Below are 41,855 nucleotides of genomic sequence, written 5' to 3'. Positions count from 1 at the left end.
GGAAACCATCGTGGCATGTTCGATGAGCACCAGCGCATCACCATGGACTGGTGGCTCTACACCCACACCGAAGACCCCGTAGCGCCGCTGGAGTTAGCCAAGCAACAAGACTTCGGACGCCAAGGAGAAAAAGCCGCACGCGCAGCCTGGGCAAAAGAACAACTTAAACGACGCGGCCACCCAGACGGGCGACCTGCCACATTCGATACCCACATCGACAACGAATGGAACCCCAGCTTAGGCATAAGAAAAGGATGGGCCGGACGCTCCTAAATCCACACGAAATGTCCCTTAGTGCGACACGCCGCAAATCCACACGAAATGTCCCTTAAGCCTCAAAGAGCCGCCCGAAGGCGGCTCTTTTTGTGGGCCCTGCGGGGCTCGAACCCGCGACCTGCGGATTAAAAGTCCGTAGCTCTACCAACTGAGCTAAAGGCCCAACGCCCAACCATCTTAGTAGGTCGCACTAAAGAAAACGAAATGGCCCTCACCTCCAGCGGAAAGGGCCACTACCTAGCAGAGATGCGCAATTAGCCGCGCATGTCACCCTTCTCCATGAAGTTCACCTGGAAGTCAAAAGCGGTCTTCAGATCGTGCGGGGTGTGCTGGAACTTATTCGCCTTGGCACGCTCGAAGTACTCCTCCAGCAGCGGACGGTAGTCCGGGTGCGCCACGGTGATAACCTTCTCCACGCGCTCCTTCGGAGCCAGGCCACGCAGGTCCGCAACACCATACTCGGTGATGATGACCATGGTGTCGTGCTCAGTGTGGTCGGTGTGAGACACGAAAGGCACGATGGCGGAAATAGCGCCGCCCTTTGCCACCGACGGGGACACGAAGGTGGAGATGTAGGCGTTACGGGTGAAGTCACCCGAGCCGCCGGTACCGTTCATGATGCGGGAGCCGGAGACGTTGGTGGAGTTGATATTGCCGTAGATGTCGCCCTCAATCATGCCGTTGGAGGAGATCAGGCCAACGCGGCGGATAACCTCCGGGTGGTTGGACACCTGCTGCGGGCGCAGGATGATGTGCTTGGCGTAGCGCTCAGCCTCAGCGTTCATCTTGTCCGCATACTCCGGGGACAGGGCGAAGGAGGTAGCAGAGGCGACGGTCATCTTGCCGGCGTCGATAAGATCCAGCATGCCGTCCTGGATAACCTCGGTGTAGGCCTGAATGTTTTCGAACTTGGAATCCAGCAGGCCGGCCATCACTGCGTTCGGGACGTTGCCCACACCGGACTGCATGATGAACTTGTCATACTCCAGGCGTCCGGCAGCAACCTCGCCCTCGAGGAACTCGATGAAGTTCGCAGCGATCTTCTCAGAGACCTCATCCGGGGCCTTGAACGGAGCATTGCGGTCCGGGGCGTTGGTCTTGACTACAGCCACGACCTTCTCTTCCGGGATCTCAATGTAGGTGGTACCAACGCGGTCAGCCGGCTTGGTAATCGGGATCGGCTGACGGTTCGGCAGCTTCTCAATGCGGTAGATATCGTGCATGCCCTCGAGGTTGAGGGACTGCCACTCATTGATCTCAATGATGATCTTGTCGGCGGCCTCGATGTACTCGAGGTTGTTACCTACTGCGGAGGAGGGAACGATATTTCCCTTCTCATCGATACGCACGGCCTCAATAATGGCTACCTGGAAGTCACCGTAGAAACCTTCCTCCACCTGCTGGCCAGAGTGTGAGAGGTGAACATCCTGGTAGAGGGCGGAGCCATCGTTGAAGCGGCCGCGCAATGCCGGATCAGAGTTGTATGGGGAGCGGAAGCGAATGGCGTTTGCCTCAGCCAGGACGCCATCGCAGTCCGGGGCGGTAGAGGCACCGGAGAAGATGTCGATCTTGAATTCCTCCCCCGCCTCGTGGGCCGCCTTTGCCTTTTCCGCGATAGCGGTCGGCAGGGCCTTGGGGTAGCCAGCACCGGTAAAGCCGGAGATTCCCACACGATCACCATGGTTGACGAACTGTGCGGCCTCGTCAGCGCTCATCACGAGCTTCTCAAACGGCGCGTATGCAATTCTCTCAGACATTAGTCCTCCTTTTATGTGCAGAAACGACCTACGTTACGGTCCTTTCCTATTAGTTACATGCACCACACTAGCGAATCAGTGGCGAATTTACCGCACTCTGCCCCAAACCGTGTGCACACCTCACTTTCCTCATCAGAATTTGCCACCCCAGGCTCTTTCCGCGCACAATTGGCGGCGTGACTCTTGCAATCGGAAAAATCCAGCTCAACTCCCCCGTTGTCCTCGCCCCCATGGCTGGCGTGACCAACGTGGCTTTTCGCGTGCTGTGCCGTGAGCAAGAGATCGAAAAGACCGGGACTGTCTCCGGGCTCTACGTGTGCGAAATGGTCACCGCTCGCGCCTTGGTCGAGCGCAACCCCAAGACCCTGCACATGACCACCTTCGATCCCCAAGAACAGCCCCGCTCGCTGCAGCTGTACACCGTCGATCCGGAGTACACCTACAAGGCTGCCAAGATGATCGTGGATGAGAACTTGGCGGACCACATCGATATGAACTTTGGCTGCCCGGTCCCCAAGGTCACGCGCCGCGGCGGGGGTTCTGCCCTTCCTTATAAGCGCCGCCTGTTTGGCAACATCGTCTCGGCCGCAGTCAAGGCGACTGAGGGCACGGATATTCCAGTCACGGTGAAGATGCGCGTCGGCATTGATGAAGAGCACAAGACACACCTCGATGCCGGGCGTATCGCTGTGGCGGAAGGAGCCGCAGCAGTTGCTTTGCACGGGCGCACCGCCGCCCAGCGCTACTCCGGTCACGCCGACTGGGGCGAAATCGCCCGCTTGAAGGAGCACTTGGCAGACACAGGCATCCCAGTCTTGGGCAACGGCGATATCTTCAAGGCAACCGATGCGCACGACATGATGGAGCAAACTGGATGTGACGGCGTCGTGGTGGGCCGCGGCTGTTTGGGCCGCCCGTGGCTTTTTGCGGAACTCTCCGCCCACCTGCGGGGTGAACCAGTACCGGAAGAGCCCACGCTAGGCGAAGTCACGCGCATCATGCTCCGCCACGCAGAGCTTCTAGCCCAGCATGAGGGCGAGGCTCAAGCCAGCCGCGATATTCGCAAGCACATTGGCTGGTACCTGCGTGGTTTTCCCGTGGGCGGCCAGGTACGTGCGGGCCTTTCTCGCGTCAATTCCTTGGAGGATCTGCGCGAACTGCTGGCGCCGTGGGCCGACTCGCCTGCGCTTGCCGACGACGCCGATGGTGCCCGCGGCCGCCAGGGCTCACCCGCCAAGGTAGTCCTTCCCGAGGGTTGGCTCGATGATCCGGAGGATGCCACTGTGCCGGAAGGCGCGGAGATTATGCACTCCGGCGGCTAACCGCGATTATTCAAACTTGTTGTTCGACAGGCACTAGACCAATAGTTCAGCTAAAGTACGTGGCATGCGCGCTGCTTACCGTGAACAGTTGGATAATTTTTCTCATGATCTCATCATCATGAGCACGACCGTCCATAAGCTGATGGCCCTCGCCTCCCAGGCGTTAATCAAGGCCTCCCTGCAACCGGCTGAGGAGGCTGTGTCACTGCGCGATGAACTGGATGAGGTGCGCTCGCGGTGCGAAGACCGCGCGGTCTCCCTGCTAGCCTTGGAAAATCCGATGGCCAAGGATCTCCGCCAGGTCATCTCTTCCATCTATATTGTTGAAGACTTTTATCGCATGGGCCGCCTGTCCCAGCACATTGCAACGAGTGCCCGCCGCCGCCACCCCGAGCCAGTGGTACCAGCAGACATCATGGGCTACTTCGAGGAATATGCGCGCCTCGTTCTCGATATGTCCGCGGGGCTCAAGGACATCCTCATCACCCGCGATCCGGAGCTAGCCCTTCGGTTGACCGAAGATGATGATGCCGTCGATGACATCAACCATCACCTGCTGCGCATGCTGACCCAGCGGGAATGGAAAGGAACAGTGCGCCAGGCCGTGGAAACCTCGCAGCTATCGCGTTACTACGAGCGTTTCGCCGATCATTGTGCCGCCGCTGCCGGTCGCATTATTTATCTTGCAACGGGCCTGGACCCGGACCGCTATATGCGCAAGCGTGATCAGGAGCAACGCGAAGCCGAGCTAGAGGCCCGCATGGCAGAGCTGGAGCGCCAGTTCCATCACTAGATGAGGCTCATGCTCGAAATAGCTGCCGATCCACCGCTAGTAACACCTAGCTCATCCTGAAAACACAAAAGCCGGTGCCCACTCCTAGACCTTAAACAGTCGAGAGAGGGCGCCGGCTTTCGGCACTATGGCGCTATCGGTGTTTAGCCAAAGCGGCCGGAGATGTAATCCTCGGTGTCCTTCTTGGAGGGGTTCTCGAAGATCTTGGTGGTGTCATCAAACTCGACGAGGTGGCCCGGCTTTCCGGTGGCTTCTAGAGAGAAGAAACCGGTCTTATCGGACACACGGGCTGCCTGCTGCATGTTGTGGGTGACGATAACGATGGTGAAGTTTTCCTTCAGCTCGTGGATGAGGTCCTCAACAGCCAGGGTAGAAATCGGGTCAAGTGCCGAGCACGGCTCGTCCATGAGGAGGACCTCCGGTTCCACGGCAATCGCACGGGCGATGCACAGACGCTGCTGCTGTCCACCGGACAGGCCGCCGCCCGGCTTATCCAGGCGGTCCTTAACCTCATCCCAGAGGTTGGCGCCGCGCAGAGACTTTTCGGCAACTTCCTTCAGTTTCTTCTTGTTCTTCTCGCCGGAGAGCTTCAGGCCGGCAACAACGTTGTCCTCGATAGACATCGTGGGGAACGGGTTAGCCTTCTGGAAAACCATGCCGATGGTGTTGCGAACGGATACCGGGTCAACCTTGGCGCCGTAAATATCTTGGCCGTCCAAGAGGACCTCGCCCTTGACATAGGCGCCGGGGATGACCTCGTGCATACGGTTCAAGGTGCGCAGAACGGTGGACTTACCGCAGCCGGAAGGGCCGATAAAGGCGGTCACGGCCTTCGCCGGAATTTGCATGTTGACGTTCTGCACGGCGTGGAAGTCGCCGTAGTAAATGTTCACGTCATTGAGCTCAAGCTTAGACATTAGGAGTTTCTCCTCTTAAGAATGTATGGCGGAATCGAGTGTTACGGCGATCTATTTCTTGACCGAGAACTTCGCGGAGATGACACGGGCCGCGATGTTAAGGACAGCGATAAGGATAACCAGCGTCAGCGCTGCACCCCAGAGCTTATCCAGGACAGCCGGTTGTGCGCCGGCCTTGTACATATCCAGCATCATCAGCGGTAGCGAGGACTGCGAGCCCTTGAACGCGTCCCAGTTGATGATGGAGGAGGAACCAACAAGGACCAGCACCGGAGAAGACTCACCCATCACACGCGCAACCGCGAGCATGATACCGGTAACGATGCCGGACAGGGCGGTCGGCAGGACGATGCGAGCAATGGTCTTCCACTTCGGAACGCCCAGTGCATAGGAGGCCTCACGCAGGTCCATCGGGACAACACGGAGCATCTCTTCGGTGTTGCGAACCACGATCGGAATCATCAGCAGCACCAAGGAAAGCGCCACGGCGAAGCCGGAGCGGCCAAAGCCGAAGAGCGTGATCCACATAGCGAAGATAAACAGCGCGGCAACGATGGACGGCACACCGGACAGGATGTCCACCATGAAGGTGGTGGTACGGGCGAGCCAGCCGCCCTTGGAATACTCCACCAAGTAGATAGCGGTAAAGATACCGATCGGGATGGAGATGATGGAGGCTAGGACGGTTTGGACGAAGGTACCAACGATGGCGTGAGCAGCACCGCCGCCCGCAACGCTGTTCATGACACCGCGCTGGGACGTGGTCCACCAATCGGCGCTGAAGATGATGCCGCTGCCGCGGGCAAAGAGTTCCCACAGAACCCAAACCAGAGGGATCATGGCGATAATCATGGCCACCCATACCACGACGGTGGCAATGGTGTTGGTGGCCTTTCGGGAAGCCGAAATATCAAGGAAGGTAGCGCCTGCGGAGGCAGGCTTGGCGTTTGTAGTAGTAGTCATTGTGTCCTCCTCCCTACTTCTTCTTCACGATGGTGCGGGCAATGGCGTTGACCACGAAGGTCAGCAAGAACAGCATGAGGCCGGCGGCGATGTAGGCACCTGCGCGCATCTCATTACCGAACTCTGCGGATGCCAAGGCGATGGCCATGGCGAAGGTCGTACCGCCGTCGAAGAGCGAGAAGCGGAAGTCCACGAGCGGGGAGACAACCATGTACAGAGCCATGGTCTCACCCAGTGCACGTCCAAGACCGAGCATGGAGCCGGCGATGTAGCCGGACATACCGAAGGGGAGCACCGTCATGCGGATAACTTCCCAGCGGGTTGCGCCCAGCGCCAAGGCAGACTCAATCTGACCAGGAGGAGTTTGGACGAAGACCTCACGTGCCGTAGCGGCGATAATCGGAAGAATCATCACGGCCAGCACGATGCCACCGGTGAAGAGGTTACGGCCGGTAGCAAACGACGGCGAGTTATCAAAGACGGTGAAAAGGAAGAACCCACCAGCCCAGGACTCCAGCCACGAGTAGAAACCGGAGAGAGCTGGACCGAGGACCTGCCAGCCCCACAGACCATAAACAATGGACGGGACTGCAGCGAGCATGTCCACGAGGAAGCCCAGCGGCTTGACCAGACGTGCCGGCGCGTAGTTAGACAGGAAGATGGCAATCGCCAGTGCAACCGGCATAGCCAGCAGCAGGGCGAAGACGGAGATAAGAACCGTAGTGCCGAACATGGTCGGGATACCGAACTTCATCGCGGAAGTATCGCCAGTCTCCCAACGGCCACCGTAGGTGAAGAACCCCATGATGCCACCGTCGTTGACGCCCAGGGCTGGCACGGCACGCCACAGCAAGAAGCCCGCAATGGCAGCAATCATGACGGTGATCAACGTGGCCGAAGCAGAAGAAAGGAATTCGAAGACTCGGTCACCCGGGCGCTTAACTCCGCTGCTGGAGTTAGCCTTGGTAAGTTCTTCGGATCCGCCGGTAGAAGGCCGCTCAGCAGCGGAGACGGAAAGCTCCGTCTGCTCGGGCGCCGTGGTGAGATTATTGTCTGCCATGAGACGTTCTAATCCTTTTCAGCGTTAAGAATGGAGTTTGTCGTTACATACCTGCGCCCCCAAAGCGCGATTCGAGTGCGGCAGTGGGGGCGAAGAGTATTTAGCTTTGTTGAGCTCTAGCGCTTACTGCAGAGCGTCAACAGCAGCCTTCAGCTTGTCCAGGTGTGCACCCTCAACCGGGATGAAGCCCTGAGAAGCAAGCTGGTCATCTTGGTGATCCAGGACGGTGGTGAAGAAGGCCTTAACCAGAGCGGAGGTCTCCTCATCGTAACCAGCGGAGCAAACAATGTTGTAGGTGGTCAGGATGAGCGGGTATGCGCCCTCGTCGTCAGACGCGAACAGAGCGTCGGAGTCAACAACCATGTTGTGCTCGGACTCGGTCTCCTTGAACTCCAGGTTCTCCAGAGCAACGTTGACGGACTCGGTGTTCAGCTCAACCGGGCCGTGGCCGAAGTCGATCTTTGCCTTCTGAACGCCGTCTGCTTCCTTCTGGTCAGCGAAACCGGACTCAACGTAGGTGATAGCACCCTTGATGTTGGCAACCTGGTCAGCAACACCAGCGGAGCCGTTGGCGCCCTCACCAACTGCATCCGGGAACTGCTTGCCCTCGGTGTCCCAGTCGCCGGTAGCGGCCTTCAGGAACTTCTGGAAGTTGGCGGAGGTACCGGACTCATCAGAGCGGAAGATGACGGTGATGTCCTCGTCCGGCAGGTCGGTGCCTTCGTTGTCAGCGGCGATTGCCTCGTCGTTCCACTTGGTGATGTCACCCTTGAAGATCTTGGCCAGGGTCTCGGTGGAGAGGTTGATCTCGGTACCCTCGAGGTTGTAAGCGATAGCTACCGGACCGATGGTGGTCGGCAGGTGCCATGCCTCGTTGCCACCACAGCGCTCAGCAGCAGCCTCAACCTCGCCTTCGTCTTCCTTCAGAGCGGAGTCGGAACCAGCGAAGTCGGCCTGGCCGTTGGTGAAGGCCTCAACGCCAGCGCCGGAGCCGGAAGCGTTGTAGGACAGGGAAGCGTTCGGATGATCCTCAGAGAATGCGGTCTGGAAGTAAGACATTGCATTCTGCTGGGAGGACGCGCCGTCACCGACGAGCTCGCCGGAGACGTCAGAGCCCTCGGAGCCGCCTTCAGCGGAGCCGGAGTCGTTGGACTCGGAGCAAGCGACGAGAGCGGTGGAGGTGGCGGCGACGATGCCGAAGATAGCGGCAGTGCGCTTGAAGTTGCGGATCACGGGAAACCTTTCCGGTGCGGATACAAGAGAATGATTGTCCGAGTAAATCGCCCTCCGCCGTCCTCTTAAGGCGGGCACGATTAACTCACGGGAAGTAAAGCTATATCTGGTGGGTTAACCCCACAGGGATCAAGAGATGAACAATCGGTGAACTTGTACCACAAGGCGGTGAGGCTAGTCACTTTTCGCCCAGACGCAGTGTTCCTCTGCAATGGTGAAACCCAAACGCTCATAGGCCTTTACTGCAGGATCGTTGTCCGCCTCGACATATAAAATGACCTTGTCCGCGCCTTTTTCCACCATGCGCTGCAGCCCCGCAGTGAGCAGTGGCCCACCGAGCCCACGCCCGCGGTAGTCCTCACCCAGCCCCACAACATAGACCTCACCAAAGGCTGGGGTGCCCTCGGCATGCCATTTCAGCCAGTGGAAACCGGCCATTGCTGGGGCACTGTGCGCACCACCGTGCGAATCCCACAGGAATAGCACGTCGGCGGGATCAAACCATTCGGCTTCCATCCCGCGATGCAGACGCTCCAGGTCCCAGCCCCCTTGCTCCGGATGCCAGGAAAAAGACTCGTTGTTGGTGCGAACCCATTCCGCCTCGACATGTTCACGTCCGAAGCGCTCCACCGACTCGGTGTACGTGTGAATCTCTAGGCCGTCGACCGCTGCGGACGCTTCCTCCGCTGCGCGTAGGTCCTGGCCCTCAATAGCCATGACGAGCAGGCGCCTGACGACGTCCATCTCATTACGTTTCGCCAGCGCCTGGGCGGCCGGGAGGTTGCCATGCGCCCAGATCTGGGGGGATGCCGGGAGGGCGTCGACAAGCGCCTGCCCTACCCCTCGCCCACGGTGTTCCACACCGACAAAGAGCTCCACTGTCTGCCCGTCGAGGGCAGCCACACCGAGCACCTCGTCGCCCTCGATAGAGAGCAGATGGCGGTGGCCCAGGCGGTCATCCCGCAGCCCGATAAGAAACTGTTCTGAGAAAGGCGCAACACCATCGTGTGTTTCGGCCGCTGCAGCAAGTTCCTCCACGCGCTGCGCGAGATCTAGATTCTGCGGCACAGTATTAGTCTCTATATTCATGCTTCCCACCCTACGTGCGGTAGTAATAGAGGGGTGACCGTCATCTACCTCAGCCGCAACCTCGTACGTCTTGCCGCCGTCGCGGGAGTGGTCCTGACCGCATGGCTGGCGGATTCAGCAGTGGCGATGCATGCGGAACACACCGTGGCCCAGCAGGCGAAGGCCAGCTCCCAGCTGGAAAACACACCGAACGTGTATATCGGCGGCGTCCCCTTCACCCTGGGCGCGCTCACCAAGGAGATCCCCTACTTGGAGGTTAAATCTTCTGACGTGGAGGTTCCCAAGCTCGGGATGGTCAATGCCTCGACTACTCTGCGCGACATCACGATCCGCCCCGAACAGCTCTTCAGCGGCGAGCTGGAAGGCTCACCGGTGTCGACTTACACGCGCAGCATCAGCCTCGACGGTGTGGCCTTAGGCCGCATGCTGGGCATTACCGATCTGTCCATTGCCAATCCCGATGACATGTCTCCCACCGGCGGCCCCTCGGCCGAAGCTGAGCTCACCGGCACGCTACCAGGAGACAACACCAAGTCCACCGCGACGGTAACGCTGCGCCTCGTGGGCCCGGAATTTCGTATGAGCGTCTACGGAACCGATGATGAACGCCTCAAGAAGGCTTTCGGTTTGGTCTTGGATACCCGCCAGCTCCCCCTGCCTTCACAGGCCACATCCGTAAAACTGCACGGCGGCTCCATCACCTTCGAGGTGCAGCGCCGCAACATCACGTTGAAGACCGCGCAGCTCTCACCGCTGGAGATCGACGGCTCAGAAGAAAAGGCCGTCGAGGATGCAGCGCAGAAGGCACAAGACACGGCCAACCAAGTGGGTAGCGCACCAACGACTCCGCCGAGCTGGCGCCAGAACTAGTTGATTCGAATGAGGTCCCGCAGGATCCTGCGGATGCTGCGGTGCGTGGGCGGGGTCGGGTCGATGGGAGCGAATACCTCCAATGCGTCCGCTTCCGATTCCAGGTGCACTTCTGTGAAAGTGCCCTCCGACTCCCCATCCGCCTGAAAACGGTGCGGTTCCGGGCACACCAGATCCACCTCGACGGCATCCTCGAAGTGCAGCGTACGGGCATCCGTAACTTTATTCAGCCAGTGGCGGTGGTCCACGCCGAAGAGGTGGAGCACACCGACGAGACCATCAATACCGCCAAGGTCTGACACCCCGAATAGGCCAAGTCCTTGGTCGAAGGAGTTGCGCGGATTGGTCACCACGGGCAGTGGGCCGAGGAAAGTCCACGGGTTGGTGTTGGAGGTGAACATGACGGGTACGTCATCAGCCGCGAAGGTTTCTCCCGAACTCGAGCGCGCACGCACGCTAATGCGCGGTGGGCGGATGCGGGCGCGCTGATAAGCCTGAAAGGCCACGGCCAAATAGCGCAACGGGGTAGCTGCAAAGCCCAACTCCCGAGCACGGTCCACGCGAGCCAGCACGTCGGCGTCTAACCCGAAACCGGCATTGACCGCGAACCATCTGTCATTCCACACACCTAAGGAGACGGTGCGACGCGTATTGCGCTCCAGCATCCGAGCCAACACGTGCGCTGCCTCGACCGGGGTATTAGGGAAACCAAGGGCGCGAACGAAGACATTGGCGGAACCAGTGGGGATCACTGCGAGTGCTGGAATCTCCTGGGGGCTGGGGCGCTCTGTGGAATCTGCAGGACCCAGCAGCCCGTTTACAACCTCATTCACCGTGCCATCGCCGCCGAAGACCAAGATGACATCGAAGTCTTCCCGCGTCATGCCGCGCACCATATCCTGCGCGTGCCCCGGGTAGTGCGTGAAGCGGGCCAGCAGCTGCAGCCCCTCCACGTCCCGAATAACGGGCAGAACCTCACGGAAAAGGGCCGAATTCTGACTCGTGGAGTTCGGGTTTGAGATCAGCAAAACGCGCATGACTCCCAAGACTACTGGAGCCTAGTGGTTACCGTGATGCCACCACGACTACGCTGGGGCAGCATGAGCGAACAGACTAATAATGAAAACCAGACGGAAAATACCCACCCGGAGAACACCAAGATCGACGGCAACGCAGCCGTTAACCAAGCTGCTGAAGCGTGGAAGGATGCTGCCTCCCGCAACATTCCTACCGTTGATGTGGCTGATAACCCCCTGCCGGATGAGACGGCGAACCTACGCCAAGGCCCGTCACTGCACGATGGCCTCCTGGGGCTTCTCCCCCTCGTCGGTGTCTGGCAGGGCGAAGGCCAGGCTCACAGCACCGACGGCGAACAGTACGCCTTTGGCCAGCAGCTCATCATCGCCCACGACGGTGAGAACTACCTGACCTACACCTCCCGCACCTGGAAGATCGATTCCGAGGGCAAACCGGTGGGCCCAGATGTCCGCGAGTCCGGATTCTGGCGCATCTCCCTCAAGGACGAGATTGAGATGACCTACACCTCCTCCAACGGCATCAACGAGATCTTCTACGGCTCGCTGTTCAACGAGCGCGCCTGGCAGCTGGAATCTGCGTCCACCATGGTCACGGAAACTGGGCCTACCAACCTCGGCCCCGGCAAGCGTATGTATGGCCTCATGCCGAACAACAACCTGGGCTGGGTAGATGAGCGGCTTGTCGACGGCGAAATGCGCCCCTTCATGTCCGCCGAGCTCACCCGCGTGGCAGGCTAATCAGCAGGCGAGCTAGCTGAGCTAGCTCGCAGTACGAGGGAGCCTAGCGCGCCAGGGCTGCGTCGATCAGCGCGCGTATTTCCTCCGCGTTCGCCGGCGCCTTGAGCTTCTTGCCATCGAGGCGCGTCACGCGCACCGCCGTGCGCACTGAAGACACCAGCCACACCGAGTCAGCTTCCTCGAGGTAGCGCAGGTCAAGCTCCTTCGCCTTGCAGCGATAGCCCTGATCGGAGGCGTATTCGAAGAGCGCCGCTTGCGTCGTGCCGGGCAAAATACCCTTACCCGCAGGCGTGCGCAGCTTCGCCCCCTTGACCACCACCACGGTAGAGGTGGCGCCTTCCAGCACCAATCCCGTATCGGGATCAGTAAAGATCACATCATCAAACCCACGCTCGCGTGCCAGGCGCAGCGTAGCCATTGTGGCCGCATAATTCAGCGTTTTCGCAGGTAGCTCCTCCGCTACTTGCCACAGGCGCGGGGTGCTCATCACCTTGACGCCGGTAGCGCGCTGTGCCACAACCGCGTCTGAAACCTCCTGAACCACCACCCAGGCCGTGGGCACACCGGTGGAGGCGCGGCCCCGGGTATAAGTCCACGTGCACTTGGCTTCTAGCGACGAGCCCTCCTCTCCATCCGCGCCGGCGGGGCCATAGAAGTCCGCGATGGCCAGCTCAGTGGCTTCTTGCCACTTGTGCATCGGCGGCTCCGGCAGATCGAGCGCGCGGGCGGAATGCCGGAAGCGCTCCGCGTGGCGGTGAAAATTAGCGGCCTTGCCATTACGGACGAGGAGGGACTCGAAGATCCCGTCGCCGCGCGTCACCGCGGCATCATCCCAATAGACCAACGGAAGGTTCGGCATATGACGCCGCACCGACCCTCCAAACGGTTCCACAACGTAGATGACCGGCTCTTTCCTGCGCTGAAGGCTCATAGCCCCGATTATGCCCTACCATCGGAGGGCGTGAGTTACTCTTCGCCACTTCTTTCCCGGCCCGGAGCCACTGAGTTCCAGGGCAGCACGCTTGTCGATGTCTCCGGGGTCCCCTGGCACTATGGAAACCCCCTTGTGGAGCAGCGCGCGGTAGAGACAGGTTCCGCCATCATCGACCGCTCCCATCGCCGCGTCATCGCGGTGTCTGGCCCCGATGCCCGTGCCTTCCTGCATAACCTGCTGAGCCAGAAGCTCGACGATGTAGACAGCGGCTTTTCCGCAGGCGCTCTTGACCTCAACATTCAGGGCCACGTCCTACACCACATGGATCTGTCCTTCGACGGGGACACCTTTTACCTCGACGTGCCCACAGCACAGTTCGAGTCTTTGCGAGATTTCCTTACCGCCATGGTGTTCTGGTCCCAGGTCACCGTGGAGGAAGCAGACGCGGCGGTCATCACGGTTCTGGGGCAGTCGCTGCAGCAGCCCTCGGCGGCCTTGGTCGAGCGTTCTGTGCAGTGGCCGGGCTGTCCACGCCAGGATTTCCTCGTGCCGCGCCAGCGGCTCGATGCTGCCGTAACAGAGCTGGAGAAGCAGGGCGGAAGCCTAGCGGGTCTCATGGCATATACCGCAGAGCGAGTGCGCGCACGTGAGCCCGAACTGGCCGCTGACCTCGATGAGAAAACCATCGCCCATGAGGTTCCACAATGGATCCGGCGCAACGACGATGTGCCCGCATTCGTTCACCTAGAAAAAGGTTGCTACCGCGGACAGGAGACAGTAGCGCGCGTAGAGAACCTCGGCCGCTCTCCCCGTTTGCTGGTGATGCTTTACCTCGACGGGTCCGCTCCAGAGCGCCCCGATAGCGGCGCCGACATTACGCTCGGGGGACGGCGCGTTGGCCGGCTCGGCACCGTGGTGGAGGACTGCGATTATGGCCCCATCGCACTTGGTCTGATTAAGCGCAGCGCTCTCAACAACGGGGATCTGAACATTGGCTCTGTGGCAGCTTCGGTTGAACCAGAGTCCATCCCCACCGATGAGGGCCCCAAGGCCGGGCGCGCCGCTGTGGACCGCCTGCGCGGAAAGTAGTGGCGAATTACACATTCGCCTCTTCTCCGCGGGCTAGAACCCTTTTCGACGCGACGCTGGGGGGTAGTTCGGAATTTTTTCGTCACACAGGCTATGGTGTCTTACAGGAACATACACATATCTGACTAAGACGATGGGGCGGCCAAGAATCCCTGGACCGCCCTACACACCTCAAGGGGGTCATGCACATGGGACGCGGACGCGCAAAGGCAAAGCAGACCAAAGTTGCACGCCAGCTGAAGTACAATTCGCCCGAGATGGATCTGGATTCGCTCCAGCGTGAACTCGCCTCACAGAACTCCAAGCGCTCCCGCGATGAGGACGAGGACCCGTACTCGGAGTACGCGGATTACGAGGACTATGCGGATCGCTGGAACTCGGACGAGTGGGATGAGGATGATTCCGACGCGCGCTAAGCGCGTGGATCACTTCCCCACCGTGCACAGCACGTAAGCGAAGGGCCGGCAAGGCTTCCCCTCAATAAGAGGAGGAAACTGCCGGCCCTGTTCCTTTCCCAGGTTCCTTTCCTAGGACCTAGAACCCTGGGTGCTCGCCCGTCATCAGAACGCGCGGCTCGCCTTCTTCGGCAACGCGGACGGTGCCCAGCTCCCATGCTTCAACGTGGCGGGCAGTCATCATGGCCAGTGCGCGCTCGCGATCCTCCGGCGCAACGACGGCGATCATGCCGACGCCCATGTTGAAGGTCTTCTCCATCTCTTCGAGCGCCACCTTGCCCACCGAGGAAATGGTCTTGAAGATCTGGCCCGGAGTCCACGTCGAGCGGCTCACCTCAGCGGTCAGGCCCTCCGGGATGACGCGCTCCAGGTTGCCAGCGAGGCCACCGCCGGTGACGTGGCAGAAGGTGGACACCGCGCACTCAGAGACCAGGGCCAGGCAGTCCTTGGCGTAGATACGGGTAGGCTCCAGTAGTTCCTCACCGAGAGTACGGCCCAGGTCTTCCATATAGCCGTCAAGCGGCAAACCGGCCTGCTCCAGGAGGACGTAGCGCGCCAAGGAGTAGCCGTTGGAGTGCAAACCAGAGGACTTCATAGCGATCAGGACGTCGCCGTCACGTACCTTGTCTGGGCCGAGGAGCTCATCGGCCTCCACCACGCCAACGGCGGTGGCGGAGACGTCGTATTCATCCTTGCCCATGACGCCTGGGTGCTCCGCGGTCTCACCGCCGAGGAGGGCAGCACCAGCCTGGACGCAGCCCTCAGCAATGCCCTTCACAATCTCCGCTACCTTTTCCGGAACAACCTCGCCCACCGCGATGTAGTCCTGCAGGAAAAGCGGCTCGGCTCCGCACACGACGAGGTCATCCACGCACATGGCGACGAGGTCGATGCCGATGGTGTCGTGCTTATCCATGGCCTGGGCCACGGCCAGCTTGGTACCCACGCCATCAGAGCCAGCTGCGAGGACCGGCTCCTTGTAGTCCCCCAGCTTGAACAGGCCGGCGAATCCGCCGAGCCCACCCATCACCTCGGGGCGGGTGGCACGCTTGGCGTGGGGGGTAATTAGCTCTACTGCGCGGTCGCCTTCCTCAATGTTGACGCCGGCGGCAGCATACGTGTTCTCGCTCATGAATGACTTAGTCCTTATTCCTTAGTTTGTCGTCGAGCCCTGCAGGGTGCGCACGGCCTCAGCATTCGGGTTTCCGGCGGGCAGTCCGAGTGGGTACTTCCCATCGAAGCATGCGCAGCACAGTTCGTTGCGTGGCTGTTGGGTAGCCGCCACCATCTCATCGGTGGAGACGAAGCCCAGCGAATCCGCACCGATCGCGGTGCAGATGGTCTGTGCTACTTCTTCCGGATCATCGGAGGGGTTGGCATTGGCAATAAGCTCGCCTGGCGAGGCAAAGTCGATGCCGTAGAAGCATGGCCATTTCACCGGCGGGGCGGCAATGCGCACGTGGACTTCGGCAGCGCCGGCTTCCCGTAGCATCCGGATTAGTGCGCGCTGCGTGTTACCACGCACGATCGAATCATCCACCACCACGATGGACTTGCCTTCGATGACCTCCCGCAGCGGATTGAGCTTGAGGCGAATGCCCATCTGTCGCTGGGACTGTGTGGGCTGGATGAAGGTGCGCCCCACATAGGAGTTCTTCACCAAGCCATGTGCAAAGGTCAGCCCGGATTCGCGGGCATATCCCACGGCGGCCGGGTTGCCGGACTCAGGAACGGGGATCACCATGTCCGCATCGGGTGCTGGGTACTGGCGCGCTAGGCGACGCCCAATTTCCACGCGCGTAGCGTTGACCGAGCGGCCCTTGATATTGGTATCCGGCCGCGCCAGGTAGACATATTCGAAGACGCAGCCGTGGCGCTTAGTTTCTGCAAAGCGCTCGGAGCGAATGCCCGTCTCATCGATAGCAACGAGTTCGCCCGGTTCGATCTCCCGAATAAATTGCGCGCCGACGATATCGAGCGCACAGGTCTCACTGGCTACCACCCAGCCCGTGTTGAGCCGACCGAGGGCAAGCGGGCGCACGCCATGCGGGTCGCGGGCGGCGTAGAGGGTGTGCCCGTCCGTAAAGGTCAGGCAGTACGCTCCTTTCACGGTGGGCAAGAGCTGCAAAGCGGAATCGAACACGCTACTGTCTTCGCTCACGCCATCAGCCAACAAGATAGACAGACACATGGAGTCCGAAACGGACTCTTCCTGCGGTTTGATGAGCCCGCGTTCCACAGCCTTGGTGCGCAGCTCCTGGTAGTTCACCAAGTTTCCGTTGTGACCAAGCGCGATGTCGACGCCGCTGGGCGACGTCCCAAACATCGGCTGTACATTCGACCATTCCTTGCCACCCGCAGTGGAATAACGCGTGTGGCCGACGGCCACGTTTCCGTGCAGTGAGGTGAGGATGGATTCATCGAAGACATTGGAGACTAGGCCCATGTCTTTGAAGACAACAATGCGGTCATCATCCCCGACCGCGATGCCGGCGGCCTCTTGACCGCGGTGCTGGAGGGCGAAAAGTCCGAAGTAGGTTAACTTGGAAACCTCTTCTCCTGGTGCCCAAACACCAAAGACTCCGCATTCTTCGCGGGGCTCCGGATCCAGGCTGGGATCCGTAGACAGGGGCTTAGTCATGCTCTGGACGTGTTCAGCTACCACGGCGCTAATCCTAGCCGTTCCGGCCAGTGAAAACTAACGGAATCACGGGCAGGCAGCCAGCGATCTCGTGAGAACGGGAGCCGGAGGCGTCCACGCGGCCGTCGTGAAGCGCCTGCTCCCAGTCCAGGACGCCCGTGGCCAGCTGCAACCACGTCTGGGGATCCGTCTCCACCACATTCGGAGGAGTACCCCGGGTGTGCCGAGGCCCGGCGATACACTGCACTGCCACGAATGGGGGGACCCGCAGTTCCACGGAGTGCCCCGGCGCGTCCGCCTCCAACAGGCGAGCTGTGGTCCGAGTGGCTTGCGCAAGGGCCGGGCGACCTGGTTTTTCCACCCCTTCAGGGTCACGGATCCACTCCTCCACCGCTTCGACAGCAGCGCGGGTGGTGGCGGCATCAACAGCCTTTTTCATACGGTCAGCACGCTCCCTGATACTTTGTTATCCATGTCACCAACCATGCCACCAAGCTCCTCGGAAGAAAAGAAGCTGGTTCCCACCGGCAAGTCTCCCTCCATCACGCTGCGGTTTATGGCCGCCCCGACAGATCTCACTATCGCCGGCGCCCAAGGCATCGGCGGCGGCCGCGTTCTGGAGTGGATCGATAAGGCCGCCTATGCGTGCGCGGTCCAGTGGTCGGGCACCTACTGCGTGACAGCCTACGTGGGCCATATTCACTTCACTCGCCCAATCCCTTCGGGCCACTTGGTGGAGGTGCGCTCACGAATCGCGATGACTGGGCGATCCTCCATGCACATCGTCAACGAGGTGCTCTCCGCTGACCCTCGCGATGGCATTTTTACCCGCGCCTGCGACTGCCTCGTCATCTTCGTGGCCAAAGATACCGAGACCGGAAAGTCGGTGGCTGTTCCGCCGCTGATTCCGGACACCACTGAGCACCAGCGTGTGTGGGAGGCTGCAGAATCCCGCATCGAGCTGCGCCAGGCCATCGAAGCGGAAATGGAAAAGCAGACTTATGATGGCCCTTCCGATGCACCCCGAATGGTAAACCGCTTCTTGGCTAAGCCCACCGATGTCAATTGGGGCGGCAACGTTCACGGCGGAACGGCCATGGAATGGATTGATGAGGCCGGCGCTGCCTGCACTATGGAATGGTCGGGTGAGCACACCGTCGCGGTCTATGCCGGTGGTATTCGCTTCTACCGGCCCATTCACATTGGAGACCTCATCGAAGTGGATGCCCGCATGATGCGCACGGATACCCGCTCGATGCAGATGTCGGTCCACGTGCGCTCGGGCAACCCGCGCGGTGGCCGCGAGCAATTGGAAACCGCCATCCACGCCACCGTCTCCTACATGGCGATGGACGCCGACTGGCAGCCGCTAGCTGCCCGCCAGTTCACTCCACGCACCGAAGAGGATAAGCGCCTCTGGGAGCACGCCGGCATTCTTCGTGGCCTGCGTGGCAAGTACTCCCCGAAGCCGCTGGTGGTGGCACCACAGCACCAGCACGTAGATTAGCCCGAGGCTCCCCCACCACCCCACAGCTGCTTGGCGCTAGTGCCGAGGGGCTAGTCCACTGGCTCAACCCGGCACGCCACGTGGAGGGAGCTTGGGTCCTTGGCCTTACGCAACGCAACGGTGCGGGCTCCGATCTCACTGTTTGTGGCGACGCTCGGAGCCACAAACACTCCCGTGCTCGCTGGAAGAATGACGGGCTTGTAGAAATCCGCGCTGATGCGAACAGCACCCGGAAGGGTGCCGTCGAGCACCGACAGCATACGGGCGTGCATGTACATGCCATGCGCGATGGGCGCGGGGAAGCCGAAGAGCTTGGCTCCCACGGCGGAAACGTGAATGGGGTTCTTATCGCCAGATGCCGCCGCATAGACGCGAGTGCTCTCGGCACTAAAGCGCAGCGTTGCCGTGGGGGTTCCCACCTCATCGCCGGGGAAGTCGAGGAAACGCTCGGCCTCCGGGCGCGTTTTCACTTGCCGCGGGGTGTCCTTGGTGAATTTCGCGCCTTGGCCTAGAAAGACCGATGTCTGGCGCCAGATCTCCTCCCCCTCCACGCTGTAGGTGGTCACCATATCAATGACCAGCCCCTTGCGGTGCGGTCGCAAGTTTTCCGCATGCACGGTGATGTCGCAGCTCTCGTCGACGCGCAGCGGGCGGATCTGTTCAATGCGGTTGGACAGGTGCACCACGCCCACAGCGGGGAAAGGAAAGTCCTGGGCGGCCATCACCTTGATGGCGAGGGGGAAGGCCAGCGCGTAGAGATAAGTAGCGGGCAGCTCGTTGCCCAGACGCAGGCCCGTGGCTTGGCAGTAGCGCGCGAGGTGCTCGGTGTCTACGCGCACTCCCGCGACCCGGTAAGCAGTCTGTGGGTCGTCGACCTTGCGCTTGCCTGCCCCCAGCCCGGGGATGGGCACCGCGCCTACCATCAGGCTGCGGTAGAGCGCAGGAAGATCTGGAATCTCGTTGAGTGTGGTGACGTTCATTTAGGCTCCCATGAGGTTCTGGCCGCAGACGCGGACGGTGTTGCCGCTTACCGCCGCGGAGGCCGGCGAGGCGAAGAAAGCGACGGTCTCGGCGACGTCAACAGGCAAGCCGCCTTGCTGCAGTGAGTTCAAACGGCGGCCGATCTCGCGCGGGCCGGTCGGCATCGCGGCGGTCATGGCGGTCTCAATGAAGCCCGGCGCCACGGCATTGATGGTGGAACCATTCTCGGCGAGGACGGGACGCAGGGCGTCGACCAGACCGATAATGCCAGCCTTGGTGGTGGCGTAGTTCGTTTGGCCGCGGTTGCCGGAAATGCCGGCCATGGAGGACACACCAACCACGGCCGCACCCGGCGCGAGGGAGCCAGACTCCAGAAGGTTTTCGGTGATACGCACCGGCGCCAGAAGGTTAACGGCCAGGACAGCATCCCACTGGCCTTCATTCATATTGGCCATAAGCTTGTCACGGGTAATGCCGGCGTTGTGAACGATGACGTCAATAGCTCGGCCATGGCGCTCCTGGGCGTGCTGGGCAATCTTGTCCGCGGCCTGAGGGTCAGTGACGTCGAGAGGCAGCGCGGTGCCTTTGACCCTGTTCGCGGTCTTTGCCAGGTGCTCGCTGGCCTGTGGGACGTCGATACAGATAACGCTGGCACCGTCGCGCGCCAGCACTTCCGCGATGGTGGCGCCGATACCGCGGGCGGCACCGGTCACCACTGCAAGCCGCCCATCGAGTGGCTGCTCCCAGTTCTGTGTCCCACTGCTATGTCCGGAAGGAACCTGTCCCTGGGCGCTGACGCGCACAACCTGCCCATCCACGAAAGCCGACTTTCCGGAAAGAAAGAAGCGGACCGTGGACTCCACCTCTGAGGTGGCCGCGGGGTCTACCCACACCAGGTTCACAGTGCCGCCCTTGCGCATCTCCTTAGCCAAAGAACGGGTAAAGCCTTCGAGGGCGCGTGCGCTAATGCGGGCGTCGATGGTATCTGCCGCCTCCGGGGTGGTACCGACAACTACCAAGCGCGCGCATGGCAGGAGGTTGCGCATCTGGGGGTTGAAGAAGTCATAAAGCTCACGCAGCTGTTCAGGGGTGTCTAGGCCGGTGGCGTCAAAAACGAGGGCAGCGCGCTTCGCCTCTGCCGAAGAGTTGATGACCTGGTAGTCCACGGCTAGCTGGGAGCGCAAGAAGTCTGCGATGCGCCCCTGACCGCCGATGACAATGGGACCATCGAGCGCCGGTTCCCCTACCTTGTGGCGGCGCAGGGGGTACCCCTGCGGTACTCCTGCTTTGGCGGCGAGCGGTGAGTTGATGAGCTTCTCAGCAAATGTGACGTGCGGCATAGGCTGGCCTGTTCCTTTCTCGGTTCTTCACAACCTTGCAAGCCTTGATCGAGCGGTTGCAAGGTTAGTTAATTAAGTGATAGAACTAACAATATCACTTTAGTTGTGACGCGAAATAAACAGTCGGGTTGCTACCCCCTCCCACTGGGACGATTCGCACAAGACCACTCGCGAAGGAGTTTTCAATGACCAACCCCCCGCACCGCGTAGCCATCCTGGGTGGCAACCGCATTCCCTTTGCTCGCTCCAATAAGCAGTACGCTCATGCGTCCAACCAGGACATGCTTACCAGTGCGCTGGATGGCCTCGTGGCACGCTACGGGTTGCACGATGAACGCCTAGGCCTCGTCGCAGCCGGCGCAGTTCTCAAGCACTCCCGCGATTTCAACCTCACCCGCGAATCCGTACTCGGCTCCGCCCTCGATTCCACGACGCCAGCTATCGATATGCAGCAGGCCTGCTGCACTTCCCTTGCGGCAGCCATCCACGTCGGCGATGCCATCGCCCAAGGACGCATCTCCGCCGGCATCGCAGGAGGAACGGACACCACCTCAGACGCCCCGCTGGCTGTCAATGACACGCTGCGACGCACACTGCTCAACCTCACCCGTGCCAAGACCGCCGCACAGCGCGCACAGCTCGTCGGCTCCATCCGCCCATCGCAGCTGGCTCCGGAGCAGCCGCAGAATGGCGAACCCCGCACTGGGCTCTCCATGGGTGACCACGCCGCCATCACCGCCCGCGAGATGAACGTCAGCCGCGAAGCCCAGGACGAGCTGGCACTCGCCTCCCACCAGAACCTCCACAAGGCCTGGGAGGAGGGCTTCTTCAATGACCTCACCACCGGCTTCCTCGGCGTCAATCGCGATACCAACCTGCGCCCGGACTCCTCCCTGGAGTCCCTAGCCAAGCTGAAGCCAGTCTTTGGTAAACGCGATGCCGAGCAGCACGGCACGCAGGCCACCATGACCGCAGGCAACTCCACGCCGCTGACCGACGGCGCCTCCGTGGCCCTCCTCAGCTCTGAAGAGTGGGCTGCCGAACACAACATCGAACCCCGCGCCTTCCTGGTGGACTCCGAGACCGCGGCCGTCGACTTTGTCCACGGCCCCGACGGCCTACTCATGGCCCCCACCTACGCGGTCCCGCGCCTGCTCGAGCGCAACAACCTAAGCCTGCAGGATTTCGATTTCTACGAGATCCACGAGGCCTTCGCCTCCCAGGTACTCGCCACCCTGTCTGCATGGGAGGACGAGACCTACTGTCGCGAGCGCCTCGGCCTGCAGTCTGCACTCGGCCCCATCGACCGCGCCAAGCTCAATGTCAAGGGCTCTTCTCTAGCAGCCGGTCACCCCTTCGCCGCTACCGGCACCCGCATCCTCGCCACCACGGCCAAGATTCTTGAGGAAAACGGCGGCGGACGCGCCCTCATTTCCATCTGCGCCGCCGGCGGCCAGGGTGTCGCAGCCATCGTCGAGCGTTAAGCACCGCCCTCTCAGAAAGGACCCCCATCATGGCACTCACCAAGTCTTCTTCAGACAAGAAACCCGTCTCCCCAGAGCTCAACAACCAAGCCACCACCGATGCACCCAAGGCGGAGGCCCGCAGCCCGCACCGCCTGCCCACCACCCCCAAGCCTTCCGTTGCCACCGAACTTGCCGCGCTTCTCGACGGCCCCCATGCCGCCTTCCGCCAGGAACTGCGCACCTTCCTCAATGACCCGGAGCTCTTCCCAAAGCCCCACCTGTCCATGGCGGAGCAGCGCCAGCACACCTTTGAGAACCTCTCCAAGGTTCGCGATTTCGGCGGATTCAGCCACGGCCTGCGCAGCGCACACGGCGGCGCCGGCAAACCGAATCTCTCCACCTTCACCCTCGAGGGCCTAGCTTGGGTTGATGGCTCGCTGGCCATCAAGTCCGGTGTGCAGTGGGGCCTGTGGGGTGGCGCGCTAGATCAGCTGGGCACCGAGCGCCACCTCGACTGGATCAACAAGGCCGCCAGCCTGAAGCTTCCGGGCTGTTTCGCCATGACCGAGCGCGGCCACGGCTCCGACGTACAATCCCTAGAGACCACCGCAACCTTCGACCCGGAGACCGATGAGTTCATCATCAACACCCCCTCCGATTCCGCGGTGAAGAACTACATCGGCAACGCCGCCAAGGATGGCCGTGCGGCCGTCGTCTTCACCCAGCTCATTACCCCGGACAGCGATGGCCGCTCCCATGGCGTCCACGCCATCATCGTCCCTATCCGCGATGAAGAAGGCAACGAGCTACCAGGCGTCACCCTGGGCGATCATGGCCACAAGGGTGGTTTGGTGGGTGTCGATAATGGCACCCTGCGCTTCGACAACGTCCGCGTGCCACGCGAGAACCTGCTCAACCGCTTCGCCGATGTCGATGAGAAGGGTAAGTACTCCTCCCCGATCGAGTCCAAGAATGCCCGCTTCTTCACCATGCTGGGCACGCTTATCCGCGGCCGCATCGGCGTATCCGGCGCAGCGGGCGCGGCCACCGAGGCCTCCCTGGACATCGCCATCCGCTACGCCAACCGCCGCCGCCAGTTCGAAGGAGCCACCGGCGCGGAAAAGCGCCTCATCGAGCACCGTCAGCACCGTCGCCGCCTGCTCATTCCGCTGGCCCGTACTTACGCGCTGCACCTGCTCTACAACCAGATTCTGGAGCGCTACCAGGAGCAAAACGATCAGCATGAGGCCGGCACCTGGTCTGTGACGGAACCGACCGAAGAGCAGAAGTTCGCCTCCCGCGAGATGGAATCCCTGGCTGCGGCCATCAAATCCGCGCAGACCCAGCACGCCACCCGCACCATCCAGGAATGCCGCGAAGCTTGTGGCGGTGCTGGCTACATGTCGGAGAACCGCCTGACTACCTACCGTGCCGACTCCGATGTCTTCGCCACCTTCGAGGGCGATAACACCGTGCTCATCCAGATGGTGGGCAAGAACCTGCTCACCGCCTATGGCCGCGCGATGAATGACATGAGCCCGTGGGACACCGTAAAATACGCGGCCTCCACCGCCACCGATGTGGTTCGCCGCCGCTACGGCTTTACCACCCGCCTGCAAAGCCTGGTGGACCGCGTGAATCCTTCTGAGGCTTCGCTTTTCGACGCCACCTACCAGGCCAAGCTGATCGACGACCGTGCCCAGTCCATCCTCTTCTCCCTCGTGCGCCGCATCCAGCCAGCCCGCAAGGCCGATAAGGTGCAGGCTGCTGCCATCGTGGACCAGTGCCAGGATCACCTCATCGCCGCCGGCTGGGCCCGTGTGGATACCTTGTTGGTCCAAGCCATGATTGAGGCAGAGGAGCGTCTGGAGGAAGGTTCGCTGGCACGCCAGGTCTTCGAGCAGCTGCGCCACCTCTTTGTCTTCGACACCTTGGTTCAGCACGCGGGCTGGTACCAGGAGCACAACCTGATTCCGGCCGGCCGCATGAAGGCCGCCCGCGCTGCTATCAACGACCTCGTCGATTCGCTCGCACCATGGTCCGTCGTACTCGTGGATGCCTTCGGCGTTCCGCCTGAGGTACACAACATCCCGATGCTCACCGAGGCCGGTGTGGATCCGCTCCACGTCTAGTCACGCCACGCATCTCGAGGGCACTTCCGCCACCTGGCGGGGCGCCCTCCCTGCTTTCAGTCACGCGCAGTATCACACATTTACCATCCACAAGCATGACTACCTCACACGCCATGTTCTCCAGTTCCTTCCCACCCTCCGAGGATCTCTTAGTCTCCGGAACCCTTCGCAACGACATCTCGCTGCATCTGTGCCACGGCCACTCACGCCGGGACATTCACAACGACTTCTTCGAGCTTCTCGACGATCCCTCTGATTGGGAGAGCACCCGCCAGGACCCGTTCCCAGAAGATTTCGACGCCATCATCGACGAAGTTGCCGCCGATTACGCTCAAAAAGTTACAGAAAAGTCTGCTGATGCACAGCGCCTCGACGCCCTTCGGGATGAACTGCGACAGCACAACCTAGCTTTCAGCTTTGACGAGGGGTGGGACGCCTCCGACGGCGCTGAGTGCGGAGCCGAACAAGCGGAAGAAGACGATGCCGCAGGATATGTTTACTGCCATATGCAGGATATCGACAGGCTGATTCACACCGGAGAACTTTTCTTCGGTTTCGGCACCATGAAAACCGATGACGAGCTCAGCACGCCAGCAAGCGTTGGCGAGCAACTCGTCGAAGCGCTGCGCGCTGTTGGTTTCAACCCCACCTGGGATGGCAACCCTAACGCACGTGTGCTCTGCCAAGGCCTAGTTGTCGAATTTCCCCTCGCAGAGGACCTCACCAACGCCTAATAGACGCTTTCAATAGATCCTTTAAAGCTAGCCCGCAACAACCATCCAGATGGCTACCATGTGCACCACCGCCGCGGCAATCGTCGCGGTGTGAAAGTGCTCGTGGTAGCCATACCAACGTGCGTTGCGACCCGGCCACTTGAAGCCGTACATCAGCGCCCCCACTGAATAGACCACGCCACCCGCAAAAAGCAGCCACACCACGGCCGGCCCTGCGGAGTGCCACAGATTCGGCAACAGAGGCAGGATGAGCCAACCCAGCACGAGATAGACCACCACGTCCAGCCACCGCGGATGATTAATCCACACCAAGTTCAAGACAACCCCCATGGTGGCGCCCACCCACGCAGCAGTCAGCATCCATAGCGCCTGCGTGGGCTCCAGCACGATGGCACACAGCGGCGTGTAGGTCGCCGCGATGAACACCGAAATCGTCGCGTGATCAGCACGCCGCCACCACTGCACAGCACGCATCGATACCCATGGCCAGCGGTGGTACAGCGCCGAGACTGTAAAGAGGCCAACCACGCCGACGCCATACACCGTTACTGCTAACCCCTGCCACCACGGCAGCGTCATCCACGCAAAGGTAATCAACACTGTCGATGCGATCAGGGAGGCGATGGCCGCAAAGAAGTGCCCCCAGCCGCGCGTTAATGGGCGCGGGCCGCGGTCCGCCATCCAGTACGTGCGCTGGATGAGCTGCTCTATCGTGCTATTTTCCTGCACAGAGCCTGATTCAACTGGAAATTCTTGCGGGGACGATTTCTGAGCACTGGGTGCGTTCATAGTGGGGGCCTTGCCTTGCCTGAGATGCGGGTCGTGCGCATAACGCATTCACTCCCAAAACTTACGTATCCGTAACTATACGGCCGAGCATTGCGGCAGACAAGGGTGGAGCGAAAGTTTCCTCCAGTTTTTCTTCCAATATTTGCAGCACGAGGGCACTGGCCACGTAAACTACCCACATTATGCTTTCCTTTGTCTCACGCTCTCGCCGCACCGCGGCGCTGGTCGCAGCTGCCATGGTGGCACTGGGGGCGGCGTCGGCAGGCATCGACTCCGCCTCCGCCCAGTCCAGCACCATCGGTGAGGTTTCCTCGCGCGCGACCAACCCGCAACCCTGGCTGGGTGACAAGCCCTTCATCACCGCAAAGCGCCACATGGGCGGCAACCACTGGGTGGTGGACGTCTGGTCCCCGGCCAATCATGCGGTGATTTCCAATAACGTCCTGCTCCCTGAGGGCGATAAGCCGCGCCCCTCCTTCTACCTGCTGCCCGGCGTGGAGGGCGGCCAGGCCGGCATGAACTGGATGACACACTCCGATATCCGCCACTGGGCCGTGGGCAAGAACGTCAACGTGGTGATGCCGCTTGGCGGCGCTTACTCTCTCTACACCGATTGGAATGCCGAGGATCCGATCCTGGGCGTCAACAAGTGGAACACCTACATGACCGCTGAGTTGCCCCCGCTGATCGACGCCGAATTCCACGGCACCGGCCGCGATGCCATCGGCGGCATTTCCTCTACTGGCGGCGCCGCACTCGACATCGCCGGTCACGCCCCACAGCGCTACAAGGCCGCAGCCTCCTACTCCGGCTGCCCGGTACGCTCCGGTGCGATTGGTTTCCCTACCTCCACCGCGATGATTGCCTACGGCGGCGGCTCCTCCTTCAATGCCTGGGGCCTGCCAGGCTCCCCGCAGTGGTTCGAACACGACCCCAACGCCAACCCCGGACGCCTGCGCGACGTCGAGGTCTTCGTGGGCTCGGCCTCCGGCACCCCGGGCCCCATCGATGGCACCAACAGCCCCGCCCAGTGGCTCGGCCCCCGCGCGGTAGAGATGGTGGCCAACCAGTGCTCGGAGGAATTCACCCGCAACGCCCGCAACGCCGGGGTGCGCGTGAACCGCTACTTCAGCCCCCAGGGTTCGCACACCTTCAACCTCTTCTCCCACCAGATGAAGCTGAGCTGGGACCAGACCATCGCCCGCACTATCGGCGCCTAAGTTTTGACTGGTTGTCGCTTCACTGCAGACGCAAGCCCCCTTCATCACCACGACCACGAAATATACCCACTGCAGGATTTGATTCCACTAACCCTCAGCTAAACAACTAGATCTTCAAGGTTCACGTTTGCCCGAAAAAAGGGATTGACGCATGTCAAGATTCTGCGGTAAAATTTTGGTTAATAGTTCAGCCCGCCCGGTTCCCTTCGGAAACACGGAGTGGGCTGGATCTCTATTTGCGCAGTCTCGCCAACACTGTCATCGTGGCAACACATCCCACCTCTAGATTGGCTTTTCATGTCTTCTACGCTCAAGCCAGCAGCGACCATTGGCGAACACATTCTTCGCCTGCAAAGCCGCGGCATGAAGATCGACAGAGCTTTAGCTGAACAATGGTTTTCACACGTCAGCTACTACCGGCTTTCTGCCTATTGGTATCCGGCTAGACAGTTCACTGAAGACGGAACTAGCCGAATTAGCAGCTTCGTCGATGGTACTGACTTTGCCGACGTCGTCTCCTTATATGAAGCCGATCGGAAACTCCGTACCCTGATTCATGATGGTATGGAGCGAATCGAGGTTGCGATGCGCACCAAGCTCGTCGAGCTACTGTGTACTCGACACCCCAATGATCCTACTTTCTATCTCCGTTCAGACGACTTTCGGCCAAACTTTGACCACGTGTCGTGGCTGAGTACAGCGTACGGTCGGCTTGCGAGAGCGAAGAAGAGCGACGCCGTGAAGCACTACATTGATGAATACGGTGGACAGTATCCCATGTGGGTTGTGGCTGAAGTGCTCGATTTTTCGGACATTTCAAAGCTCTATGCAGGCTTAGGATCCAACGATCAACGGTCAATTTCGGAAGCGCTGAATATAAAGATCAACTTCTCTAGTTTGAATAGGAATCAGAAGCAAAGACTTACGAAGAAACATCCACTGGCGAGTTGGCTCGAGCAGCTAACTGTCATTCGGAATACATGTGCCCACCATGGAAGGCTGTGGAATCGTTCATTTGCTCCGGCTCCAACTGAGGTTATCCGGAACAATGGAAACCTACACATCCTTCCAGAGAATCAAAGTGAGAAGTTATTCGGCGCTTTGATAATCATGGCGCATTTACTGCGGACTGTGTCTCCTGGAACCACGTGGCCTGAAAAAGTAGTGGCCTTGTTAAATGGACACTTCCTCACCAATCCTCTTGTCGAAAAAGCCAGTATCGGTATTCATGGCAACTGGGATGAAGAAACAATTTAAATGACTCGGAAAAGGAAAAGCCCGGCCGAAGCCGGGCTGATGCAGCGTCAACGCTGCTGAGCGGAACTGCGCGTTTTACTCCACGACGGAGTTCGCGCCGACGGCGTGACCGAAGAGGTCCGGCAGGGTCGCCGCCCAAGCTTCGCGCAACTCGGAAACAGCAACGGACTCGCCGCCCAGCTCCAGCTCACCGTTGTCGGTGGTCTGGCCGACGACGACGGCCGGAACGCCGCACTCCTCGGCGCGCTGCAGCAGCATGTCGACGCGGTCAGCGGTCGTTGCTACCAGCACTCGGGAGGCGGACTCAGAGAAGGCTGCCACGAAGGCGTCCTCGTGGACCTTAGACAGATCCAGGCTCAGGCCCACGCCGCTGCGCTTGGCCATCTCGAATGCGGTGACGGCGAGGCCACCTTCGGAGATGTCGTGTGCAGCGGTCAGGCCTTCGTTGCCCACGAAGAAGTCCGCGAGACGCTGCTCGTTGGCCAGGTCCACCTGTGGCGGCAGGCCATTGAGTCCCTTCTCTGACTCGTGACCTTGTTCACGAGCGCTTACCTGCTGCCAGATGGAACCACCGAACTCATCCTTGGTCTCACCCAGCAGAACAAGGACCTCCGGCTCCTCTACGCGTCCAAGCTCGTTGCCGATGGACGTGTGGACGTCGTCGATGACACCCAGGACGCCTACGACGGGCGTCGGCAAGATCGGCTCCTCGCCGGTTTGGTTGTAGAAGGAGACGTTGCCACCGGACACGGGGATGCCGAGCTCCACGGCGCCGTCGGCAAGCCCGTGCACGGACTCGCGGAACTGCCACATTACGTCCGGGTTCTCCGGGGAGCCGTAGTTGAGGCAGTTGGTGATGGCGACCGGGCGGGCACCGGTCACAGCGACGTTGCGGTAGGCCTCCGCCAACGCCAGGCGTGTGCCCATGTTCGGATCCAGCTTGGTGTAGCGCCCAGAAGCATCAGCCGATACCGCGATACCGCGGCCGGTCTCCTCGTCGATGCGCAGCACACCAGCGTTCGCGTGATGGGACTGCACGGTGTTGCCGCGCACGTAGCGGTCATACTGCTCGGTGATGAAATCACGGGAGCACAGCGCCGGGGAGGCCACGAGCTTCTTCAGCGCCACGGTAAGGTCCTGCTTCTCGACGCCCTTGAACTCCTGCAGCGCATCCTGCCACTCCGGGCGGGCGTAGGGGCGGTCGTAGACCGGGGCCTCGTCCGCGATGGTGCCGGCTGGGGCATCCACAACGACCTCGCCTTGATGGCGAATGATGAGGTGCTTGCCAGTGGTAACCTCACCGATCTCGGCGCAGGTGACGTCCCACCGCGCGCAGATCTCCTTGAACTTTTCCACGTTCTCCGGGGTCACCACGGCACACATGCGCTCCTGGGACTCGGAGGCAAGGATCTCCGCGGCGGTCATATCCTTGGCGCGCAGCGGGACGTTGTCCAGGTTGATCTCCATGCCGCCATCACCGGCGGCGGCCAGCTCGGAGGTGGCGCACGCCAGGCCCGCGCCGCCCAAGTCCTGGATGCCCACGACGATGCCGGACTTGTACAGCTCCAGGCAGCACTCGATGAGGACCTTCTCCGCGAACGGGTCGCCCACCTGAACGGCCGGCAGCTTGCGCTCCGCGCCGTCCTCGAAGGTGTCAGAAGCCAACACGGACACGCCACCGATGCCATCGAGGCCGGTGCGCGAGCCGAAGAGCATGACCTTGTTTCCAGTACCGGAGGCGAAGGCCAATTTCAGGTCCTCCACCTTCAGCGTTCCCACGCACAGCGCGTTAACCAGCGGGTTGCCAGCATAAGACTCATCAAAAACGGTTTCGCCGCCAATGTTAGGCAGGCCCAAGCAGTTGCCGTAGTGCGAAATACCGCCAACCACGCCAGGCAAAACGCGCTTGGTGTCGGGGGCATCCGCCGGGCCGAAGCGCAGCTGGTCCATCACGGCAATCGGGCGAGCGCCCATGGCCATGATGTCGCGGACGATGCCGCCGACACCCGTGGCCGCACCCTGGTGCGGCTCCACGTAGGAGGGGTGGTTGTGGCTTTCCACGCGGAAGGTCACCGCGTTGCCGTCTCCGATATCCACCACGCCGGCGTTCTCACCGATGCCGGCGAGGATCTTGGAGCCCATTTCCTCGGTCATGGTCTCGCCGAAGTAGCGCAGGTGCGTCTTGGAGGACTTATAAGAACAGTGCTCCGACCACATCACCGAGTACATGGTCAGCTCGGCGTCGGTGGGGCGGCGGCCCAGGATCTCGCGGATGTGCGCGTACTCGTCATCCTTCAGGCCCAACTCGCGGTAGGGCTGCTCCAGCTCAGGCTGCGCAGCTGCTTGCTCGACGGTGTCGTTGTGTACGGTCATTGTTTCTCCTTATAACCGTCGGCGCGGGTTAAGCGACGACCTTGAGGGCGGACACAAACAAACCCAGACCGTCGGTGGACGGGCCGGTGAGAAGATCGATGGCGTGCTCTGGGTGCGGCATCAGCCCCACCACGTTGCCGGCCTCATTGGTGATGCCGGCGATGCCGTTGATGGAGCCGTTGAAGTTATCGGTATAACGGAAGACCACGCGGCCTTCGCCCTCCAAGCGTTCCACGGTCTCCGCATCCGCCTGGAAGCGGCCCTCGCCGTGCTTCGCTGGAATCAGGATGCGCTGGCCCTGCTCAAACTCGCTGGTCCAGGAGGTCTGTGCGTTCTCCACCTCGAGGTAGGTATCCACGCAGTGGAAGTGCAGGCCCTGGTTGCGAGTCAGGGCGCCGGGCAGCAGGCCGGTCTCCGTCAAAATCTGGAAGCCGTTGCAGATGCCGAGCACCGGCATGCCCTTATTCGCTGCTTCCACCACCGCGCGCATCACCGGGGCCAGCGCCGAAATAGCGCCGGAGCGCAGGTAGTCACCGTAGGAAAAGCCACCGGGTACAACGACGGCGTCCACTCCTCGCAGGTCTTCATCCGCATGCCACAGGGACACGACGTCGGCGCCGGCGGTGCGGGCGGCGCGGGCCGCGTCGACGTCGTCAAGCGTGCCAGGGAAGGTAATAACGCCGATCTTCATTACTGGATGACCTCGTAATCCTCGATCACGGTGTTGGCCAGCAAGGTGGAAGCCACCTTCTCGAGTTCCTCGGCGCTGACCGAATCATCAACTTCAATTTCAAAGCGCTTGCCCTGGCGCACGTCGCTGACACCAGCAACCCCCAGGCGGCCCAGCGCGCGAACGACGGCCTGGCCTTGCGGGTCCAAAATCTCGGCCTTGGGCATGACATTGACAACTACACGAGCCATGAAAATTTTGCCTTACTGTGCGTGAGTATAGGTGCCCCGCCAGTCTATCCCGCCGGCAAGAAAGATTCGGAATCTTTGGGGGTGATGAATTCAAACCAAACGGTTGAAGAATTCTTGGGGAATCCCACCTTAACCCCCAGCTCGCCCTCTGCGCTTCGGTATCACGTGCCCCGAAACCCAGGTAGAACGAGATGCGCTGCCCTTTCTCACCTATCCAAGGAACCTCTCATGCATTTCAAACGCATTGGCTCACTCGCCATCGCCGCCCTTGTCTCTACCTGCATTGTTGTCCCCCAGGCCAGCGCCTTTGTGGACGGCTCCAACGCCGTCATCTCTGAGGTCTACGGTGGCGGCGGCAACAAGGGTGCCGCGTTTAACCACGATTTCATCGAGCTTTATAACCCCACCTCAGCTGACCTCGACCTCACTGGCTGGTCCGTGGAGTACCTGTCCGCCTCCGGCAACTCTGGCGGAAAGCACGAGCTGTCCGGTTCCCTCCCGGCCGCGGGCCACTTCCTCATCCAGGAAGGTGGTGGCGGCACCGGTGAGCCGCTTCCTGCTCCTGATGCAGAGGGGAACCTGAATCTGTCCGGCTCCAAGGGCTCGGTGAAGCTTTACGACGCCTCCGGGGCCGTGGTAGACCTCGTGGGGTACGGGGAGGCGTCGCTCAGCGAGGGCTCCCCTGCCCAGGCCTTGAACAACTCCACCTCTGCGCAACGCGACGCCGAGGGCACCGACACCGACGACAACGTTGCTGACTTCAGCGCTACAGCGCCGACGCCGAAGTCTGCTGGCGGTGGCGCCACCGCGCCGGAGGACCCCACACCGGCCGAGCCGGGCGCATCCGTCACCATCCCGGAAATCCAGGGCACCGGCGCGGAGTCCCCGCTCAAGGGACAGAACGTCACCACCCAGGGTGTTGTCACCGCCGTGTGGCAGGGTGAGAAGTCCCTCAACGGCTTCACCATCCAGACCCCGGGCACGGGCGACACCGTACCGGCAGAGGCCTCTGAGGCTGTCTTCGTCTACACCGGCGGCACCGGCTTCTACCCAAAGATTGGGGAATCCGTCGAGGTCACCGGCACCGTTGATGAGTACTACGGCCAGACCCAAATCGCCCTGGCCCAGGGCTCCGTCCTCGACACCGCACTCGATCCCGCCACCCCGCTCGCCATCGATGCCCTACCCGAGGGAGATGAGGAGCGAGAGAAGCTCGAGTCCATGCTTCTCAAGCCTGGCGTGCACACCGTGACCGATAACTACGGCCTCAACCGCTACGGCGAGCTCGGTCTAGCACCGGGCACCGAGGCGCTGCGCCAGCCCACCGATATTGTCTCCCCTGGCACCCAGGAGCAAAAGGACATGGAAGCCTCTAACGCGGCGAAGTACGTCATCGTGGATGACGGCTCCACCCGTGACTTCACCCGCGATGGCGCGTCGGCGAAGCTGCCGTACATCATGCAGAACGGCTCGGATGTGAAGACGATTCGCACGACGAACCAGGTGGAGTTCGCGGACTCCGGCGTCATCCTGGGTTACGGCCACGAGCAGTGGCGCTTCCAGCCCACCACGATGATTACGGGTGACTCCGCTACCGCAGATCTGCCAATTACGTGGGACCCGGCCCGTCCGGAGGCCCCGCAGGTGGCTGGCGATTACACCGTGGCGGCGTTCAACGTGCTCAACTTCTTCATCAACCTTGGTGAGGACAACGGCGCGAAGGCGTACAAGGACCGTTTCGGTAACGGTGTGGGCTCCGACAGCCCCACCTTCCGCGGTGCGTGGTCTGCCTCCGCATTTGAGGACCAGAAGGGCAAGATCCTCACTGCGCTGGAGGGCCTTGACGCCGATGTCATTGGCTTGTCTGAGATTGAGAACGCCGCCAACACCGTGGGTGGCACCTATGACGATGCCGTGAAGTACCTCGTGGGTGAGCTCAACTCCCGTGCGGGGTCTGAAAAGTGGGATTACGTCAAGGCCCCAGCGAACTCCGCGGCGGACACGGATGTCATCCGCACTGCGATCATCTACAAGAAGGACCGCGTCGAGCCGGTCGGTGAGACCTCCTTGCTTGAGGATGAGCGTTTCAAGGGTACCGCCCGCACCCCGCTCGCTGCGGAGTTTGAACCGGTTGCTGACAAGTGCGCTCCTGAGGGCCCCGATTCCTTCGTGGTGGTGACCAACCATTTCAAGTCCAAGGGCTCCGTGGCCAACGGTGACAAGGACACCGGCGATGGTCAGGGCAACAACCCGAACGTGCGCAATGCCCACGCCCAGGCAGTCCTGGATGGTTTGTCCAAGCAGCCACAGTGGCAGGAGAAGGCCACCTTCGTCATGGGTGACTTAAACGCTTACTCCAAGGAAGACGCCATCTCCGTCTTCCGCAACGCTGGCTACACCATCCCGGTTGAGGAGCTCAACGCCCAAGAGGACTGGCAGGACGTGGCCTCCTACCAGTTCTCCGGCCGCCTCGGCTCCCTGGACCACATCCTGGCCAACGAGCACGTCGACGCCCAGGCCGCGCAGACGTGGAACATCAACTCCGACGAGCCGATTGCCATGGAGTACTCCCGCCGCAACTACACCGGCGGCGATGTCTTTGAGGCCGATAACCCCTACCGCTCCTCCGACCACGACCCGGTCAAGGTGGGCTTCAACCTTGCGACGGTGAAACGCTCTGCGGACGAGCTCGAAGGCTGCGGCTCTGCTGAGAATCCGGATCCAGCTGAAGACCCGGATCAGGCTGATGAGTCTCGCAGCATCAAGTCTGTCACCGTCAACGACGAGGGCCACTTCATCATCACCTACACCGACGGCACCACCGAAGACGCCGGCAATGTTGTCGGTGCCGATGGCAAGGATGGTACCGACGGCGAAGACGGCGCTGACGGCAAGCCAGGCAAAGACGGCCGTGGTATTGAGTCCGTGACCACCAACGACAGGGGCGAGGTCATCGTCGCCTACACCGACGGCACAACCGATAATCTCGGTCTCCTTGTCGGACCGAAGGGCGACCAGGGCTCACCGGGTAGCGACGGCAAAGACGGTAAGGACGGAGCCGATGGTCAAGACGGCAAGGATGGCCGTGGTATCGAGTCCGTGACCACTGACGCTGCGGGCAACCTCGTTGTGAAGTACACCGATGGCACTTCCGAAACCATCAAGGTAGACAGCAAGCCCGCCAGCCAAACCGGTTCTTCTACTGGCGAGCGCTGCCTGCCGACTGCCCTCGGTCTCGCCATCCCCGCAGCCCTTGCCATCCCGCTGGCCTTCCTTGGGTTTGCCAATACACAGTTCAACATCCCGGGCTTCGAGCCGGTCCGGAAGCAGATTGAGTCGATGGCCCGCAACATCCCGCGCGAAGCTCAGTACGCTGCCGGTGGTCTCGGCCTGCTGGCTGCGCTTGGCATCATCGGCGCGGCCTGCGTCCCGACCGGGTCTAAATAAAGCACTCTGCTGAGCGTATTTATTCAGTCTCGTTAAGCCCCTCATCTGAGGGGCTTTTCTCCTACCAGCCCGATTACCCCTCTAACCAGGAATTTTCTTCCTCCGGTTGCGGGGTTGCTAGTGCTGTTTTAGTCTCTGTGCTCATGGGGGATATCGAAACCTACCTCCGCCTTCGCAACTCGGGGATTGCACTGGTGGAACATGTACCTGGCACACCCGATGAGCTCCGCGTGCTCGGCGCGGATGCCTCTGATGCCACCGAGCTTTCACAGCTGCACCAGGTTTACTTCGGTCCCACCCGCTTTACCGGTAAACAAAAGAAAGCCCGTGCTGCAGCCCTTCAACAACGCCACAGCCTGGGCACCCTCACACTGATTGAAACCTACACCGCACGCGTGAAAAAGACCCTGGATGCCTGGAACTTAAGAATCAAACTCGCTGCCACACCCGCACACCGCATCCCACATGTTGCCGCCGCACGGCTTAAAGAACTGCGTGCTAAAAGAACCGTCAAACCAGGCGTGCGCATCACCTACAGATCCGAAGGCCCCAACACGCTCTCCATTACCGATGACGCCACCACGATTGCCAACATGCGCGCCGTCTTAGAATCCACCAACACCACTGATCTGCTTAAAGCCGCCAATGACGTCTTCTTCAACCAAGCAAGCGGTACAAAGCCGGCCGTGCGCACCCAAGTCATCATCACCCTGAATGAGCTCGACCAAATCATTAACGGCGACGGGGACGAAATCCAGCTCAACCTGACTAACGGCGCGCGCATGACAGGCGCAGAGTTTCTCACCCACAAGTTTGCCGAAATAGGCTACGCCACCCTCGTCCACCCTCTTGACGGGCCCATCAACACCTGGCGCCTAGAACGTGGAGCAAACCTCAACCAACGCCTTAGCCTGCACGCGGAATTCCACACCTGCTCAAGACCAGGCTGCAACAAACCAGCCGATTACTGCCAAGTCCACCACCTCATCCCCTGGCAAGCAGGTGGCTACACCAACATTAAAAACCTGACCTTCCTGTGCGCCTACCACAACGGCATTAACGACGATGACCCACACAGGCCTACCGGACGCGGCTACATGTACCGACTCAACACCGGAGTGTCCTTCATCCCACCCTGGGGTGCCCCAATTACCGCAATGCCGGAATACCAAGAAGCACTAGCCAGACTCAACACCGAACAAGCAGCCGCAAAGACACAGACCACAGCACCAACCCAAGGATTACCGGAGCAAACTGGAAGACAGAGCCACCCAGCGCCACACCGGCAGGCACCGACACAACCTCCCGGAACACAAACACCAGAACAGCCACCAAAGGAACCACCCGACAGCAGCTAACCCCAGCCACCACACACAGCAACAACTGAAAGGAAACGGCTCACCACCTGCACCAACACCGCTACCCGCCAACCGAGGGAAGGTTAGCGGGCACATCGGCGATCCTTCAGACAACACCACCCACAAACCACAACAAGGCACGCAGGAAAACCTGCGAGCTTTATGCCAGCGCTACCCATCATCCAAAGCCAGACTGACGGGCAATCCGGCGACCCCAAGTCCGGCTTCACGTGCTGCCGGAAGCAGCAAGAGCAACGGGATCCTTAAGCCCTTAAAGAGCGAAACCTGCCAACCGGATGAAGGTTTACGGGCACTCCGTCGTTCCTGGAAGACGCGTCTCCCTTTCTATACAGGCCAACGGACACCGGGATATGCGGATGGTTTAACGTGTCGTGAGCATTCGAGTGGGCACGGCTAGCGCGGTGCGAAGGCCGTATAGTCAGCGGGACTGGCGCCTGCTCCAACGGCGCGCTCGGCGGCCTTAAGGAAATCGGACACTACCTTGCGGTCATCAAGGTTACGGCCGGAAATCGATAGGCGCACGGTGTTGCCGCGCTGCGCGGAGCGCTCGGCAGCGCGGATGATGTTGCGGCGCCACCACTTGGCCGAACCGAAACCCTCACCAAAGGACAAGTTGCGGGCTTGGTGGAGCTCGCCGGTGCGCAGGTCATGGATGCCGCGGGTGGATGCAGCAAAGTCAAAATCAAACTCAGGAAGAACTTCTAGAGTTCCCGCCGACATACGCCAGCGCGGCGGCGCAAAGATAGTGGGCTCAAAGCCGATTCTGGCCATCTGCCGCGTCGCCCCCTTGAGGCGCAGACGCGCCTCGTGTGCATCCAGGTTTGCGAATTCCGCACGGCGGCCCTGAACTGCTTGGTCGAAGCCGTTGAGAATGAGCACTCGGCCCGATTCGGCTTGCTCCCGCAACCACGACTGTGTCGCCGAATCCTTAGCTAGGTGCCAATTGCCATCGATGTGTGACGCTACAAGCAAGGACACCGGGATATCCGCTTTATCGAACTGCTCCAGCAGGTCAGCGGCCTGCCTTCGGGTGTCGTCGAAGATACTGGAAATCGAAACCAAAAGGTGGCCATGCATAAGGAAAATTATCGCACAGCCACCGTCCCGGCGCGCGCCGAGGGGAAGCCTCACTCCCCCACATGGGCGGCCTAGGACGCTGTGCGGCTCATTAGCCACACAGCTCAAGCGGGGAGCCTAAGACTCAACCCCCGTGGCCTGGTTAATCAACCACGCATACTCGAATGCCGCCTGCCGCCACTTGGCATAGCGGCCGGACACACCACCATGGCCGGCGGCCATCTCGGTCTTGAGGAGGAACTCGCCACCGGTGGCGACGTCACGAAGCTTGGCCACCCACTTCGCCGGCTCCACGTAGAGCACGCGGGTGTCGTTAAGCGAGGTCAGCGCCAGGATATTGGGATACTTCTGCGGCGCAATGTTCTCATACGGTGAGTAAGAAGCCATGTAGTCATAGACCTCCGGGTCGTGGTACGGGTCGCCCCATTCTTCCCACTCCACCACTGTCAGCGGCAGCTCCGGCATAAGAATCGAGGTCAGCGGGTCCACGAAGGGCACGTTGGCCTCGATGGCCTTAAACCGATCTGGCGCCATGTTCGCCACCGCGCCCATGAGCAGTCCACCGGCGGAACCGCCTTCCGCCACCAAGGTGTCCGGGGTGGTCACGCGGCGCGCGATGAGGTCATCGGCCACTGCGATGAAGTCCGTAAACGTGTTCTTCTTAGCCAGCATCTTGCCGTCGTCGTACCAGTTGCGGCCCATCTCGCCGCCGCCGCGAACGTGCGCCATGGCAAAGATCATGCCGCGGTCCATGAGAGACAAACGGAAGACCGAGAAATACGGGTCCATATTTGCCTCGTAGGAGCCGTAGCCGTAAAGCAGCGTCGGGTTCGGCTGCGCACGGTCCAAGTCCGCGCGGTGCACGATGGACACCGGCACCTTCGTCCCATCGGGCGCCTCCGACCAGACGCGATAGGCCACGTATTCGTCTTTGTTATAGCCGCCAGGGACTTCCTGTTCCTTCAGCAGCGTGTACTCGCCGGTGGCCACGCGGTAATCAAAGAGCTGGGCTGGCTGGATGAAGGAGGTATAGCTCACGCGCAGCACCGGCGCATCCCACTCCGGGTTGCCGGCCACGCCAACGGTGTAGAGCTCCTCGTTGAAGTTGAGCTCGTCGAAACGCGCCCACCCCTCCCGCACATCCATTACCGCGGCACGGCCAATGCCGCCGCGGCGGTAGCCCACGACGATCTGGTCGCGGTAACAATCCACGCCTTCAATGCGCACGGTGTCATCATGCGGCATGAGGACGGTGAGCTCGCGCAAGGCTGGAAGGTCATCGGAGACCGGACAGTAGCCTAAGGCAAAGTTGGGGCCGGTGGCATTGTGCGTGACAACCCAGTAGTCGGTGCCGCCCACCACGGCGTGGTCAACGTCGTAGTCCACGCCGGTCTCGCGCTCCCAGAGGCAGCGGAACTCCCCCTCGGGGTTGGACTGCTCGAGCACCCACGCCTCATTCGTCGTCTTCGAGCCGGACACAATCATGATGTACTTCTCGCTGCGGGTCGTCCCCACGCCAATGCCGAAACGCGAATCCTCCTCGCGCATGACCACGACGTCCTCTGACTGCGGGGTTCCCACACGGTGGCGCCACACGGTGTCCGGCCGCCATGCATCATCGACGGTGGTGTAGAAGATGAACTCCTCCCCGACCCACGTCGCACCATAAAAGATGCCTTCCAGGCGGTCCTCCAACAGCTCTCCTGTGCGCAGGTCCTTGATGAAGAGCTCAAAGCGCTCGTCGCCGGCCACGTCCACGGAATAGGCCAGCAGGTCACCGGAATCGCTCACCGTGGACGCGCCCAGGGCGAAGAAGTCGTGGCCTTCGGCGAGCGCGTTGACGTCGAGAAGCACCTGCTCCCCTTCCGGCGCCCCCTCCTCCGGGATGGTCGGCGGAGTCCACGGATCAGAACCTTCCGACACCGGGATGCGGCAGCTGTAGCCGTACTCCTGCCCCTCCTCGGTGCGCCCGTAGTACCAGTACTTACCGCGGCGCTGGGGCACGGACATGTCCGTCTGCTTAATGCGGGACTTGACCTCAGTGAAGATGTTCTCCGTCAGGGTGTCCAGGTGTGCGGTGCGCTCCTTGGTGTAGGCGTTTTCGGCCTCCAAGTATTCGCGGGTCTCCGGGGCGTCTTTCGCGCGCAGCCACTCGTAATTATCGATGAAGCTGCGGCCATGGAACTCACGGGTGACCGGGCGTTTCGCTGCGTGTGGTGCGTTCATTCAGCCTCCTTAAAAAGTGGTTCCGGACAGGCGTTCAAAAGCCTCAACATAACGCGCGCGGGTGGCCTGGACAACGTCATCCGGCAGGCGCGGCGGCGTGGACTCCTTGTCCCAGCCGGAGTTGGTCAGCCAATCGCGCACGTACTGCTTATCAAAGGAGGGCTGAACCTTGCCCTCCTCGTACGTATCGGCCGGCCAGTAGCGTGAGGAGTCCGGGGTGAGGACCTCATCAGCCAAGACCAAGGTGCCGTGCTTGTCGACGCCAAACTCGAACTTCGTATCCGCCAAAATGATGCCCTTCTCCTCCGCCAGTGCGGCGGCCGTGGCATAAATGCGCAGGGTGGCTTCGCGCAGCTGCTCAGCTCGCTCGCGGCCTAGCTTCTCCACAACGACGTCGAAGGAGACGTTCTCATCGTGGTCGCCCTGCTCCGCCTTGGTGGCCGGGGTGAAAATGGGCTCGGGCAGGCGGGAGGCCTCGGTCAGCCCCTCCGGCAGCTCGACGCCGCACACGCTGCCGGATGCCTTGTATTCCTTCAGCCCGGAGCCGGTGAGGTAACCGCGGGCGATGCACTCGAAGGGCAGCATGTCGAGCTTCTGCACCACCATGGCGCGGCCGAGTACCTCTTCGGGGATGCGCTCATCATCGAGCGGGCCGGCGAGGTGGTTAGGGAAATCAATGACGTCGAAGAAGAACTTCGAGGTCGCCGTAAGCACACGGCCCTTGTCCGGAATGGCGGGCTCCAGGGCGTGGTCGTAGGCGGAAATGCGGTCGGAGACGACCATGAGCAGGGTATTGTCGTCGATTTCGTAGATATCGCGCACCTTGCCGGAGGCGATGTGGGCATAGGAAGAAAGTTCTGGACGCATGACATACATCCTAGACCCGTCTAGACTGCTTCAAGATACATCCCAAGCATGAGGAGTTAAGCCTGTGCACTCTCGCATGATCTCCCTTTTGACCTCCGCTGCACTGGTGGGCGGTGCCCTGAGCGTGCCGGCGGCGCAGGCTGCCGATATCTCCGTGCGCGAATCTGACCACGGCCAATGGCTGTGCACGATGTCGGCCTCGGCCACGGATCGCGAGCTAGCCCGGGACGTCCGCGCTGGATATATCGCGACGATTAAGGCGACTTCCGAGCAGATTCAAGCGCAGTTCCCGAAGCTGGATTTCTCCGCGTATACCTCGCGCGATATCAGCAAGGCTCCGGGCTATGCGGCGACGGTGGCCGCGCTGGGCAAGGCCGGTTATACGGGCGCGGATATGCTCATCATCCTGGTCGGCGCCGCCGCTCCGGAGGCGCTCGTAGCGGATGAGTCGGTGCTGCTGCCGCAGGACGCCGAGTACTCCATCAATGCTGCTGCCGCCCGCGCAAAGAAGGGACCGGCGCCACTACTGTCGACGGGTAGCGATTTCAGCCCCAAGCTGCGCGCCGCTCTGGCAGAAAACCAGGCACAGGAGAAAGAAGCCGTTGACGCCTTCAACGCAGCGCAGGTGCAGTCTTTCGCTGAGTGCGTCGAGGAACTGCGCAGCCGCGGTGCGCAAGAAGGCATCCAGCCGGTGCCGGAGCTGCCCATTCCGGGCAAGACGACGCAGCAGCAAACCTCGTCCACGGGTGCTGCGGTTCTCGGCATCATGGCGGTACTCACCGCGCTGATGATCGGCGGCTACCTCGCCTCCAACGGGAAATCCCTCGGCGGCTTCGAGTTGCCGGTGCTGCGCATCCCCGGGATGGCCTAAAAGCTAGTGCCGGGTGGCCCGGGACGTCGATAGAAGGTCGTTTCGATCAAATAGGGACCAGAAAATTCGGGCAACCTTAATTGATCGAAACGTA

35 protein-coding genes, 1 tRNA gene and 1 pseudogene are annotated in these 41,855 nt (G+C 61.1%); 16 read left to right on the top strand and 21 right to left on the bottom strand.

Features of this window, described 5'->3' with window-relative positions:
• A pseudogene (locus tag QP363_RS05240) lies at window positions 1-273 on the top strand (IS256 family transposase); the annotation flags it as partial.
• Between the two features lie 93 nt (window positions 274-366).
• Here the strand turns inward: QP363_RS05240 and QP363_RS05235 are convergent.
• Both QP363_RS05235 and QP363_RS05230 read right to left on the bottom strand, forming a co-directional pair.
• Window positions 367-439: transfer RNA gene (locus QP363_RS05235), tRNA-Lys, on the bottom strand.
• 91 nt (window positions 440-530) lie between these two features.
• Window positions 531-2,033, bottom strand: a complete 1,503-nt coding sequence (locus QP363_RS05230; RefSeq protein ID WP_284763172.1) for an acetyl-CoA hydrolase/transferase family protein — start codon at window positions 2,031-2,033, stop codon at window positions 531-533.
• 176 nt (window positions 2,034-2,209) lie between these two features.
• Between QP363_RS05230 and dusB the strand changes: the two genes are divergently transcribed.
• Both dusB and phoU read left to right on the top strand, forming a co-directional pair.
• Window positions 2,210-3,355, top strand: a complete 1,146-nt coding sequence (dusB, locus tag QP363_RS05225; RefSeq protein WP_070730077.1) for a tRNA dihydrouridine synthase DusB — start codon at window positions 2,210-2,212, stop codon at window positions 3,353-3,355.
• A 64-nt stretch (window positions 3,356-3,419) separates the two neighbouring features.
• Window positions 3,420-4,148, top strand: coding sequence for a phosphate signaling complex protein PhoU (gene phoU / locus QP363_RS05220; RefSeq protein WP_070443858.1), 729 nt, complete (start codon window positions 3,420-3,422; stop codon window positions 4,146-4,148).
• A gap of 143 nt (window positions 4,149-4,291) precedes the next feature.
• Here phoU and pstB read toward each other — a convergent pair whose 3' ends face one another.
• The 5 genes from pstB to mshD all read right to left on the bottom strand — a co-directional run bounded on the left by pstB (window position 4,292) and on the right by mshD (window position 9,410).
• Window positions 4,292-5,065 (bottom strand): phosphate ABC transporter ATP-binding protein PstB, encoded by a 774-nt coding sequence (pstB, locus tag QP363_RS05215; protein ID WP_070443861.1) that lies wholly within the window; start codon window positions 5,063-5,065, stop codon window positions 4,292-4,294.
• Window positions 5,066-5,116: 51 nt separating this feature from the next.
• Complete coding sequence (gene pstA, locus QP363_RS05210; protein ID WP_070717291.1) at window positions 5,117-6,028, bottom strand: phosphate ABC transporter permease PstA; 912 nt, start codon at window positions 6,026-6,028, stop codon at window positions 5,117-5,119.
• A gap of 13 nt (window positions 6,029-6,041) precedes the next feature.
• Window positions 6,042-7,088 carry a phosphate ABC transporter permease subunit PstC gene (pstC, locus tag QP363_RS05205; protein ID WP_070443867.1) on the bottom strand — a complete coding sequence of 349 codons (1,047 nt, stop codon included), beginning with the start codon at window positions 7,086-7,088 and terminating at the stop codon, window positions 6,042-6,044.
• A 123-nt stretch (window positions 7,089-7,211) separates the two neighbouring features.
• Entirely contained in the window at window positions 7,212-8,321 is a 1,110-nt protein-coding gene (gene pstS / locus QP363_RS05200) for a phosphate ABC transporter substrate-binding protein PstS (protein WP_070710532.1), read from the bottom strand.
• Window positions 8,322-8,495: 174 nt separating this feature from the next.
• On the bottom strand, window positions 8,496-9,410 hold the full coding sequence (gene mshD / locus QP363_RS05195; RefSeq protein WP_070710531.1) for a mycothiol synthase: 915 nt from the start codon (window positions 9,408-9,410) through the stop codon (window positions 8,496-8,498).
• Window positions 9,411-9,443: 33 nt separating this feature from the next.
• Here mshD and QP363_RS05190 point away from each other — a divergent pair, with 33 nt between their 5' ends.
• Window positions 9,444-10,280: a DUF2993 domain-containing protein gene (locus tag QP363_RS05190; RefSeq protein WP_070710530.1), complete on the top strand. Its 837-nt coding sequence runs from the start codon at window positions 9,444-9,446 to the stop codon at window positions 10,278-10,280.
• Here the strand turns inward: QP363_RS05190 and QP363_RS05185 are convergent.
• A complete protein-coding gene (locus QP363_RS05185; protein ID WP_284763164.1) occupies window positions 10,277-11,317 on the bottom strand; it encodes a diacylglycerol kinase family protein in 1,041 nt (346 codons plus the stop codon). The genes QP363_RS05190 and QP363_RS05185 overlap by 4 nt on opposite strands.
• Before the next feature lie 63 nt (window positions 11,318-11,380).
• Here QP363_RS05185 and QP363_RS05180 point away from each other — a divergent pair, with 63 nt between their 5' ends.
• Window positions 11,381-12,055, top strand: a complete 675-nt coding sequence (locus QP363_RS05180) for an FABP family protein (protein ID WP_070645650.1) — start codon at window positions 11,381-11,383, stop codon at window positions 12,053-12,055.
• A 43-nt stretch (window positions 12,056-12,098) separates the two neighbouring features.
• Here QP363_RS05180 and QP363_RS05175 read toward each other — a convergent pair whose 3' ends face one another.
• Window positions 12,099-12,986, bottom strand: coding sequence for an aminodeoxychorismate lyase (locus QP363_RS05175; RefSeq protein WP_284763160.1), 888 nt, complete (start codon window positions 12,984-12,986; stop codon window positions 12,099-12,101).
• 30 nt (window positions 12,987-13,016) lie between these two features.
• Here QP363_RS05175 and QP363_RS05170 point away from each other — a divergent pair, with 30 nt between their 5' ends.
• Both QP363_RS05170 and QP363_RS05165 read left to right on the top strand, forming a co-directional pair.
• Window positions 13,017-14,078: a folate-binding protein YgfZ gene (locus QP363_RS05170; RefSeq protein ID WP_070443888.1), complete on the top strand. Its 1,062-nt coding sequence runs from the start codon at window positions 13,017-13,019 to the stop codon at window positions 14,076-14,078.
• Window positions 14,079-14,266: 188 nt separating this feature from the next.
• On the top strand, window positions 14,267-14,494 hold the full coding sequence (locus QP363_RS05165) for a DUF3073 domain-containing protein (protein WP_201829151.1): 228 nt from the start codon (window positions 14,267-14,269) through the stop codon (window positions 14,492-14,494).
• A gap of 118 nt (window positions 14,495-14,612) precedes the next feature.
• On the opposite strand, the gene purM is transcribed toward QP363_RS05165, so the two are convergent.
• Genes purM through QP363_RS05150 form a run of 3 tightly spaced genes read right to left on the bottom strand, consistent with a single transcriptional unit; the run spans window position 14,613 to window position 17,613 of the window.
• On the bottom strand, window positions 14,613-15,665 hold the full coding sequence (purM, locus tag QP363_RS05160; RefSeq protein WP_010188991.1) for a phosphoribosylformylglycinamidine cyclo-ligase: 1,053 nt from the start codon (window positions 15,663-15,665) through the stop codon (window positions 14,613-14,615).
• A gap of 21 nt (window positions 15,666-15,686) precedes the next feature.
• A complete protein-coding gene (purF, locus tag QP363_RS05155) occupies window positions 15,687-17,174 on the bottom strand; it encodes an amidophosphoribosyltransferase (RefSeq protein ID WP_284763185.1) in 1,488 nt (495 codons plus the stop codon).
• 34 nt (window positions 17,175-17,208) lie between these two features.
• Window positions 17,209-17,613: a sterol carrier family protein gene (locus tag QP363_RS05150; protein WP_284763156.1), complete on the bottom strand. Its 405-nt coding sequence runs from the start codon at window positions 17,611-17,613 to the stop codon at window positions 17,209-17,211.
• Window positions 17,614-17,646: 33 nt separating this feature from the next.
• Between QP363_RS05150 and QP363_RS05145 the strand changes: the two genes are divergently transcribed.
• Window positions 17,647-18,681 (top strand): acyl-CoA thioesterase, encoded by a 1,035-nt coding sequence (locus QP363_RS05145; RefSeq protein ID WP_070645643.1) that lies wholly within the window; start codon window positions 17,647-17,649, stop codon window positions 18,679-18,681.
• Window positions 18,682-18,731: 50 nt separating this feature from the next.
• Here QP363_RS05145 and QP363_RS05140 read toward each other — a convergent pair whose 3' ends face one another.
• Both QP363_RS05140 and QP363_RS05135 read right to left on the bottom strand, forming a co-directional pair.
• Entirely contained in the window at window positions 18,732-19,661 is a 930-nt protein-coding gene (locus QP363_RS05140) for a MaoC/PaaZ C-terminal domain-containing protein (RefSeq protein WP_284763153.1), read from the bottom strand.
• Window positions 19,662-21,002 carry a 3-oxoacyl-ACP reductase gene (locus QP363_RS05135; protein ID WP_284763152.1) on the bottom strand — a complete coding sequence of 447 codons (1,341 nt, stop codon included), beginning with the start codon at window positions 21,000-21,002 and terminating at the stop codon, window positions 19,662-19,664.
• A 185-nt stretch (window positions 21,003-21,187) separates the two neighbouring features.
• On the opposite strand from QP363_RS05135, the gene QP363_RS05130 reads away from it, so the two are divergent.
• The 3 genes from QP363_RS05130 (at window position 21,188) to QP363_RS05120 (ending at window position 25,334) form a co-directional block, all read left to right on the top strand.
• Entirely contained in the window at window positions 21,188-22,486 is a 1,299-nt protein-coding gene (locus QP363_RS05130) for an acetyl-CoA C-acetyltransferase (protein ID WP_070710528.1), read from the top strand.
• 29 nt (window positions 22,487-22,515) lie between these two features.
• Window positions 22,516-24,600 (top strand): acyl-CoA dehydrogenase family protein, encoded by a 2,085-nt coding sequence (locus tag QP363_RS05125; RefSeq protein WP_284763147.1) that lies wholly within the window; start codon window positions 22,516-22,518, stop codon window positions 24,598-24,600.
• Between the two features lie 95 nt (window positions 24,601-24,695).
• Window positions 24,696-25,334, top strand: coding sequence for a hypothetical protein (locus QP363_RS05120; protein WP_284763145.1), 639 nt, complete (start codon window positions 24,696-24,698; stop codon window positions 25,332-25,334).
• Between the two features lie 27 nt (window positions 25,335-25,361).
• Here the strand turns inward: QP363_RS05120 and QP363_RS05115 are convergent, their stop codons facing one another.
• Window positions 25,362-26,015: a hemolysin III family protein gene (locus tag QP363_RS05115; protein WP_284763183.1), complete on the bottom strand. Its 654-nt coding sequence runs from the start codon at window positions 26,013-26,015 to the stop codon at window positions 25,362-25,364.
• Window positions 26,016-26,305: 290 nt separating this feature from the next.
• On the opposite strand from QP363_RS05115, the gene QP363_RS05110 reads away from it, so the two are divergent.
• A complete protein-coding gene (locus QP363_RS05110) occupies window positions 26,306-27,343 on the top strand; it encodes an alpha/beta hydrolase family protein (RefSeq protein WP_284763143.1) in 1,038 nt (345 codons plus the stop codon).
• 297 nt (window positions 27,344-27,640) lie between these two features.
• Window positions 27,641-28,600 (top strand): Abi family protein, encoded by a 960-nt coding sequence (locus QP363_RS05105; protein ID WP_070645627.1) that lies wholly within the window; start codon window positions 27,641-27,643, stop codon window positions 28,598-28,600.
• 75 nt (window positions 28,601-28,675) lie between these two features.
• On the opposite strand, the gene purL is transcribed toward QP363_RS05105, so the two are convergent.
• Genes purL through purS form a run of 3 tightly spaced genes read right to left on the bottom strand, consistent with a single transcriptional unit; the run spans window position 28,676 to window position 31,894 of the window.
• The gene (gene purL / locus QP363_RS05100) at window positions 28,676-30,973 is read right to left on the bottom strand and encodes a phosphoribosylformylglycinamidine synthase subunit PurL (protein WP_284763141.1); all 2,298 of its coding nucleotides are present in this window, start codon (window positions 30,971-30,973) and stop codon (window positions 28,676-28,678) included.
• Window positions 30,974-31,001: 28 nt separating this feature from the next.
• Window positions 31,002-31,664: a phosphoribosylformylglycinamidine synthase subunit PurQ gene (gene purQ / locus QP363_RS05095; protein ID WP_070710946.1), complete on the bottom strand. Its 663-nt coding sequence runs from the start codon at window positions 31,662-31,664 to the stop codon at window positions 31,002-31,004.
• Window positions 31,664-31,894, bottom strand: coding sequence for a phosphoribosylformylglycinamidine synthase subunit PurS (gene purS / locus QP363_RS05090; RefSeq protein WP_039676532.1), 231 nt, complete (start codon window positions 31,892-31,894; stop codon window positions 31,664-31,666). The genes purQ and purS overlap by 1 nt, the downstream gene beginning before the upstream one ends.
• 228 nt (window positions 31,895-32,122) lie before the next feature.
• On the opposite strand from purS, the gene QP363_RS05085 reads away from it, so the two are divergent.
• Entirely contained in the window at window positions 32,123-35,341 is a 3,219-nt protein-coding gene (locus tag QP363_RS05085; RefSeq protein WP_284763127.1) for an ExeM/NucH family extracellular endonuclease, read from the top strand.
• Window positions 35,342-35,484: 143 nt separating this feature from the next.
• On the top strand, window positions 35,485-36,699 hold the full coding sequence (locus QP363_RS05080; RefSeq protein ID WP_284763125.1) for an HNH endonuclease signature motif containing protein: 1,215 nt from the start codon (window positions 35,485-35,487) through the stop codon (window positions 36,697-36,699).
• Between the two features lie 414 nt (window positions 36,700-37,113).
• Here QP363_RS05080 and QP363_RS05075 read toward each other — a convergent pair whose 3' ends face one another.
• The 3 genes from QP363_RS05075 to QP363_RS05065 form a co-directional block, all read right to left on the bottom strand.
• Window positions 37,114-37,797 carry a DUF2334 domain-containing protein gene (locus QP363_RS05075; protein WP_284763123.1) on the bottom strand — a complete coding sequence of 228 codons (684 nt, stop codon included), beginning with the start codon at window positions 37,795-37,797 and terminating at the stop codon, window positions 37,114-37,116.
• A 117-nt stretch (window positions 37,798-37,914) separates the two neighbouring features.
• Entirely contained in the window at window positions 37,915-40,023 is a 2,109-nt protein-coding gene (locus QP363_RS05070; RefSeq protein ID WP_284763121.1) for a S9 family peptidase, read from the bottom strand.
• A 9-nt stretch (window positions 40,024-40,032) separates the two neighbouring features.
• On the bottom strand, window positions 40,033-40,890 hold the full coding sequence (locus QP363_RS05065) for a phosphoribosylaminoimidazolesuccinocarboxamide synthase (protein ID WP_284763119.1): 858 nt from the start codon (window positions 40,888-40,890) through the stop codon (window positions 40,033-40,035).
• Window positions 40,891-40,954: 64 nt separating this feature from the next.
• Here QP363_RS05065 and QP363_RS05060 point away from each other — a divergent pair, with 64 nt between their 5' ends.
• The gene (locus tag QP363_RS05060) at window positions 40,955-41,761 is read left to right on the top strand and encodes a serine/threonine protein kinase (protein ID WP_246815734.1); all 807 of its coding nucleotides are present in this window, start codon (window positions 40,955-40,957) and stop codon (window positions 41,759-41,761) included.
• Window positions 41,762-41,855 lie beyond the last annotated feature (94 nt).

The sequence above is a fragment of the Corynebacterium sp. UMB6689 genome, from assembly GCF_030215295.1.
Classification (GTDB): domain Bacteria; phylum Actinomycetota; class Actinomycetes; order Mycobacteriales; family Mycobacteriaceae; genus Corynebacterium; species Corynebacterium aurimucosum.
The sequence above is the reverse complement of the archived record's forward strand: the minus strand, read 5'-3'. Positions and strand labels throughout refer to the sequence as shown.

What these genes read in the sequence shown, in the direction of transcription:
- QP363_RS05125 (WP_284763147.1), top strand. Translation starts at nt 22,516, where the DNA reads ATGGCACTCACCAAGTCTTCTTCAGACAAGAAACCCGTCTCCCCAGAG.
- purQ (WP_070710946.1), bottom strand. Translation starts at nt 31,664, where the DNA reads ATGAAGATCGGCGTTATTACCTTCCCTGGCACGCTTGACGACGTCGAC.
- QP363_RS05105 (WP_070645627.1), top strand. Translation starts at nt 27,641, where the DNA reads ATGTCTTCTACGCTCAAGCCAGCAGCGACCATTGGCGAACACATTCTT.
- QP363_RS05175 (WP_284763160.1), bottom strand. Translation starts at nt 12,986, where the DNA reads ATGAGCCTTCAGCGCAGGAAAGAGCCGGTCATCTACGTTGTGGAACCG.
- QP363_RS05185 (WP_284763164.1), bottom strand. Translation starts at nt 11,317, where the DNA reads ATGCGCGTTTTGCTGATCTCAAACCCGAACTCCACGAGTCAGAATTCG.
- QP363_RS05135 (WP_284763152.1), bottom strand. Translation starts at nt 21,002, where the DNA reads ATGCCGCACGTCACATTTGCTGAGAAGCTCATCAACTCACCGCTCGCC.
- QP363_RS05080 (WP_284763125.1), top strand. Translation starts at nt 35,485, where the DNA reads ATGGGGGATATCGAAACCTACCTCCGCCTTCGCAACTCGGGGATTGCA.
- QP363_RS05075 (WP_284763123.1), bottom strand. Translation starts at nt 37,797, where the DNA reads ATGCATGGCCACCTTTTGGTTTCGATTTCCAGTATCTTCGACGACACC.
- purL (WP_284763141.1), bottom strand. Translation starts at nt 30,973, where the DNA reads ATGACCGTACACAACGACACCGTCGAGCAAGCAGCTGCGCAGCCTGAG.
- QP363_RS05070 (WP_284763121.1), bottom strand. Translation starts at nt 40,023, where the DNA reads ATGAACGCACCACACGCAGCGAAACGCCCGGTCACCCGTGAGTTCCAT.
- phoU (WP_070443858.1), top strand. Translation starts at nt 3,420, where the DNA reads ATGCGCGCTGCTTACCGTGAACAGTTGGATAATTTTTCTCATGATCTC.
- QP363_RS05140 (WP_284763153.1), bottom strand. Translation starts at nt 19,661, where the DNA reads ATGAACGTCACCACACTCAACGAGATTCCAGATCTTCCTGCGCTCTAC.
- QP363_RS05130 (WP_070710528.1), top strand. Translation starts at nt 21,188, where the DNA reads ATGACCAACCCCCCGCACCGCGTAGCCATCCTGGGTGGCAACCGCATT.
- QP363_RS05165 (WP_201829151.1), top strand. Translation starts at nt 14,267, where the DNA reads ATGGGACGCGGACGCGCAAAGGCAAAGCAGACCAAAGTTGCACGCCAG.
- QP363_RS05230 (WP_284763172.1), bottom strand. Translation starts at nt 2,033, where the DNA reads ATGTCTGAGAGAATTGCATACGCGCCGTTTGAGAAGCTCGTGATGAGC.
- pstC (WP_070443867.1), bottom strand. Translation starts at nt 7,088, where the DNA reads ATGGCAGACAATAATCTCACCACGGCGCCCGAGCAGACGGAGCTTTCC.
- purM (WP_010188991.1), bottom strand. Translation starts at nt 15,665, where the DNA reads ATGAGCGAGAACACGTATGCTGCCGCCGGCGTCAACATTGAGGAAGGC.
- pstA (WP_070717291.1), bottom strand. Translation starts at nt 6,028, where the DNA reads ATGACTACTACTACAAACGCCAAGCCTGCCTCCGCAGGCGCTACCTTC.
- purS (WP_039676532.1), bottom strand. Translation starts at nt 31,894, where the DNA reads ATGGCTCGTGTAGTTGTCAATGTCATGCCCAAGGCCGAGATTTTGGAC.
- QP363_RS05085 (WP_284763127.1), top strand. Translation starts at nt 32,123, where the DNA reads ATGCATTTCAAACGCATTGGCTCACTCGCCATCGCCGCCCTTGTCTCT.
- QP363_RS05120 (WP_284763145.1), top strand. Translation starts at nt 24,696, where the DNA reads ATGACTACCTCACACGCCATGTTCTCCAGTTCCTTCCCACCCTCCGAG.
- QP363_RS05110 (WP_284763143.1), top strand. Translation starts at nt 26,306, where the DNA reads ATGCTTTCCTTTGTCTCACGCTCTCGCCGCACCGCGGCGCTGGTCGCA.
- pstB (WP_070443861.1), bottom strand. Translation starts at nt 5,065, where the DNA reads ATGTCTAAGCTTGAGCTCAATGACGTGAACATTTACTACGGCGACTTC.
- QP363_RS05065 (WP_284763119.1), bottom strand. Translation starts at nt 40,890, where the DNA reads ATGCGTCCAGAACTTTCTTCCTATGCCCACATCGCCTCCGGCAAGGTG.
- QP363_RS05150 (WP_284763156.1), bottom strand. Translation starts at nt 17,613, where the DNA reads ATGAAAAAGGCTGTTGATGCCGCCACCACCCGCGCTGCTGTCGAAGCG.
- QP363_RS05145 (WP_070645643.1), top strand. Translation starts at nt 17,647, where the DNA reads ATGTCACCAACCATGCCACCAAGCTCCTCGGAAGAAAAGAAGCTGGTT.
- QP363_RS05180 (WP_070645650.1), top strand. Translation starts at nt 11,381, where the DNA reads ATGAGCGAACAGACTAATAATGAAAACCAGACGGAAAATACCCACCCG.
- mshD (WP_070710531.1), bottom strand. Translation starts at nt 9,410, where the DNA reads ATGAATATAGAGACTAATACTGTGCCGCAGAATCTAGATCTCGCGCAG.
- purF (WP_284763185.1), bottom strand. Translation starts at nt 17,174, where the DNA reads ATGACTAAGCCCCTGTCTACGGATCCCAGCCTGGATCCGGAGCCCCGC.
- QP363_RS05115 (WP_284763183.1), bottom strand. Translation starts at nt 26,015, where the DNA reads ATGGCGGACCGCGGCCCGCGCCCATTAACGCGCGGCTGGGGGCACTTC.